Raw genomic sequence first — 55097 nt, forward strand, 5'->3', positions numbered from 1 at the left:
TCTCCCGCACGACCGTTGCCCGTATGGAGACGCTTGCCAAAGGCGATATGAGCGTTTCCGTATTGCTGCGATTGCTGGAAGCCGCAGGCTACGACCTCAAGCCCGTCAAACAGGGCCACGTCCGGACTGTCGAGGATATCCTGGCCGAGCAGCGGCGGGGCGACGGGCCATGAAACTCGACGTGCACGTGTGTGGAAGGACAGTCGCCAAGCTCTATCGGGAGCGCGACGAGTATGTCCTGAACTATCTGCCGGATACCGCTTCAACGGACTTCGTCAGCCTGACGATGCCGGTGCGCGCGGAACCCTGGCGCTGGCCGCGGGACCTCCATCCCTTCTTTCGCCAGAACCTGCCCGAAGGCTATTTGCTGAGTATCATCCGAGAAGAGTTCGGACCGCTGCTGGATGGCACGGATCTGTCTCTGCTCGCTGTTGTCGGCGGGATGGGGATTGGACGTGTCACCGTCACGCCTGAAGGCGGGGCGCCTGGCGCGGACATGGAGCCGCTGCAGATTGAGTCTTTGCTCAAAGCCGAGAACACCACAGCGCACTTCGCAGGCCTGGTGCGTCGATATGCCCGCGCATCCATTTCCGGCATGGTGCCCAAGTTCATTGCGCCGGAAGAGAATGCGGACGAGTCTGCGCATGTGCTGGGTAAGCCCACATTGCGCACCAGCCGCCACATCATCAAAGGCTCGGATGACAGCACGCCTTATCTCGGGTTCAATGAGTTCTACACCATGCGAGTGCTGGAACGCCTGAACGTTGTGCCAGTGGCCAGGACGCGGATGTCGGAAGACGGGCGTGTCCTGGTCGTGGATCGGTTTGACGTGGATGCGCGGGGTGTCGTCATGCATGGGGTCGAAGATGCCTGCGGCTTGTTGGGGCTGCCGCCCCACGAGAAATATGCAACGACGACCGAGCGTGTGCTGAATGCCACACGGGTCTATGTGCCTGCTGCGGCTATGCGGGCGCAACTGGAGCAGTTCGGCTGGCACTTGCTGACCAACTATGTCGTGCGCAATGCCGATTGCCATGCCAAGAGCATCGCGCTGTATTACACCGGCCTGAAGGATGTAGCCTATACGCCGGTCTATGACGTCGTTACTACGCAGGCCTATCCTCGCTATGCCGCCAATCCGCCGGGGTTGCCGGTTGATGGGCGACAAACCTGGGCGGTGGGGAAAACCTTGGAACGGTTCTTCAAGGCTAGGTTAGGCATTGCGCCGAAGCAGTATGCGGAGATGGTGGAGCGCTTATGCGAATCGGCGGTTGAGGTCGGGCAGGAGGTGATCGAGGCTGCCAGGAATGAGCCTCGCTGGCATACCGTTGCCAAGCAGATGGTACATGCCTGGAACGATGGGATGGCGTCGTTGCGGAGTTCGAAGAGCTTGGTTGCCTTTAGAAGGCTGGATGAGGCGATTGCTCAGGCGGGATTTTCGGAGTCCAAAAGGGTGGAAAGTGGGCGAGAGGTGATTGGGCGGTCTGAGTTGTTGGGTAGGCCGCGTAAGCGGTAGGGGCGGCCTGAGATCTATGGACCTAGGGCCTGTTCACACATTTTCAGTCCATCAACGACAAAAAACGAAAGTGAAGCCGAGGAATAGCACATGCATCAAATACCCTCATCCTCTTCAAATTCTGAAAAATCTGAATCAAAGCACAGCGGTAGGTGGTGGCTCAACAGACTCGGGGGAGGAGGTATTGCGCTTGTTTTGTGGCTGGCCTTTACTCAAGCGATTCCTGCAGTGCAACCGGCAATGCAGCTATATCAAGAACTGTTGGGCTGGTTCCAACGCGACAGCAAGAGCTCCAATCCCACGTCTGTAGCTAATACTGAATCGCCAAGCATCAGTGTCGAGCCGCCTGCCAATAGTGATATTTCCAAAAAAGATGCCTCGGTGCGGCATGTCAGGTCATTGTCCATTAGCAATGGAACTACTCGCGAATATATTGTAGAGATGCTAGGCCCCCCGGTTGCAAGACAAGACTGCGGGACAGCGCAAGCCGCTTCTGAAATCTACAGCTTTCCTGATCGTTATTTACAACTTGTCTACGATGCGAAAAATATTTTGCGGTTCTATTCCATAACTTTGCGTAGCCACGAAGCTGATGTTGAAATTCCCGTCTTAAATCGTCGGCTTGGAGGTTTTGCGTTCTTGGGACTGGAGAAAGATCTGAGCGATGGCTTCGTTCTCGCTCACTATCTAGGGTCTAAATATTTTGAATATTCAGAAGGCTATTATCTGGCAAATCCGGGGAATTATCGGACACTCTATCTTGGCGTTCATGCTGCTGGTGCAGATTTAACACCAGGATGTGTCGATGTCGTGTTCCCTGATTCGGATGAAGACAGGATGCGGGTAAGGCGAAATTATCCCAACACCTTCGGTTTGGGAGGAGGGCTAGTTGGCCCATCATTGGATAATTTGGTCGAGGATTGTGGCCTTGGCGTTGAGTACTTTAGTACGCGCAACTTACCCGACAATCAGACGGTCGTGACATTTGCCAAAGATGCATTTGGATAAGACGAGTTTGATGTGTGCCTTAGCCTGTTTGCAGGCGAGCGCCATATCCGTGGTAAGTGGGGGTGCGTCATCTGCGCGACGCTCACACAGGCATTTGTACCGGCCCATATTGGACTTCCCCCGAAACGGTGGACAACTCAGTGCCTCACGGCGGCGGCGCTTTCAAACGCCTCAGAACCACCCGGCCTAAATGACTGTGGTGCCGTTGTCGATTGTAGAAGACCTCGATGTAGTCGAACATATCGGTCAATCACCGGGCGTACTTGGACGCCCCCGTTTGTCAAGCTTCCAGTTCGTCGTAGCAAGGTAGGAAGATTGCACCCGTACATTCGGACTTTGCTTGCAAGATTAAGCTTGCTGTCCCTGATGGGTTTTGCCGGTCGGCGCCCCAATCGCTTACACGCACTCACGGTGCCTCGTCCGGCGAGGGTATGCCAATGTCATCGATAGCTGTCCGTCGGGGGTGATCCTTGAGCTTCTCTCTAACTTCATCCAAGGCGCGCATCTGCTGACGCAGTCGCTCGATCTTGTCTTGAAGTCGGTGGGTCCTGGCCTCGATCTCTGCGGGCTGCGTTCGGTCCGCCGTGTCGAGCGCCACCAACGCCGAGATCGGCTCCGCTCTTATCGATCACCCCGACGTCGCCAAGGTGACGTTCACGGGTTCAGACGCCACCGGCACAAAGATTTATGCCCAGGCGGCAAAGGGCATGAAACGTGTGTCTCTGGAGCTGGGAGGCAAGTCGCCGAATATCGTTTTCGATGACTGCGATATGGCGGCTGCGGCATCGGGCGTGGTTTCGGGTATTTTTGCCGCGACCGGGCAGACCTGCATCGCTGGTTCTCGCCTGCAGGTCCAGTATTCGATCAAGGAAGAGTTCAGCCAGCGGCTGGTCGAGCTAAGCGCGTCAGCTACATGATGCCGTTTGGCGGCATGATGCATTCTGGCATTGGGCGGGAAAGCGGCATGGAATCCATCCAGCAGTTCCTGGAAACCAAGAGCACCTGGATCTTCTATGCTGCGGGCGGCGCTGCGGCCAATCCATTTATCTTGCGCTGACTGTACTTTTTCGGCGGCTTACCTCGATCGAGCCGAAAGGCGCCGTAATGAGTTTTATCAAAAGCCTGGCTTTGGAACTGGCACCGCGTACGCTCGCCAAGGCCGCCTTGGGCCCAGATGCCATGCTCGCATCGTGAGTTCGCCATATTTTCTTTCGAATGGCACCGTTGGTTCGCCGCGATGGTAGGCAGGGGCGGCTGGCCTGCTAGCTCAGCGCACCGATGACGCCCTTCTGTTGCAGTTCGCTGATTTGCTCTATATTGAAATCAAGCTCCCCAAGCAGTTGCCTGCCATTTTCGCCCAATTCGGGCGGGTTCAGTCGGACTCCCAGCCGGCGGCCGCCTAGAGTGAAGGGCAGCAACGGTGTTTTGGCTTCACTGCAATGCCGGTTATCGGGCAATTTGATATCCGCCAGACCGCCGGTTTCGAGGAGGTGCTGGTCCGTATACAAGTCCTCTGGTCTGCCGATGGGCGCATAAGGCAGGCTGCCTGCCTCGAAGCGGTGTTCGATCTCGGATATGGTGTACCTGGACAGACGCTTGCGCAGCTCTGGCATCAGCCAGCCGCGCGCAGCGACGCGGTCGTTGTTCCGTGTCAAGCGGACGTCGTTTGCCAAGTCGTCAAAGCTGAAGCTACGGCAGAAAGCTTCCCACTGCGTGTCCGATACGACGGCCAGAAATATTTGCGCATCGTTAGCGACGGTGAAAACATCGTAGATTGCCCAGGCGGATACGCGGCTGGGCATGGGCGCGGCGGGGGCACCGGTTGCGGCATGTTGCAGCATATGATTGCCGACAAGAAATACATTGTTTTCAAAAAGTGCGGACTGTACTTCCTGACCAAGGCCGGTACGCGCGCGTTCCCAGAGCGCGACGATGGCGCCCAATGCACCAAATACGCCACCCATGATGTCGTTGACGGCCGCTCCGGCACGTAATGGCCTCCCTTCGGGGCCCGTCATATACGCCAACCCCCCCATCATTTGTACTACCTCGTCCAGGGCGGTTCTATGCTCGTAAGGGCCGGGCAGAAATCCTTTATGTGATACGTAAATCAATCCAGGATTGAGTTTTTTCAGAGTTTCATAGCCGAAACCCATTTTTGCCATGGCGCCAGGTTTGAAGTTCTCGGTGACAATGTCGGCCGTTCCGATTAATTTAAGAACGAGTTCACGGCCTTCAGCGCTTTTAATGTTCACCGGCAAGCTTTTTTTGTTGCGATTGAACATGGGGAAAAAGCCCGCCCCTGAACCCTTCAGATGCCGCGTGTTATCGCCGCCTACTGGCTCGATCTTGATGACTTCGGCCCCAAGGTCCGCCAGAACCATGCCGCAGGCGGGGCCCATGACCATATGGGAAAATTCCACCACGCGTATCCCTTGGTAAGGCAAGGCTTGCACAGCGCGGCCAGCGATCGGATCGTTGTTCGTAGAGTGATTCATGTAGATACCTGCTGGATGTTGGTGTCGAGAGTTGATAAATCAGCGCTGGGTAAATCAGCGCCGGCCATCAGACGGCCGCCGCTGCTATTTTCTGGCGTAGCTTCGCCAGCGATCCCCCTTTCATTACCGTTCCGGGGAGCTCATGCCCGACTATTTCTTGCGCCATCAAGGCCGATTCCATCAGTGCTTCCAGGTCGACGCCAGTTTCGATCCCCATTTCGTGGCACATGAATACCAGATCTTCGGTGCATACATTGCCGGCGGCGCCACGGTGGGCAGCGAACGGGCATCCACCCAGCCCTCCTACTGTCGCATCGTAGATCCCTACGCCCATTTCCAGTCCGGCATAGGCATTGGCAATACCCATGCCGCGCGTATCGTGCAGATGCAGCGAAATAGGCAAGTCTGGATATTTGTCGCGCACGGCTCCGACTACGCGTTTGATGGAGACGGGCGTGGCCCAGGCCATGGTGTCGGCCAGGGAAATCACCTCCAGCTTGAGCCCATATTGCTCGCCGATATCCAGCATTTCCCGCAGCATTTCCAAAATGCGCGCAAGCGGGACATCGCCTTCAAAATTGCAGCCGAAAGCCGCAGCAAGCCCCGCGCGGATTACGGGTATCTGGTGTTCTTGATAGACGGCGACCATCCTGTGCTGTGCCTCGATATTCTCCTTGAAGCCGCGATTCTGATTGCGTTGCAAGAAATTTTCGGAGGCGCACAATAAAAGCGTACCCTTGATGTCCAGCTTGCCGGTGGCGATAGCGCGCTGCAGACCTTTTTCGTTCAACCACAAGCCTGTATACGCTACCCCTGGCGCTCGGGTGAAGCCGCGCACTACCTCATCGGCATCCGCCATGCCGGGAACATTCTTCGCCGGCACGAATGAAACAGTTTGGATCTGCTTCAGGCCGGTCTTCGACAGGCTGTCGATAAGTGCGATTTTTTGCCCGGTGGATATGGGGCCCTTCTCTATCTGGAAACCTTCGCGCGGCCCCTCTTCATTGATGCGTACTTTCTTAGGAAGATCCGACATTCAGACCTCCTGACGGTTGTAGCATGACTTTCATAAAATAATCCTTTTTGAGGCTGGTGAGCTGACCTGACCTGATTGTTAGCGCCTAATCCTGCATTGCGACGGCCGATTCTTTCAGGACGGCTCCCCAGCGCATGTACTCACCATTGAAATAATTTTGGAAGGCTGCAGGGCCAGACATTGTCGAGGGCATCATGGCTACGTCTGTGAGCTTTTTTTGAAAATCATCTGCCGCGACGATCTCTTTGATCGCCGCATCTATGCGAGTAATGACTTGACTGGAAGTATTCGCTGGAGCAAATACCCCTACCCAATTGACAACGTTGAAATTCGATAGCTCTTCCATTGCTGTAGGCAAATCGGGCAGGAACTTGGATCGTGTTTCGCTGGTAACCGCCAATGCATGCAATCGATTGTCTTTAATAAGGCTATACAACGGCGGAAGATCCATGACGATACCGTCAGTATGGCCGCCCAGCGTATCCGTGATGGCCGGGCCTGCTCCCTTGTAAGCAACATGGACAATATTTCCTTCGGACGCTTGTTTCAGCAACTCGATAGTCAAATGAGGTAGTCCGCCCACGCCGGACGATGCGAGCGTCACCTGATTCTTGCTTGCGTAGACCAATAGCTCTTTCAATGTTTTGATTTTAAGATTCGGGCCCAAGGCAATCGCTTCGGGAGCCAGTCCCACCATATTTATGGCAGCAAAATCGCTGACGGATTGGTAAGGTGGTTTCGACATGGTCTGCGGGCTCAAGACCATAGGACTCAAGCTGGAAAGCAGCAAGGTATGGCCGTCCGGCTTGGATTTGGCTACGTGATTGGCTCCAATGGTGCCATTTGCGCCAGCGCGGTTTTCCACGACTACAGTGGTACCTAGCTTTTCCCCCAAAGATGGCGCCAGAACACGTGCGATCATGTCCGCGGCGCCACCTGGAGGGTATCCGACAACGAGCGCTATAGGGCGATCTGGAAAACCATGGGCCCGTGCAGATGACACTGTGAAGGTGAAAATGGCGAGCAGGGCGCAGACCATTCCGCTTGCCATCGCGTGCCTTGGGTTGAAGGAAGATTTTTGCATGATGATGTCCAAGAAGAGTCGAGATATTCGTTATTTGGAAAATCAGTTTGCCGCATGGGGGCGGCATATGCTGAAAATGGCGTATCGCTGATGATCACGCATTGAAGTTGAGTTTCAAACCGGCTTCCCACCATGGCATGGCCACCAGTTTTCCCGAAGAGGCAAGCGTGATGAATGCGGTTTTCATATCCGGCCCACCGAAGCAAATATTAGTGACATGGGTATCAGGCATTTCAACCTTGCGTATAACGCGTCCGTCGGGGGAAATGACAGTCACAAGGCCAGTTATGAGCGTTCCAATGCAGACGTTCCCTTCTTCATCAATCGCCATGCTGTCTAGGCGCTGGTAGCCCGGAAGGCCACAAATCAAGCGGCCGCCGTGAGGCGATGGAGCGGGCTGTTTGTTTATCCGTCCTGGCTCGGCAATATCAAATGCCCAGAGCCGGGACGTTTCTGTCTCGGTGACGTATAGCACATCCCCTGCAGGGGATAGGCCGATTCCGTTTGCTGCGGCCACTTGGTAGGCCACTTCCACAATGCCTGATCCGTCTGGATGCGCATAGTAAATAGCGCCATGGTCTCGATATCGAGCATGTTTTTTGCCGAAGTCGCTGAAATACATACCCCCATATTGGTCAAAAACCAGGTCATTCGGAGCCGAAAGTCGGTGTTCTCCACAATGGGTATATAGAGTCTCTGCGGTTCCTGTTTCGATGCTTATGCGCTGTATGGAGCCTCCGGCATAGTCTTGAGCCGGTCCCATCGCGGCAAAGTGATCTGGCAAATATGAATTGCCGCCGTTATTGCATACATACAGCGCATCATCGGGACCAATGGCCAGGCCATTTGGGCCGCCTTTACACGTTGAGACTGTGGTGAGGGTGCCGTCCGCAGCCACGCGAGTCACGCGGCCTGCGCGAATTTCGGATACCAGAACGGAGCCGTCCTTCATCGCAACCGGCCCTTCCGGAAACTGGAGTCCTGTCGCCATTACTTTTATCTGCTTTTCCATGCTATTGCCTCTATGGATTTGTGGATTTCCGTACAATATTCTTCGTCGTTTGATCTGAGCGGAAGGACGTAAGCTTCCAAGGTTTTGGGGGCTTACACTTTTATGCCGGCCGCCTTGATGATTTCGCTCCACTTATTGATCTCGTTGACAATGAAGCCCTGAAATTCAGCTGGTGTGCTGCCGACGGCATCGGCGCCGCTGCTCTTCATGATGTCCTTTACCTGCTTGACCTCAAGAGATGACCGTATTTCTCGATTAAGGCGGTCGACAATGGCTGGGTCTGTGCCAGCTGGCGCAAGGAATCCCGTCCAGGCGCTCACATCAAACGGCATTTCTATCAATTCCTGGACTGTAGGCAGCTCGGGCAACAAGGATGAGCGTTCTGCCGTGGTCACTGCGATTGCACGCAGCTTGCCCGCGCGCATCAATGGCGCCGCTCCCACAATGTTGGCGAACATGAGGTCGATGTGTCCTCCCATCAGGTCTATCAGTGCTGGCCCGGTCCCTTTGTAAGGAATGTGCAGCATCGCAATCCCGTGCATATGGCACAACATTTCTGTGGACAGGTGATCGCTGGTGCCGTTGCCTGAAGATCCGAAAGTAAGTTGTTTTATCTTGGCCAGGGCAATAAGGTCGTCCAGCGCCTTGATGGGAGAGTCGGGTTTGACAACCAACACAAACGGCGATTTGGCGGCAAGGCATACTGGGGCGAAATCATTTACGGTATCAAACGGAAGCTTGTCCATCAGCGATGGGTTGCTCACATGCGGAGGACTGGTGACAAGCAAGGTATAGCCATCGGGGAGGGATTTGGCGACATAGTCGGCCCCTATCACGGTGGATGCGCCAGGCTTATTTTCGACGATCACGGATTGCCCCAAGGCTTGGGCAAGTGGTGCTGACAGAGCGCGTGTCAGGGTATCGGCTCCTCCTCCGGGAGGGAACGCTACGACAATGACTACAGGTTTGATAGGATAGTTAGCGGCTGAGGCGCTGCGAACGCCAAGCACCATTGCGCCGCCCGCAGCCACTGTATGCATGAAAATTCTACGATTCAAGGGATGTCTCCTTTGTGTTTTTATAGAAGCGGATGTCGGATGTATATGTCGACGGGAGCAAGCGGCTAGGGCTGCCCCTCTGCCGGATTTGTGATTTAAGCCTATCGTTGCTATAAACGTCTATTCGATCATATTCATCAATTGATTACCGCGAGTTATACATTCGACATGGACCTTCGTGATCTGCGCTATTTCGCAACCATCGCTGAACTCAAGCATTTGGGGCGCGCTGCCGAGGCCCTGCATCGCAGCCAGCCAGCTCTGACGAAGTGCATTCAGCGCTTGGAAGAAGCGCTTGGGTCGACGCTTTTCGAAAGAAAGGGGCGGGGTATCGATCTCACGGCGGTAGGCAAGCAGTTTCTGCTTACGGCGAGGAAAATCCTTGACACCAATGATCGCTCCATGGAGGACATGAGCGCTTTTATCGAAGGGTCGGCGGGCAAGGTGAGAGTCGGCTGCGGGCCGATCACCGCGGATTATGTATTGCCTATTCTGTGCAAGCTGGTGCTGGAACACACACCTAACGTGTCGCTAGAGGTGCTGATCGGAACGACTTACTTTCTGAAAGAGCAGCTACGCCAGGATCAGCTCGACCTGATCGTCGGCGGCGTGTCGGATGACGATGAGTTTGTCAACCAGGCATTCATTGATGACGTAGTGACGGTGGCTGCGCGCAAGGACCATCCGATATTCGAATCGTCTGGTGTGGGCTTGCGTGATTTATTGAATTATCAATGGATTCTGCCTACACCCCAGATCGCAAGCCGTAAGTGGCTGGATAACGTTTTCGCATCGCGCAAGCTTCCCAAGCCGGCCGTGCGCATCGAAACCAATGCGCTGCCGTCGGTGCACAACCTGATAGGGGGTACCGATTTGTTATGTTTTTTATCCAGATTGACGGTGGATCATCCCAAGTCGCGCGGGTTGTTGAAAGAAGTCGCGCTCAAGGAAACAACGCTGATGCGCAAACTGGGGATTATCTACCTGCCCGGAACATTGACGCCCGCGGCCACCAGGCTCATCGAACTTTTAAGTATGCATTATTCCAACGCAGCAGAATAGCAGGAACAGACCGTGGTTCCGCGCGGGCATTGATCTTCCCATGTCTTCCCTTTATCCCGGCGCTTGCAGGCCATTGCGCGAGGCGCCCGCCATCTTGAGCTCCACCCGCTCGAGCATGATATGGGCCGAGTACCACAAATGCTTTTGCATTGCCGCGTAAGCAGCATCCTGGTCGCCTGCCAGGATGGCCTCGGCAATCGCCTGGTGCTGTGTTATCGAATTCTTGATGAGCTGGCCCGTGCCTATGACTTGCCGAAGCAGTGTCATGAATACGGCCAGCTGATAGGGGCGACCACCAGCCCGAGGCCGTCGGTGTCGGGGATGCTGTAGGTTTTGTCGGCGGCCTTGGCTTGCCGCACAGTCAGATCAGAGAGTGCCATTTCGAGCTCCTAAGTTGCGGCTTAGGCTCAATGCTCGTCACGGCTCCCGTCCAACCCCATCAACAATCCGGAACCGGCACCCCCCCACATTCTTTGGCCTCAATTTTGGCCTCAAAAACGCTGGCTGTAGACCTTCATCCAGAATGACTGGATGGACTAGATTGTGGACTAACTTTTTCGCAACGCCAACGCCGGCTGTCCACCTGCATCCAGTGGTTTCCGCTGGCATCCATGTATCCCGCCAAGCCGCATCAGTCGTCCTCGCTGAGGCAGATGTCTTGCATGCTGCCCGATGATTCGTCGTTGGCCCAAGCATAGACGATGATCTTTGCCTTCGAGTCGTACCGGAAAAACAGCCGGAACCGCCTTCCAATTATTGCCCGCCGTCAGTGGCGGTGGGCCTACCTTGGCTGCGTTTGCTCAACCTAACTGGTTAAGATTAGATTTTGTCGTTAAATTCCACCATGAGGCGAATTCCAGAGCAAAATCTATCAATGTCAGTGGAGAATGATTAGATTTTGACGTATATTTCACACATGAGTGAACATTCGCGACATCAGATAATCAAGCGCCTGCAGGCGGAGCTTCCTCGGGGAGCGCCGTTCGATCTCGCCATGCTGAAAACCTTCGGCGTGTCGTCCAAACTGGCCGCCCGCTACGCCGAGAGCGGCTGGCTGGTGCGCCTGGGGCACGGCGTCTATGCCTATCCCAACGACAACTTTGACGCCAGCGGTGCGCTGCAACTCCTGCAAAAACGGGTTGCTGGGCTGCACGTTGGCGGCAAAAGTGCTCTTGCGCTGCAAGGGGTTCGGCACAACCTGGCTCCCAAGGAAACCTTGGTGCTCTGGGGCGATGCCCGCTTTGCGTTGCCTGCCTGGTTCACCACGCGCTTTCCATCGCGCTACGTCAACGCCAGGCTGTTCGAATGGCCAGACGATGTACTCGCCAGCAAGACCCTGCACACACCACCCGGACAGCCCGCTGGGCTGCGGGTGGCAGTGTCCGAGCGCGCCGTTCTGGAACTGCTCTACGACACCGGCACGCGGGAAAGCCTCGAAGAATCCCGCAACCTATTCGATGGCCTGCGCTCACCGCGCAAGGACATGCTCGGACGGCTGTTGGCCTGCTGCACCAGCGTCAAGACCGTGCGCCTGTTCCTGACCTGGGCGCGGGAAACCGGCGTCATCGACGTGGATGAACTGCTGGAGCAATACCCGGTACGCTCCGGCAGCGCCAAGCGCTGGATGAGTCGGCTGGACGATGGAACCCTTTTAAGCCTGAACCCTCATGGATAAACACTACGCCGATACCGTCCGCCTGTTGCTGAACATCGCGCCCGACGTGTTCGACAACGACATCTTCGCCATGAAGGGTGGCACGGCCATCAATCTGTTCCTGCGGGACATGCCCCGCCTGTCGGTGGATATAGATGTGGTGTACCGCCCCTGGCAGACACCACGCGGCCAGGCATTACAGGCAATCAACCAGGAACTGGCCGCCATCGCGCAGCGCGTCGAACGCCTTGGCGTACAGACACGGTTGATCCGCAGCAAAGACCTTGGCGACACCAAGCTGATAGCCGAGAACGAGGCCAGCCAGGTCAAGGTCGAGGTCAATGTCGTGTTCCGTGGCACAGTGCTGCCCATCGAGCGCAGGCCGTTGAGTGCCGGCACTGGCGATCTGTTCGGGGTCGAATTTGCGGTGCCGGTTCTCGCCCCGGACGAACTCTATGCAGGCAAGCTGGTTGCCGCTCTGGATCGCCAGCATCCGCGGGACCTGTTCGACGTCTAGCAGTTGTTCCAGACCGGAGGTCCGACCGATGCCATGGTCGAGTGCTTCGTAGTCTATCTGGCAGGGCATAACCGGCCCACCCATGAAGTGCTGTTCGGCAACGATAAGGACATCGCGGCCGAATATGGGCGTGCTTTCGTTGGCATGACTGAAGTGGACTGCCCACTTGAGGTTCTGCTCGAAACCCGCACCCAACTACGCCAGGAACTGCCCCAGCGGTTGAGCGCCGCCCACCGGCAGTTCCTGAGCGGACTGGCCCGCGCCCAACCCGACTGGTCGCTGCTGCAATGCCCGCATGCCGACCAGCTGCCTGCGTTGCGCTGGAAGCTCGCCAACCTGGCAACCGTAAGCGCGCGGGGAACACAGGTTGACACGCATGCCGCGAGCGTGTCTTGTCATTGATCAGGTCGAGGGTTGCCAATGATGCGGCAGCAATTCATCGATCTGGCTGGCCGGCTGCGTGGGCAAGCGCGTGAGTATGTCCTTCAGATAAGCATACGGGTCGTGGCCGTTGAGCTTAGCCGACTGGATCAATGTCATGATGGTTGCGGCCCGTTTGCCCGCGCGCAAGGAGCCGGCGAACAGCCAGTTATTGCGACCAATGGCGATCGGCCGGATCTGGTTCTCGATCCAATTATTGTCGATCGGCAGTTGCCCATCCTCCAGGTAACGCGTCAGCGCCACCCAGCGTTTCAAGCTGTAATCGATCGCCTTTACTGTAGCCGACCCGTCAGGCACCCGCTGGCGTTGGGCCAGCAACCAGGCGTGCAGTGCATCAGCGATGGGCTTGGCGTAATCCTGGCGGAACTGCAAACGCTGTTCACCGTTAAAGGCCTTGATATGGCGCTCAATGTCGTAGAGCATACCGACGTACTTTAGTGCCGCCAGGGCAAGCTGGCTTTTAGCCGCGGCATGCAGGTCGAAGAACTTGCGCCGGGCGTGAGCCATGCAACCGACTTCGGTCACGCTTTTCGTAAAGCTGTCTTTATAGCCTGCGTAATCGTCGCATACCAGATTGCCCTGCCATTTACCCAGGAAGGTACGGGCATGCTCGCCGGCACGGCCTTCGGTGAAGTCGTAGACAACCGCCTTTAAATCCTCGAAGGCGCCCGGCGCATAGGCCCACAGGTAAGCGCGATGCGTCTTCTTACTGCCGGGCTTAAGCATTTGCACGGGTGTTTCATCCGCATGCACCACGCGGTGCGCAAGCCAATGCGCGCAGCCAGATGGCGCAGTGTTCGGCATGCGTTACTGGCCAGCGCACCGATGCCGTGATTCCGTTACGCTGCAGGTCAATGTGTATATCGGCAGGCCCCTCTTGCGGTGAGACCGTCGGCGGCGAAGCCAGCCGCAACGGTACAAATTCGGCCGCCACATCGCAGCGGACCTCAGTTACCGGCTCCGGCTCGTGATGTCCGAAACGCTCGAATTCCTGAATCCATTTGCGTAGCAGATTGGGATGCAGATCATGCGTTCGAGCAACAGCCGCCACGGAAACGCCGCGCTGTTGGCAACTGGCAATAAGCTCTGCTTTAAATTGGGCACTATGCTGGCGCCGATGGCGGCGCCCCTCCGCCGGTGCTGATTCGTAAGGATGCATTACTCCACCTATTAGGATGAACTACTCCACCAGGACCTTGGTGGAGTCGCTATCCTCTATGAACCGCCGTTTGATCTCAAGATGGTTTTACCGGACGCTTACAGTCAAAGTCGTGGGGCACCGAATACAACTCTATGCGGGACACTTGACCTAATGCCTTGAGCCTTTGCTGCCTGGGGTGCTACCACTTTTACGTTAAACAGACTTCAGCGGTAGAAACAACCGGTGATGAACGCCCGAGTCCAGCAGCGAGAAGCCAAACTGCTCATAGAAGCTACGTGCCTGCTCGTCTATGGCATCGACGATCATGGCATAAATGGCGATCTGGTCGCTGACTGCCAACGTGCGCTGAATGGCATTGACCAACAGCATTCTGCCCACGCCATGGCCACGGGCTTGCTGATCGACAGCAAGCCTACCCAGCAATGCCGCCGGGATCGGATGTCGAGGCAACTTGCGGGCGATTCTGTCAGGCAACTGGTCGAGTTCAATCGACAGCGTGGACAATGTGTAATAGCCCACGATGATGTGCGGATTCGCTGGTGTCGTCGCAACAAATACGCGGCTGATGCGGCGCTTCACATCCTGGCTGGCCTGCTTGTGGAGATAATTATCCAGCGCAGGCACACCGCAGTGAAAGCCGGATCTCTCGTGGCTGCCGTCCAGCGCAGAGATGAACAGGGACGAATAGTCGGTCATCTGCTGGTCACGCGCTGCTCATGCTCCTTGAGGGCGGCGGCCAGCCTCTTGTTGAGTCGGACAGGCTTGACCAGGGCATTGAAGAACGCCTCGGAATCCTGGCTGTTCAGGCGCATGACTTCGTGCGCGGCTATGGTATTTTCAGCATGCGCCAGGGCACTGGTCAGGATAAAACTGCTGACCGTTTTTCCCTCGAAACGCGCGGCACGCTCCAGTACCTGCTTAGCACGGTGCTCCAACCGCAAATTAATGCGCTCCTGTTTGGTATCGGTCGCTGCACTCATGGCAAATACCTCCACATCTGTAATTAGATAGACCATAATTGTACGTCAAAACGGTGCCTTATTTTAAGCTAAAGTCTCAAGGCTGAGAACTGCTCTGGGTGATGGTGGCTACGCGCAGATACGGGCGATGGCTTGATACACCCTGGACAGCGATGCGTTACCCGTGACGGCAATTCCTGGCTTGTTGGTTGCCATCTCATTTCATCAAATTGCCATCACCCCATAAAATACTTGGAGGTCTTCTTTCTCTGACTGAATGGTGCCGCATGGATGACGATCGGCTTGCCGAGTTTATGCAGTTCTCAAGAAAGTATCGACATAAGTTTAGGCGGATTGCGAAAGCAACTCGAAACGAGTGTGAACACGACGACGTACAAAACGAAGCCTGGATATTAGTCGAACGTTGGGAGCAGGCTGGAACATCGATAGACTTCGACAACCAAAAAGACATAGATAAACTCTTCTCGTTTCTTTACAACAAGCTGGTAAAGCATGTAGAGAAGAAGATACGCAACGCTGTGCGGCTAGACCACTATTCGTACGGTGACAACTCCGAAAGTGAAGTCCACCCGTTGATGAATAAATTAGGGACTTCAGAAACCTCTCAGCCGCTGCAAATATTACTGGTATTGGAGTCTGCCGCCGATCAACCACGGGAACCCGAGTCACATGAATCAAGAGCCGGTGCATACCTATATCTTCTGCAGCATCACCGCAACAAGATGCAATATGTCGCGGATCAACTGCTGATCTCACTTTCTTATTGCTACTACCGTTTCAACGAAGCACTGGAAATGGCGCGCAGCCAGGGTGATCTGCCCGACACCATAGGCAAATTGAGCCCTGCCTTTTCTCCAGGTCCTTGGCGATCCTTTCGTCTACCCCGAAGAGGACAGCCCCCTTGCTTGACCCCGTCTGGGGTCCAAATGGAACTCCCACTACCACTGCTCGTTGATTCGCGATAGCAGAGCACGACCTACTTAATACCGCGACATGCTTTATTTGCGCTCATGGCCCGCTGAGCTAAGGCTGCGAAAGAAATGAAAAGAAGCGAGTCCGTTTCAGTCTTAAGCAACCACTCAGCCAAACCGCAAGAACGAAACCACCAAACGCAAAAAGGCCCAAACCGAAGTTTGGGCCTTTTTAGAATTTGGAGCGGGAGACGAGACAGGCACTAGGGCGCTAAATCCTTGTTTCCCAATCACATTCTTCGCCGCCGTGAGCAGCGAAGGCCTGAATTATAGCCTTGTTCTTCGCCCTCGGCAACAAAACTCATCCAACAACTTCCATCAGCGTCCAAGGACTGCCATTTCATCCCCTGACAACCGACGCAGAATACACGGCTACCAGAGGCCCGCCCCTGCAACGCCGCTCGACACTCAGGTCTCCTTGCGTCAGGAATGGCATCAGCATCGAACGTTGAGACCGCGCTTGGTTTGATGCCGTGCGCACCACAGCCCAAGGCTGTTCGTGATGAAGGCCAAGCGGCGAGCAAGGAAAGATGGGGCGCATGTTCACATCACCTGGTCAGCTGGCGACCGTGTGGGAGCGGCGCGCAACAGCCTCAAACTGGCCACAGCCCAGGATCGCTGGATGCTATGTCGATATATCAGGATGCCAGAACAAGCATCACACGCGCGGTTTTCTCTGCGTCCCTCTGGACGTTGAGCAACGACTGCGCCCCAGCGCGACTTGTGAAACCGTAGGGATATCAGACCATAGCGAATCGGTCTTGATACGCCTGACGCACCCCATGACGCTGGCACCGTGAGCGCCATTGTCGAGCGTGCTTCTTCCTTGTTACTCGACGGGCCGGCAACTGGTCGATTCTTGCACATTGAGCAAGAGAGGGCCACCTGTGGCGGATGCCATGATCTCGTCCGCCCACGTTCCGGGGCATTCGTCCCTGGCATCCGCCACAGGCATAACGACACAACAGCCCTTGGCAGGGCGAGAAAGGAGCCGGTGATGTAGCGCTTCCGAAAGGAGACGAAAACATGCACAAGGAGCCACCATTATCAAAGGTGTTCTATCGTCCCATCGAAGCTGCCATACGGTGGGCTGGGTTGTTGCGGTACAAGGCGTCGATCCTCGCCTCGATCGCATCACCGCGGTGCCTGCCGCAGACATTGGACTGCCCGCGATGGAACGAGTGTCGGCTGTACTCGGAACGCATCTACGACGGCATCCTCAACTCGGAACTGCCCTTTGGCAAGAACGGGATCACGCTCAATGACCCAGAGTTGGTGAGTTCACCCGATCTGACCATCCGCCACGTCGATCTGAAACGCTGGATGCGCACTCACTATCCTGAGCATCGACCCGGATTCCTGTTCAGCCGCAGCGAGCGCATGGCGCATCCCTCCATCACCCTGGAAACAGGACAGGCAATCCTGCTGGAACGGCAGGCTCTGCAGGCCGCGCTGGACCATAGCCGGCGTGAGATGCGCAAACTTCAAGCGCAACACGAAGCCTTGCTCAAGCAGTCCGCGGTGCTGTTGGCATCCAAGCAGTGCGCGATCAGTGATCGAGCGGAGACCACGTACCTGAACATCATCGGTGGCATGCTGACGCTGATGCTGGGTCAATCCCCATCGGGTGTGCCGTACTCCAGCTTCAAGACGCAGGAGGCAATCGTCACCGCATTGCTCGCCCACTATGGCGGCACCATGGGCATCACGGAGCGAACCTTGAACGGCAAGTTCGCCAACGCCAGGAAGAATGTGCGTAGCGCAGCCGCGTGAATTCTTCCATCTTGTATGTGCAGTCTCGGAGATTGCATTTGCAATGTCTTTTTGCAGCCATGTCTATTGAATAGAGGTCACGCCAACAAACGCCACTGAGCGTTCAGGAGTGACCGCCATGTCGCAAGTACCTGTACTGCCACCGCACGAGCGCCGCATCCTGCGGCTCGATGAAGTTGAAGCGAAGTCCGGCTTCAAACGCGCCCACATCTACAACCTGATGAAGAAGCGCCAGTTTCCACAGGCGTTGCGCCTTGGCGTGCGCGCGGTGGGCTGGGATTCGGTCGAGATCGATCAGTGGATCGCCGAACGCCTTAACAACCGCACCTGACTCGCTCCCCCTCGGACTTCCCATCGCCAAACGGAGAGCGCCATGCAGGTCGTATCCATCATTTCAACGAAAGGTGGCGTCGGCAAGACGACCACGGCCGCCAACCTCGGCGGGCTCGCCGCGGACGCGGGGCTGCGCGTGCTGCTGCTCGATCTCGACGTGCAGCCCACCTTGTCCTCCTACTACGATCTGGCTCACCGCGCGCCCGGCGGCATCTATGAGCTGCTGGCGTTCAACGAGCGCGGTCTCGACCAGCTCGTGTCCCGCACCATCATCGCGGGCCTGGACCTGGTGCTCTCGAACGACCACCGGGGTGAACTGAACACCTTGCTGCTGCACGCGCCAGACGGGCGCCTGCGGTTGCGCCACCTGCTGCCGGCGCTGGCGCCGCTCTATGACCTGGTGCTAATCGACACCCAAGGCGCGCGCTCGGTGCTGTTGGAGATGGCGGTGCTCGCCTCCGGCCTGGCGCTGTCACCCGTGACCCCGGAAATCCTTGCGGCCCGCGAACTGCGGCGCGGCACCATGCAGTTGCTGGAGGACATCGCGCCGTATCGGCACCTTGGCATCGAACCGCCACCGCTGCACCTACTCATCAATCGTGTCCACCCCGTGTCCGCCAACGCACGCATGATCCAGCAGGCGCTGCACGACCTATTTCAGGATCACACGGGCATCCGCGTGCTGGGCACCGACGTGCCGGCCATCGAAGCCTATCCGCGCGCTGCAACCCGCGGCATGCCGGTGCATCGCGTCGAGTATCGACAGCCACCAGGCAGAGTTGCGCCCGCTGCGCTCGACACCATGCGCACGCTCGCCGGCGAACTGTTCCCGCAGTGGCAAGACAGATTCGCCCGCGTGTCCGGCCGTCCTCCACGTTCTATTGAAACCGGGAGGTCCCGTGGCGAGCGCACATGAACTGTCCCGTGGCCACAAGCGACTGCGCGCCCTGATCGAGTTTGCGGTGAGCGAAGGCTGGCACGTCAAACGTACTCGGGGTGGACACCTCAAATTCACCAAGACCGGCTGCGCCGCCATCTACACCAGCTCGACAGCGAGCGATTACCGGGCAGACCTCAATGCCCGTGCGCAGATCCGCCGAGCCGAGCGCGAGGCCCGCATGGCCCGGCCCGCCAACGCCGAGGGATGCGGCCATGGCTGAGATGACCTCCCAGGACATGGCCGGCAAGCTGCTTGCCGCCGGGTTCGAGCGCAGTGGGCCATCGGCCACGGCTTTGAGTGACCCCATCGCCGACACGCCGATGGTCGTGACGCTGGACCAGTTGCGGCCCTACGACCACGATCCCCGCAAAAAGCGCAACTCGGCCTACGATGAAATCAAGGCCTCCATCCGCGAGCGCGGCCTGGATGCGGCGCCAGCCATCACACGCCGTCCTGGCGAGGCGCACTACATCATCCGCAACGGCGGCAACACCAGGCTGGCGATCCTGCGCGAACTCTGGACAGAAACGAAGGACGAGCGCTTCTTCCGCATATCGTGCCTGTTCCGGCCGTGGCCTGCGCGCGGGGAGATCGTCGCGCTGACCGGGCACCTCGCCGAGAACGAACTGCGTGGCGGCTTGACGTTCATCGAGCGCGCCCTCGGCGTCGAGAAGGCGCGCGAGTTCTATGAAGCGGAAAGCAGCACGACCTTGAGCCAGTCCGAGCTGGCCCGTCGCTTGGGCGCCGACGGCTTCCCCGTGCAGCAGTCACACATCAGCCGCATGGCCGATGCGGTGCGCTACCTGCTGCCTGCGATCCCGACCGTGCTGTATGGTGGCCTCGGTCGCCACCAGGTCGAGCGGCTGTCGGTCATGCGCAAGGCCAGTGAGCGCACGTGGGAGCACTATGCCAAGGGCCGCTCCCTGCCGCTCGACTTCGACAGTTTCTTCCAAGAAGTGCTGTCGCAGTTCGATACCCAGGCCGACGAGTTCTCGCCGCAGCGTGTGCAGGACGAGTTGATCGGTCAGATGTCCGAGCTGCTGGGCATCGACTACGACGTGCTTGCCCTGGACCTGACCGAATCCGAGAGCCGCCACCGCGCCCTGGTCAGCGACCCAACCCCGCCATCGGCGCCGCCGGCATTGCCTGAGCCTGGGGCCATCGCACGGCCGCCGATTGAACCGGCACCGTCCCCCGCCACAGCAGCACATTCTGCAGGCCACTCTGCCGCCGCGCCGACAAGGCCCCAGGACGATGCGGCCCCGCGTGAGGCATCCGCAGCCACCCCTGCGGCAGCGGCTGGCGATCTACTTGACGAGCACATCGTCTCTCCGGCACCCACGACGCAGCGGCTCCAGTCCATCCAGCGCATGGTCGCCGACCAGTTGGGCGATGCGCTTCCGCCCGACTTCTCGGCCAACGTGCTGCAGTCGATTCCCGTGCAGGCCGGTGGCCTCTATCCCATCTCGGACATCTGGCATATCGACCCAGGTCTCGACGCACCCGGCCGCCTGCGCGTCCACATCGCGCAGTTCGCGCGCGAGATCGCGGGCGAGGTCGACCTGGACGCGTGTGTCGAGGATCGTTCAGATGGCATCGGGTTCGCGTGTCGTGCCCCGACCCAGGTTTCGTCGCCGCTCGCACGTGCCGTGCTCGCGCTGCTGGTTTCCCTGGCCGGTCAGCAGTCGGCCGACGTGGGCTTGGACGGCGGGCACTTCGTCACCGACCTGCCAGCGCTGTTGCACGGCCAAGGCCAACGTCATGCCGACGGGGCCCGGCGATTGAGCGACACCGCGCTGGTCAAGCTGTTTCGTCTGCTGCGGCTGGCCCGGCGCCTGCTGGATCTGGAAGCCGGCGCTCTCGGTCCTGGGACCTGAGCGAGGGAGGCCCGCATGTCCGCACCTAACCCACTCAACCAGGCCGTCATCGCGCAGGCGCTCTACGATCTGCGCAACGGGCAACTGCGCCGCTGCAAGGCGATGGGATTCGGTGAGGAAGAATTGGATGCGCTCAAGCATCCGGCGCTGATCAGCGTACTGGCCAATGCCAGCGTCTCGTGGTGCTCTGTCTCGGTGAACCGGGAAGTGCTCCGGCGATTGCTCAAACAGGCGCAGGACGTGGAGAAGGAGATCGCCACCGTCGATCGCATGTTGCGCCTGGGGGCCAGTACGGAAATGGCGAGCCGTTTTTATGGGCTGACGCACCAGGAAGTCGCGCTACGGCGTGAAGTTCTCGGCCTGCCCAAACGCAAGGGGCGCCATCCGGTTCTGGACGAGGAGCAGGACACCGAGCTGTGGCGACGCTGGAAGGCCGTGACCAGCAGCAGGAATGTCGAGCTGGAGGATGAGACCTCGGTTCTTGATGCGGCAATGGACCTCGCCGAAGGCATGGAACTGCCGCTGTCGGTGGTCTGGGCTGCGATCAAGAACTGGATCGATCAGGGATTGGGTTGAGTCATGGCCGTGGACGACGCTGCACCACGAGCACCACGCCAAGGCCCGGTCGCCCTCGCTGATCTGTTCGACAGCGCGCTGAAAGACCTTGCACCGAAACCTCGCCCGCCCGCGTCCGCGCCAGCTCCCGCATCCGCAACATCTCCTGTCTCCGCAACCGGCGACGGTTTTCTGTTCAGCGGCAATCGGCACGAGAGCGTGCCGCGACGGCTGTTCCTGGACCGACGCCTGACGCCGCTGGAACGCAATGCCTGGCAAGTCTTTCGGATGATGCTCAACGAGGATGGGGTCACGGCGTTTCCGACGTATGAGCAACTTCGCCCGTGGCTCGCGTCAATGCCCTGCGCCGGACAGGCCTCTCACGAGACCGTGGCACGGGCGCTGACGCTGTTGCGCCTGACTCGCTGGTTGAGTCTCGTGCGCCGCAGGCGTGACCCCAAGACCGGGCGCATCCTCGGCAACCTCTACGTCCTGCACGATGAGCCCCTGACGCCTTTCGAGGCGATGCAGCTCGACCCGGACTACTTGGAGCTCGTCAGCCAAGCCCTGGGCCATTCGGCCAAGGCCGTCCAGGTCGTGGGCTTGCACACCCTCAAGGAAATCGCCGAAGACCCGTTGTTGTCTGGCCGCACGTTGCCCTCGCGGCTGCAGGTCCTTGCCGAACGCCTCGCGAGCCAGGGCATTGGGTCGCAGGAGAGTTATCCACAGAAGGATAGGGTTCACGATTCCGAAGAAGGGGCGCCGAGCCTTCTTCGGAATTCTGATGACCCCTCTTCGGATTCCGAAGCAGGGCCGAAACCCGCGTCAGACGGCGCTCTTCGGAATCCGAAGCAGGACCGTACTGTACGTAGTAGTCGTATGAATGAAGTACGTACTACCGCGCGTGAGCGTGGGCAGGCGCGTGCGATGCCAGGAGTTCGCCTGCCTGATCGCTTTCTCGGCTTGAAGGAAGAGCAGCAGGCCGCCGCCATCGTGGCATTGCAGCAGGTCGATGCTCCGCTACGCCAGGCCGTGCTGGACGAATGGGCGGATCGCTGTCGCGGCAGCACCATCCGCAACCCGGCAGGCTACCTGTTCGGCATCATCCAGCGCGCCATCCGTGGCGAGTTCAACGCCTGGGCCAAGCAAGCCGGGTCAGCACCGCCACCTGCCCCTGCACGAGATGCACCGCCTGAACCACCGCGCAATGTGGTTCCACCCGAGGTGGCCCGGCAGCACATTGACCGGCTGCGCGACCTTCTGCGCAGTAGCTGAGCGCGACGAGCGACAAGGGCGTGAAGCAGACGTCGATGGCCGTCAGTAGAGCTATCCCCAGGGGATAGATGTACTACAAGCTGTAACGCCGACAGGCACGGCATGGCACTTCGGTCCAGGGGGGCCGTAATGGCGTCGGTTGCATGAGCGCACGCACCATTTGCGCGAGCAGCGCTCCATGGCTTTCGATGGAGCTATCCCCTGGGGATAGCTCGTGTCACAGGCCACCGCTGCCACGACAACCGGGTCCCGGTTCATTTCGGTTTGTTGACTGACTGCCTTCCGTTGCGTGCCGATCCTGACCGCTCCTTTTCCCAAGCGAGCGGACGCCATGGCAACCAACGAACCTCTGCAACTCAATCTCGGCTCTTTGCGCAGCGCGATGTCGCTGACGCTTCACACCCACCACGCCTCGCGCATCTGGCATGGCCGCGCCGCCGCCGAGGGGCGACCCGGCATCGTCGGCCTGAACGGCTACATCGCCGTGATGAACAAGATGAAGCGCGGCTCGGAGCAGGACGACCCGTACAGCGACTGGTGGATGTTGCGCATCGAGGAAAAGCTCGACCAGACCAGGACCACGTTGCAATCGCTGCGCGAGCAGGTTGACCAGGCACTGGCCGGCGTGCCTGCGGCGTTGAGCCTGGGTGAGAACCTCAACGTGCAGCCGGTGAAGCTCCCCTTGTTCGTGAACGCGCAGCTCGGCTTTGCCGCCGTCTATCTGCTGGCCGACTACGACGACATCGCCCGCAAGCTGATCCTCGCCCACCACACCGCGCTGATCGATCGCTCGACGTTGGAGCGCTGGCTCAACGAAGGTGCCCACGCGCTGCGCAGCCTGTTCAGCCTGGCCCAGCAATACCGCTACTCGGGCTGCACCCGCGACGACTTCGCGGCCAAGAACGCCGCAGCTCGGGCAGCATTGGAGAAGTTCGGCGAACTGCCGCAGGACGTGCTCGAAGGCATGCGCCGCTCGAAGTTTGCGCCGCCCGTCGTGCGCCGTGGTCTGCAACAGCGTGGTGATAGCGCTGCCGCAGCCGCATCTCCCACCGACGAAGGCGCTGCCGCCGATTCGGCCGAGGCCAAGTCCACAGCCGCCGGCGAGGACGAACCGGCATGAGCGACCCGAACCGCGAACCGCGCTACTTCCGTCGTCTGGAACAGCCAGCCTTCATGCGGCTGGAACACGCGGCCTCTCTAAAAGGCCTTTTAAAGCCTTTTAAAGGTAAAGGGGACTTCGAGGCCTGGGCCAGCCAGTGCTTCGCCATGCGCGACGAGTTGATTGCCCTGGCGCAGCGACAGGTGCTGCCACAGGCGTGCGGGCATCCCTTCCACCTGCTTCCCGTCGAGCTGGCCCAGCAGACCACTGGCGCAGGCACGACCTTTCTTCGCTGGCGCAAGCACGATCGATCGGCCATGGGCGTGGCGTTGTGGCAGGAGCTGATGGCGAGCCCCAGCACGCCGGTCAACCTGCTGCACGACCTGCACGAGATCGAACTGCAGCGCGTCATGCTGAACATGCAGATCAGCCTGCTGCACACCCTGGGCAGGCAAGCACAGGAATGCGCCAGCAAGGCCGCGCAGGCGGACAACACCTACCTGCGCCGGCTCGCGTCCGTTCCTGCCGCAGTGCGCGATCGGTGATTGCGCCTGCCATCCGAGCACGCGCCCGAGCCCAACGAGGCACGGGTATTTCAACCACCACGGAGATTCCAACATGAGCACACAATTCATCGGCGAGGGCAACATCGGATCGCCTCCCGAGTACCGCGAATTCCCCAATGGCAACGACGATCCTCGCCGGTTGCTCCGGCTGAACGTGTACTTCGACAACCCCGTCCCCACCAAGGGCGGCGAGTTCGAGGACCGCGGCGGCTTCTGGGCGCCGGTGGAACTCTGGCACCACGACGCCGACCGCTGGCAGCAGCTCTACCAGAAGGGCATGCGGGTGCTGGTCGTCGGCCGCATGGAGCGCGACCCCTGGACGGACAACGAAGATCAGCCGCGTGAGACTTGGCAGGTCAACGCGCGCAGTGTCGGCATCCTGCCGTACCGCATCGAGTCTGTGGCCCTCAGCCCGAAGCCACAGGAGGCAGAGCCGAAGCCCCAGGCCACCCAGGAATCGACGGCGCCGAAAGAGACCAAGCGCAGGAAGTGATCGGGCATGGAGGGCGGCTGCCGCAGTGCTTCGCCGCCCTCCATGCGCTGCGAATTATCCCCAGGGGATAGCTCCACCAACGTCCACCGAGTTCCACGCGCGCTCCCGGAAATCGCGGCTCTCGGCCCGCACACTTCCGGCCACGCACCTTCCCCGCACTCGCCATTTCATCGGCGTGAAAGCGGTCGCTGCCGCATGCGGCTTGTTTGCTGCTGCCAGGGGCTGCGCTCGGCATCCTCGATCCCAGCAACTCCATGAACAACAGGAATCGGGATGGACGGATATGCGGCTGTTCTTGTGCGAGAAGCCCTCCCAGGGCAAAGACATTGGCCGGATTCTCGGCGCCACGCAGCGCGGTGAAGGCTGCCTCAACGGTTCCGGCGTCACGGTCACCTGGTGCATCGGCCATCTCGTGGAGGCGGCGCCGCCCGAGGCCTACGACGAGCAGCTCAAACGATGGTCCGTTGAGCAGTTGCCCATCATTCCCCAGCACTGGCGGGTCGAGGTCAAACCGAAGACCGCCACGCAATTCAAGGTCGTCAAGGCGCTCTTGGCGAAGGCGACTCACCTGGTTATCGCCACCGATGCCGACCGCGAGGGCGAATTGATCGCCCGCGAGATCGTGGAGCTTTGCGGCTACCGCGGCCCCATCGAACGCCTGTGGCTGTCGGCGCTCAACGATGCGTCCATTCGGGCGGCACTGGGCAAGCTGCGGCCTTCGGCCGAGACGCTTTCGATGTACCACTCGGCGCTGGCGCGCTCCCGTGCGGATTGGCTCGTGGGCATGAACCTGAGCCGGCTGTTCACGGTGCTGGGGCGACAGGCGGGTTACGACGGCGTGCTGTCGGTCGGCCGCGTACAGACCCCGACGCTCAAGCTCGTTGTGGACCGCGACCGCGAGATCGCGCGCTTCGTGTCCGTACCATACTGGGCCATCGCCGTGTCCCTGTTCGCAGGCGGTTCGACTTTCGCCGCGCAATGGGTTCCACCCGATGCGTGCACCGACGACGCAGGCCGCTGCCTGCGGCAGCCGGTCGCACAGCAGACCATGCAGCAGATCCGCGCTGCGGGCAGTGCCCACGTCGTGTCGGTGGAGACTGAGCGTGTCCGCGAAGGCCCGCCGCTGCCGTTCGACCTGGGCACCTTGCAGGAAGTGTGTTCCAAGCAGCTTGGGCTGGACGTGCAGGAAACCTTGGAGATTGCCCAAGCCCTGTACGAGACGCACAAGGCCACGACGTACCCCCGCTCGGACTCCGGCTACCTGCCCGAGAGCATGTTTGCCGAAGTGCCCACCGTTCTCGACAGCCTGCTCAAGACCGATCCCTCGCTGCGCTCGATCATGGGCCAGCTCGACCGCTCGCAGCGCTCGCGCGCCTGGAACGATGGCAAGGTCACGGCGCACCACGGCATCATCCCGACGCTCGAACCGGCGAAGCTCTCCGCCATGAGCGAGAAGGAACTGGCCGTGTACAGGCTCATCCGGTCGCATTACCTGGCGCAGTTCCTCCCTCACCACGAGTTCGACCGCACTGTGGCCAAGTTTTCGTGCGGGGGGCAGAACCTGGCGGCCACGGGCAAGCAGGTTGTCATCCCGGGTTGGCGCCAGGTGCTCGCCGAGCCGCAGGCCGAAGACGGTGATGGCGAGGGCGATACTGCGGTCCGCGCCCAGGTGCTGCCCGCGCTGCCGAAACTGTATGAGGGCCTGGCATGCCAGGTGGCCGACGTCGATCTCAAGGCACTCAAGACGCTGCCGCCCAAACCGTACACGCAAGGCGAGTTGGTCAAGTCCATGAAAGGCGTCGCCAAGCTGGTGTCCGATCCCCGCCTGAAGCAGAAGCTCAAGGATACGGTTGGCATCGGCACCGAAGCGACGCGGGCCAACATCATCGGCGGCCTGATCGCTCGCGGCTACCTCGTGAAGAAGGGGCGCGCCATCCGCGCCTCGGATGCGGCTTTCACTTTGATCGATGCCGTGCCTGCGGCGATTGCCGACCCTGGCACCACCGCCGTCTGGGAACAGGCGCTCGACATGATCGAGGCCGGACAGCTCACCCTGGACGTGTTCATCGGCAAGCAGGCCGCGTGGATTTCGCAGTTGATTGCGCAGTACGGCAGCGCCTCCCTGTCCATCAAGGTTCCCCAAGGGCCGGCATGCCCGCAGTGCGGCGCACCCACGCGCCAGCGCAGCGGCAAGAGCGGCCCGTTCTGGTCGTGCAGCCGCTACCCGGACTGCAAAGGCACGCTGCCAGTCGAATCCGGCAGCTCCAAGCGCGGCGCCTCGCGCCCGCGCCGTAGCGGCCGCAAAGGCTCCTGACCGCCCCCGTTCCCCGTGAGCCGTGCCCGCCTTCGGCGGCGTGGCCCCTGTCCCGCACTCCGCCGCATGCCCTGCGGGACGCCCAGCGCGCAACGCCTTCTTGATCCGTGTGCGCGTCCCGCCCAGCCGTCCCCGGCCGCGGGACCTGAAGGTAGCTTCTCTGCGAGCCGCACCACGCGCGTTCTGTTGATCTGCGTTTCTTCCGCCCTCTGCGAAGGGTCTCCCGGTGGCTTGCCAGGCTGCACGAGCCACCGGGAGACCCTTCGTGGTCAGCGGTAATCGGTGCCGGTGCCCGCCGGTGCAAAAACGGGCTCCCTTTGTGCGCGGATGTGCGCCAGACGATGCCGGCCCCAGCCACGACATGGGCCGGGTGTGATTGCTTGATGAGCAGACGGTTCTAGCGACGACCGGGCCTGCCAATCAGCCCACGGGTGGTTCCTCTTTTCTCCCGAGCCGAAGGCCGTTGGGCCTTCGGCGCCATTCTCCTGCCCATCAACGTCCCGGCCCGGCCATTGGCCTGGGCCACACGAACAGGAGAGACGACATGCACCCTCAACCTTGCGCACCGCTGCTGTACGGCAGACGGAGGTCGAGAACGGCATGCCCGCCTATCGCGCGGCCATCGCCAATGGTACGCTCGGCTGCAGCCGAGGCCGTAGCCCAAAGGCTGGACTACCTCTTTTGCAGAGGTAAACCTCGGGATGAACTGGGCGAAAACATGCCTTATGTGCCCGCCTTACGGCGAGCTGTTTCCGATGCTTCGCGCAGGATTTCCCGCCCCCCATTCGCTGCGATTGCGGCCACGATGACGCCCAGCACCAGATCCGGGATGTTCGACCCGAACCCCATCACCAGCACCCCGGACAGCACAATCGCACCATTGACGATGGAGTCGTTGCTGGTAAAGATCGCTGACGCCTTGAAGTTCACATCTTCCCCGCGATGGCGGCGCAGTAGTCTGAGGCACACTAGGTTCAAAGCCGCGTTCAGCGCGGCCATGGCCATCATGGCTGGGCCGACAGGCTCTTCCCCTCCAGCGAAGCGGCGTAGGACTTCCAACAGCAGCAGCGCGGCCAGGCCGATTAGCAAGAAACCCGACAAGCGGGCCGCGCCCACCTTGACCGTTGCCGCACGACCGACGGCATACAGGCTAACCGCATAGACCGACGCATCGGCGAGGTTGTCCAACCCGGCGCCCATCAGCGCCGTAGAGCCAGCCCAGATGCCAAGGGCAATGCCGGCGGCGGACTGCGTCAGGTTGATCAGCAACACAGTCAGAAGAATCTTTCGGTCCTTCGCATCGCTCGCATCTAGGCGGCCCAACTCGTCGTTTTCGTGATTTCTGTGGTTTTCAGCCATGCATTGTTCCTTCCAAATCGATGGATGCTGAAGCCTGTAGCGGCTGGAGAGTCAAGGCGCAGATGCAACGAACTTGCCACAGGGTCTTCCCGGACGCCCTTGACTCTACCGTAGCTAGAAGGTTTTCCAATCCAGTCAGAGCTTTAGGACAGAACAGATGAGCACCAATGCGCCCCCTTCATTGCGACTGTCATCCGGTATGGCTGCTATCCACTGATCCGTGGCGCCACTGCGGTTGTGCTCTTCGGCGAGCTCGCGACCGGCCGGCCGTCTTTTCCGACGGAGCTACTCACAGTGATCGTCGCGCTCGCTTGTGCCGCCTTGCTAGAGGGCGGGCGGCCTTTCCACTCCCCGTTGAGCCAGTAGCGGCGTTCCAAGCTGTGGTTGGCCGTCGGCGCATGGCTCGGCTTCTTGGTCGTGCATCTGGCCTTCCAGCACTCCAATCTGGGATACCGGGTCGGGCCGTTGGGATTGTTGATCGGGGTGGCTGAAGCCCATCGCTGGCATCACAAGCGTGAGCACGAAGACGCCCAAGTCAACTACGGCGATTTCTGGATGCCCGGGGGCCACTTGTTCAGCGCTTTCCGGTCGCAAAAGCACACGCTGGGCGCCAAAGAGTGACACTCAAGAAAGATGGACTTTCCAATGGACTACGGCCCGCAGCTTGTCTATCCCTTCCGGAGCCGGCCAGCAGCGGCAAACGCTTGCGCTGCTGGCTATACGATCTTGCCCACGTCGCATTCTTGCGCGAGTCGGGCCTTGCGGCTTCTTGCGAAGCGATCGCGAGTTGCGTGGCGTGCCCATGAGTCGGGCCGCGTCGTGGCGCACTGCTACCTTGGCCTGCACCTGCACCTGCGCAGCCACGCCGCGATGCTCGGTCTGGCCTGGAGAACCCGTAAGGTGGCGGAGATTGCGGCGCGCAGGTCGTCCGGCTCGCGCTGGCTCCTGTGGGCCACGCCCTCGGTCGCACGCCGTCTCAAAACGTCAGAATCGCGCGCTTTCGCATGATGGAGCGCGGCACGTGGCTCTCAGAACTGGACCCGATCACTTCCAGCACCGATGACACGCTCGAGCTTCAGGCGGGCTCGGCCAAGCTGTTGAGAATGCCGCACTCGCGCGAGGTTCGGGCGCTATCGCAGGAGCGTCGCAGATCCATTAACTCGCGCTCCAAGGCGCGCAATTCCTTCATCTTGGTCCGCACTTGCGCGATATGAGCGTCGACCAGCGCGTTCACCTCGCCGCAGCCCAACTCTGGCCGATCCCGTAAGTTCAGCAGTTGACGGATCTCATCCAGCGTCATGTCCTTCGCCCGGCAGCGGCGGATGAACAGCAAGCGCTGCAAATGGACTTCGTCATAGAGCCTGAAGTTGCCCTCGCTACGTGCAGGCTCGGGCAGCAAGCCTTCTGACTCGTAAAAGCGCACGGTCTGCACCAAGCAATCTGCCTTCTTGCCCAGTTCACCGATCCGCATCATGGTTGCTTCCTATAAAAAACTTGACTCTATATCTACTAGAGGTTTTCTAATGATGGCATCCGGGGAAAACCTTGTCAATGAAGAGCGATCTATGAACAAAGAACCTTCCAGCCCATGCGCCTGCTCCGGCGGCAATGGCCAACAGACGGCGTGCGCCAGTGAGCAGGCCAGCACTGAAACCACCGTTTTCCACGTGAGCAACATGGATTGCCGCAATGAGGAAGCACTGGTGCGGCGAACGCTGGAGGGCATGCCCGGTGTCGAGCGGCTCCTGTTCGATCTTCCGCAGCGTTTGTTGACCATTTCGCACCGCGAAGTCTCGGCCGATGCCTTGGAGCAAGCGCTGAATTCGGTGGGCATGAAGGCTCAGGCTGTCCGAGACGCCGCCGTGTCGACCACCTACCGCATCGAGAACATGGACTGCCCGAGCGAGGAGAAACTCATCCGCTCGCACCTCGGGGCAGTCGAGGGAATTCAGGACCTCGACTTCGACCTCGCTGAGCGCACCCTGTCGGTGAAACACCTCGCTCAGGCACGCGCGCAGATGGAGCAGGTCCTGGCCTCGATCGGCATGCGCGCCAAGGAGCAGACCTTCGGCCACACGGGGCCGATCGAAGCCGCGGCTGTGATCCCATCCTCGGCCCTGCAGCAGCAACCAACCGCTGCCGTTTCCGCGCCGCCGATCGGCGAGCGGGTGACGTACCGGATCGAGAACATGGATTGCCCGACGGAAGAAGCGCTGATCCGCGACCGGCTGGGCAAGCTGCCGGGTGTGACCGCGCTCGACTTCAATCTGATGCAGCGTGTGCTGGGAGTCCAGCACACGCTGGCGACCTCAGCGCCGATCGAGAAGGCGCTTGCTTCCATTGGAATGCAGGCTGCGCGGCAGGACATGCAGACAGCCACCACGGTACTTCGCATCGCGAAGATGGACTGTCCGACCGAGGAAAGTCTGATCCGCGGCAAGCTGCAAGGCATGCCGGGCGTGCAGGGAATGGATTTCAACCTGATGCAGCGCACGCTCACGGTTCGGCACACACCCGACGCGATCAAGCCGGCAGTCGAAGCCATCGAATCGCTGGGCATGGAAGCCGAGGTCCAGAGGACTGATGAGCCGCGCGATGCCCCGGTGGCCGCGCACAAGACCAATTGGTGGCCGATGGCGGTTTCGGGCGTTGCGGCGGTGGCCGCCGAAGGCGTGTACTGGGTCAACGACGGCAATCATTGGGCCGTGATCGTGCTGGCACTGGTTTCGATCTTCACCGGCGGCCTCAGCACCTACAAGAAGGGCTGGATCGCGCTGAAGAACCTCAACCTGAACATGAACGCCCTGATGGCCATCGCGGTCACCGGCGGCATGGCGATCGGCCACTGGCCGGAGGCCGCCATGGTCATGTTCCTGTTCGCGTTGGCGGAAGTGATCGAGGCGAAGTCGCTGGACCGCGCCCGCAACGCCATTCGGGGGCTGATGGACTTGGCGCCCGAGACCGCGACCGTGCGGCAGGCCGATGGCTCATGGACAGAGCTGCCGGCCAAGGAGGTCGCAAAGGGCGCGGTGGTCCGCGTGCGTCCTGGCGAGCGCATCGCACTGGACGGCCTGATCACCTCGGGTCGATCGGCCATCAACCAGGCGCCCATCACCGGCGAGAGCCTGCCCGTCGAGAAGGCCGAAGGTGACCAGGTCTTCGCCGGAACCATCAATGAGACCGGCTCTTTCGAATACAAGGTGACCGCAGGCGCCAGCGACTCGACGCTCGCGCGCATCATCCATGCCGTGGAGTCCGCGCAGGGCAGCCGTGCGCCCACGCAGCGCTTCGTCGACCAGTTCGCCCGCGTCTACACGCCGGCGGTGTTCGCGGTGTCCGTGCTGGTTGCCGTCGTGCCGCCGCTCGCCTTCGGCGGCGCATGGTTTGACTGGGTCTACAAGGCCCTGGTACTGCTGGTGATCGCCTGCCCCTGCGCTCTGGTCATCTCCACGCCGGTCACCATCGTCAGCGGCTTGGCCGCTGCCGCCCGACGCGGCATCCTGATCAAGGGTGGCGTCTACCTGGAGGGCGGGCGCAAGCTCAAGGCGTTGGCCCTGGACAAGACCGGCACACTCACACATGGCAAGCCCGAGCAGACCGACTTCGTGCCGCTGATCGGCGAGGCGCAGGAAGTTGCCGCCTGGGCCGCAAGCCTCGCGGCACGCTCGGACCATCCTGTGTCTCAGGCCATCGCCCGCAAGGCGAACCGTGACGGCATCGCGCTGCACGAGGTCGACGACTTCGCGGCGCTGCCTGGCCGCGGCGTGCGCGGCCGCGTCGCCGGGCGCATGTTGCACATGGGCAACCACAGGCTCGCCCAGGAGCTGGGCCTGAGCGAAGCGACGCTCCAGGCTCGGCTGGAGACCCTGGAGCGCCAAGGCAAGACAGCGATCCTGCTGATGGACGATGCGACCGTGCTCGGCATTTTTGCAGTGGCCGACACCGTGAAGGAAACCAGCCGTGAGGCGGTGGCCGACCTGCAGGCGCTGGGTGTGCGCACGCTGATGCTGACGGGGGACAACCAGCACACGGCCGCGGCCATCGCTGCCCAGGTCGGAATCTCTGAAGCCCGTGGTGACCAACTGCCCGAAGACAAGCTCAAGACCATCGAAAGCCTGGTCGGCGGCGAGGGCCAGGTGGGCATGGTGGGCGACGGCATCAACGATTCGCCCGCGCTCGCCCGTGCCGACATCGGCTTCGCCATGGGCGCGGCCGGCACCGACACCGCGATCGAAACAGCCGACGTCGCCCTGATGGACGACGACCTGCGCAAGATCCCCGCCTTCATCCGGCTGTCGCGTAGCACTGCGGCGATCCTCACGCAGAACATCGTTCTGGCCCTTGGCATCAAGGCGGTGTTCCTTGCGTTGACGTTCACAGGGCATGCCACCATGTGGATGGCTGTGTTCGCTGACATGGGGGCAAGTCTTTTGGTTGTCGTCAATGGGCTGCGCCTCCTGAAGTTCAAGGCGGCATGAACAATGGATGAACCATCTCTTCGCAAGACGCAGTGGTACTCACTCGCGATCGTTATATTCGCCGGCGATCAGGCAGCTAAGAGCTACATTGACGCGACAACTCCCTTGGGTTGGTCGCACGAGGTGGCGTCATTCTTCAACCTAGTTCACGCTCTCAATCCCGGCGCGGCGTTCAGCTTCCTTGCTGGCGCGGGCGGCTGGCAGCGGTGGTTTTTTCTGGCGATCGCGTTCGCAATATCGGCATGGCTCGCATGGCTGCTCTCCCGGCCGCTGCGCAAAACGGAAGGCCTTTCGTACAGCCTCATTCTGGGCGGCGCATTGGGCAACGCGTTCGACCGCGCCACGCGCGGGCACGTTATCGACTACATCGACTTTCACCTGCACGGCTGGCACTGGCCCGCCTTCAACATCGCTGACATGGCCATCGTGGGCGGGGCGATCGCGCTGGTGGCCCAGTCGTTCATGAGCGTGGAGAACCCGGCCGCCACAAAGGAGTCCCAGTGACATTGGGACGATCCGGAAATTCGCAATGCACACGGTGCAGGACACCAATCTGAAGAGAACGGCCCCCAGCATGAGCGGCCGCGGCTTGGCCCTCATGCTAGCGCCCACCGCCGCTTTTGCTGCAACGCCCTGTTGCGATGGCGGCGATTGCTGCAACGACGTCGCAATGCCTTGCTGTGAATAAACAGCACGCAAGCCAGTTGACCTGGCAATTATGAAAGTCCATCACGGCGATGCTGGCCTTTTTCGTTCCAATGAGCCGTCACGGAGAGGTGATGATGAAGCTATGCCGGGATCCTGCAAGCTTTAGGACGGTCTTCTTTACCGCATAGCGATATGCTGATGTCACCCGTTCGCCTCGCCTGGCAAGTACAAGTAGTTCGTCGCGGTTTTCTGGCCGTGTCCGCCCGCTTCGCTGGCCCTTTTGCCCCAAACAAGCGCAATCATGCCTGCGTTACCACCAAAGTTCGCCCCCGCCAGTTGCTGTTCCTAAAGGGCATCAAGCTCAACGCCATCGCCGACCGGCCAGCGTATTTCGCATCGCTGCGTGCCCGTCGGGGCCAGCCCATCGTCATCCTCGCAGAGCTGGGACCGGACGAGGCATTCGCCCTGTGGAAGCAGCATGTACTGGGCGACAGGCCTCGCTGACCCAGTTTCGCCTCATCCTCCTGACAGCCCCGCACTTATTGCGGGGCTTTCTTTTTTCCGCGTTCGCCAATCGGGGCTGTTGCAAATGCCGATTTCCGGCTGACGCGGCTCGCCTCGCGCATGAAGCTGCCCGCATGTGTCGCTGATTCGTCAGCACCATGCCAGCAGCCAGAGTTTCCAGGCTGCCGCGGATTCTTTCCGCGCTACCCGCCAGTCCGCCATCGCATCGAGTCTGCGGACGCGCGTCACCCGTGACGCCGATGCTTTTTTCTCAACCGCGTGCGGGAGCTGCCATCCCGTGAGGGACGAGGCCCCGCTTTTTCCAAGGAGCCCGTCCATGTCCCAGCAAGCCTCTTTCGGCCAGTTGGCCTTGATCCATTGCGGCAAGTTCCTGCCGCTCGAAATCCTGCATAGCGCCGCCGGCCACTACATCGGCACGCGCGATACAGAAGGTCCCGTTTCGCGGGAATCCTGCCAGTACTTCCGCAGCTATGCCGCGGCTCAACGTGCCCTCGAAAGAGGCGGCTGGTCCCAGCTCGCCACACCCTGATCCAACTGGAGGAACCACGTCATGAACCAGCTTTTGCCCCAGGAAGTCGTCGATCAGATCATGCGGGAAGAGCAGCATTTCGCCGCCGCGCCCCAAGCCTTCTTCGAGGTCTGGAAGCGCGGCGTCGAGATCGCAGGCCCGCAATGGTTTGGCGACGGCACGCGCGAAGGCCTGAACCAGGCAAAGAGCAAGTGGGATCTGCGTCCCGACATGCTGCGTGCCAACGACGCACTCGGCGTCCTGAGCAGCGGGGAACGCATGTTCCTGTCCGCCATGTTCAGCTTCTACAACGCGCGCGAGGGCGGTGCCATGCTCAAGCGCTGCCACTTCCAAGGACTGTCGGACTTCGATGGTCTCGATCTGCAACGTCGCCAGGTGATCGCCGACCTGCTGCTGAACTACAGCGGTTGGTGAGCCGGTCCCTGGCACACCTTCATCACTGCGTTCACGGGACCCCATGAGGGACATGCGCCTCGTTCGAGGCCATGTCCCTCGCGTTTTCTCCCCGCCCAGCGCCATCCGGCATCAGGCGGTTTCCCCTGCGGATGCCATCGTCCGCAAGGGCTGGCTCCGTTCATTCATCGAAAGGAGCCTTCATGGCCAACAACTACTACGAAGCCACCGGCGTTCTCGTGCTCGACCGTGTGACGCCCGTCATCCAGGCGCTGTTCGGCGCCTTCGCGCTGGACGAGAGCCACCCCGGCAACGGGCAGGCCTACATCGCCCAGATCGCCGAGACCACCAATCCGCAATGGCCGGACGTGCTCGATGGCCTGGAAGACCTGGCCACGCAACTCGGTATTCCGATGCCGGACGACGAAGGGCTGTCGATCCCGCCGCTGCTCGAACTGCTCGCCGTGCACTTCCGTGCCGATGAGGACGAAGAGCTGGGGAACTTGATCGACCGTCATTCGTTCGAGGACACCGCCGATCTCGACGCATTGTTTCTGATCGCCACCCGGTTCGATGACGGGCACCACCTGACCGCCATCCAGTTCGAGGGCTGCTGGTACTGCAGCAAGCCGCGGCTGTTCGAGTTCGGCGGCAACGGCTGCTACCTGAGCCGCGAGGTCCGCTTCATCAGCTCCTCCTCCCAGGCCCTCCAGCTCGGCGACCAATTGCGCAAGACCATTGTGGCCGCCGACATCGAAGAGGCTTCGGCCCTGATCGCGCTGGAGACCATCAATCTGCTGGCGGGCGTCAGCGACGAGCCATTCCGCATGAATTTGCGCCGGCGCGTCGCCGAGCGATTGGCCCAAACGCCAACGATCAGCGTCACCTGACGCTGTTTCCTTTCTTTCCACCCACCGGGGTCAATTCCCGGTGGCGGGGATTTGCTCCATCATTATTCTGTTGGAGAAATCCCATGTCCCAGAATCCCAATCCCTTTCTACGCGGCTACTGGAATCTGAAAATCGTCCGCACGCTGTCCATCAGCTACGAGGACGGAAGCCCGCATGTTTGGCGAAACATCCACCCGAGCCAGCAGCACCTCTGCGACGCGGCGCTGGTTTCTTCTCCTTGCATCATCACCAGCGACTTCGCGGTGGTCAGGACTGGCACCGAACCTGTCGGCGCCGCACTGATCGCCGAATGCGACGCGGCTGAAGGGGGCAGCGGCGAAGGCATGGTGGGTGCCGTGGTGTACGCGATCCACGGCGACGACTTCGACGGCCGCCCCGTCCACATTGGCGACACCTATTCGGCCGAGGCCGCACGGGAAGTCGTGCAGCGGTTGAGCTTCGAGACCGGCTACTACAGCCGGTGCTGGGAAATCAGCAGCGCGCACATCAGCCGCGAAACCGGCCAGTACCTGGCCAACCTGGCTGACCTCGCGACGCCGGAGGCCTTTTTGTTCATCGCGTTCCGGATTCCCTACAGCCCGGCGATCGGCGTCAAGCTGATCTCCACGCCCTGGACGGACCAGCACCTGCAGGACGTCGAGGGGATCGCCGCCGAGCAGCTTCGGCAGGAGCACCGCAGCAAGGGCATGCCGGACGAGCTGGCACAGATCCTTGAACTGGCCGGCCAGGCCGACGTGCGCATCCTCATCCTCGATGCCGACGCACCCGTGTTGCCGGGCCTATCGCTGGCCGGCGAATAGCTGCCACACACATCCCCGGCCTTCCTTGTCCTCACCGCATGCCGGCCCGGTCTCCCGCCAGAGAGCCGGGCCGGCGCACTTTCACAGGAGCGATCCCATGTTCCCCGACCTCATCACACCCGCATCCGACTTCGAGCACCAACTCGGAGCCTGCGTCAACGCCATGAGCCAGGAAGATGCCATCGGCCAGATCCTGGTATTCGAGCGCATGAGCGGCACGCTGCACATGCGCCATATCGCCAGCGCCGACCTGGTGGACACCGACGTGGACGACTACGAAATGGTCGTCTTCGACGGTGGCAACACAAGCGGCGACACGTGGAAACACGTGTTCTTTCCGCGTCAGCGCGAGCACTACTTCGTGTACCAAGCCTGATTCCTCCAGCCCCTTTCGAGGGGCTTTTTCTTGCCCGCAGCACAGGAAAACGGTTGTGGTGCGGTGCCGTTTCCTGCGGGCAGGCAGACCGCCCCAGGGCCATGCTTGCCCCATGTTCGTCGGCGTTGCCGGCACATGCCCAGGCAGTCGAGACCTTCGAGGCTGCAAGCGCGGGAAACCGTGCTGGTCGTTTCTTCCTACGGACCTACCGCGTCCATCCACGCCACCCACAAGGGACCTCTCCCTTGCGGGCGGGGAATCCCTTGTTTTTCCTCAAGGAGTTTCCCCATGGATCGTTCCCTCATCAAATCCATGATGCCTTCGCTGGTCGCAGGCCATGTGCCCCGCAACGTGCGGTCGTTCAAGTACCGCGTGTTCGATGATCAGCCGCTGTCCTCAACGCTGGGCTTCGCCATCGACCCCCAACCCTTCGACGGCAAGGTGGTCGCCGCGACCGACGATGCCATCGTCGTCAAGCTCAAGCCTTCCGAGTTCGCGGTGCTCGATCCCAGCCTGGTGACCACGGTTCCTGCCGAAGGCGCCAAGGTGCATGTCCAACCCTATGCCCGTCGTCGCTTCGACGGACTGCGCGCGGACACGCCGGAGGTCATCACCGAGGAGACTTCGGACGGCACGCCGTACACCATCACGAGGCACATCCTCGGCTCGGCGCCGGCCAAGCTGCCCATTCCCACGCCGCAGTGCATGGAGTTGGGCCAGCTCATCGAGCAGTTGGAGGAGATGCCGGCCCCCGATCGCTTCCGGCGCATCACCCACATGCTGGTGGATGCCGGTGCCCGCGACTTCACCTGGGTCGATCCCACGCCCTCCAAGATCATCGAGACCCCGCCGGCGATCAGCTTCACGGTCTCGACCGCGAAGTTCGAGGGCCGGGTGACGATCCTCTACGACCGCGGCGGAGACACCTACGTGGTGGAACTGCACCGTCAGAACGGTGAATCGGTCGAACTGGTCGATCGGCACGACGAGGTGTATTTCGACATGCTCGGCGAAGTGCTGGAGAGGCTCATCGACGACGGGCGCTGGCGCCAGATCGACGTGAGCATCCTCGACGCGAAAGCGGCCCGCAAGCGCCAGGCCGTCCCGGCATGACGCCCCGCAGCGAAACCGGGCGGTCCTGCGGCTGACCCGAGGCATCCGCCACGGCGTTCCAGCCGTTCCGGCCGCGTGCACTACAGGCCCTTCATCCCATCGGATGGAGGCCTTTCTCATTCTTCCACACAGGAGATTTCATCCATGTCACTGCGATTCAAAGGCGCTGACCTGCGCCCCGTGCTGACCGAAGCCATCGCCAATCAGGGGTCGTCTCAGAAAACGGAAAAAAATCGTACGCTAAGAGCCGAAGTGGGCCCTTTAGCAGCAATGCAAAGCTGCGATCAACGGGCAGGAAACATTGCCATGGTGCGCGTTGCACTCTCTCACTAGCGTCGACAGGGCCTCTTCCATCCGCGTGAGGTCCGCCATGCGTGCGCGCACATCGGCCAGCCGGTGAGCAGCCAGTTCGGCCGCCTCGCTGCAATGGGTGCCGTCCTCCAGTTTCAGGAGCTGGCCGACTTCATCCAGGCTGAATCCCAGGCGCTGGGCTGACTTCACGAACTTCACCCGCGCCACGTCCGCCTGCCCGTAGCGGCGGATGCGACCGTAGGGCCGCTCCGGCTGGGGTAGCAAGCCCTTGAGCTGATAGAAGCGGATCGTCTCCACGTTGACCCGGGCTGCCTTGGCGAAGGCCCCGATGGTCAGATTCTCTTGAGCGTTCTCCATGGCGCTTGACTCCGTAGTTGACTACGGAAGTAACGTTACAGCATCAAGCGAAGTCCCGGAAGGAGAACCTTATGTCGGAACCCAAGAACGGCTGCGGCGCACTGGCGACCGGCGGCGTCGCGGCCGTCCTCGCCTCGGCCTGCTGCCTCGGCCCCCTTGTCCTGGTCGCGCTCGGCTTCTCTGGCGCGTGGATCGGCAACCTGACCGTGCTGGAGCCGTATCGGCCGATCTTCATCGGCGCAGCGCTCATCGCGCTGTTCTTCGCCTGGCGCAGCATCTTCCGACCAGCCCATGCCTGCAAGCCCGGCGACGTTTGCGCCGTGCCCCAAGTGCGGACTGCCTACAAGGTGATCTTCTGGATCGTGGCCGCCCTGGTTCTGGTTGCCCTCGCGTTTCCCTACGTCCTGCCGCTGTTCTACTGAAAGGAGATCACCATGAAGAAACTCACCACCCTCACCACCCTCATCGCCCTGGCCGCCGCTCTAAGCGCGCCCGCCTGGGCTGCCACCAAGACCGTCACCCTGTCGGTGCCCGGCATGACCTGCGCCGCGTGCCCGATCACGGTCAAGACGGCTCTGTCCAAGGTCGCCGGCGTCGAGAAGGCCGAAGTCAGCTTCGAGAAGCGGGAGGCCGTCGTCACCTTCGACGAGGCCAAGACCAATGCCGACGCCTTGACCAAGGCCACCGCAAACGCGGGTTACCCGTCCAGCGTCAAGCAGTGAGGGCGTAATCATGGCCGAGGCGATCACCCTCCACATCGAAGGCATGACCTGCACGTCGTGCGCCGAGCACGTCCAGCAGGCTTTGACGAACGTGCCCGGCGTGCGCGCGGCCTCGGTGTCCTATCCGCAGCGGCAGGCCGAAATCGAGGCGGATGCAGGCGTGAGCGTGGCCCCGCTGGTTGCCGCAGTGGCCACGCTCGGCTATCGCGCACGGCTTACCGACACGCCGAACAAGCCTGCCGGCCTGCTAGACAAGGCGCTGGGCTGGCTCGGTGGCGAAACGAAGCATGTTGGCGGTGAACAAGCGCTGCACGTGGCTGTGATAGGCAGCGGCGGCGCGGCGATGGCGGCTGCCTTGAAGGCCGTGGAGCAAGGCGCCCGCGTCACGCTGATCGAGCGCGGCACCATCGGCGGCACCTGCGTCAATGTCGGCTGCGTGCCGTCCAAGATCATGATCCGCGCCGCGCACATCGTCCACCTGCGCCGCGAAAGCCCGTTCGATGCTGGCCTGCCGGCCGCAGCGCCCGCTGTACTGCGCGAGCGGCTGCTGGCCCAGCAACAAGGCCGCGTCGAGGAGCTGCGCCATGCCAAGTACGAAGGCATCCTGGCAAGCACTCCGGCCATCACCGTGCTGCGCGGCGAGGCCCGGTTCAGGGACACGCGCACGCTGACCGTGGCGACCGCTGACGGCGGCACGCACGAGGTGAACTTCGACCGCTGCCTGATTGCCACCGGCGCGAGCCCGGCGCTTCCGCCAATCCCGGGCCTTGCGGACACACCCCACTGGACCTCCACCGAGGCGCTGGAAAGCAGCTCGCTCCCCGAGCGGCTGGCCGTGATTGGTTCCTCCGTGGTGGCGGTCGAGTTGGCGCAAGCCTTCGCCCGGCTGGGCAGCCAGGTCACGATCCTGGCGCGCAGCACGCTGTTCTTCCGAGAAGACCCGGCCATCGGGGAAGCCGTAACAGACGCCTTCCGCGCCGAGGGCATCGAGGTGCTGGACCACACCCAGGCGAGCCACGTTGCCTATGCGGGCGGGGAATTCGTGCTCACCACCGGGCAGGGGGAAGTGCGCGCCGACAAGCTGCTGGTCGCCACCGGTCGCGCGCCGAACACGCGCAGCCTGAACCTTGAAGCGGCAGGCGTCGAAGTCAATGCGCAGGGAGCCATCGTCATCGACCGCGCCATGCGCACGAGCGCACCGCACATCTTTGCTGCCGGCGACTGCACCGACCAGCCGCAGTTCGTCTATGTGGCGGCGGCGGCCGGCACGCGCGCCGCGATCAACATGACCGGCGGCGACGCGGCGCTGGACCTGACGGCGATGCCGGCGGTGGTGTTCACCGATCCGCAGGTGGCGACCGTGGGCTACAGCGAGGCGGAAGCGCACCACGACGGCATCGAGACCGACAGCCGGCTGCTGACGCTCGACAACGTGCCGAGGGCGCTCGCCAACTTCGACACGCGCGGCTTCATCAAGCTGGTGGCGGAAGCTGGCTCAGGGCGGCTGATCGGCGTACAGGCGGTCGCGCCGGAAGCGGGCGAACTGATCCAGACGGCCGCGCTGGCGATCCGCCACCGGATGACCGTGCAGGAGCTGGCCGACCAGTTGTTCCCCTACCTGACCATGGTCGAGGGACTGAAGCTCGCGGCGCAGACCTTCAACAAGGACGTGAAGCAACTGTCCTGTTGCGCCGGATGAGGAAAAGGGAGGTGTTCGATGAACGCCTACAGCCGCGCCAACCGCCGCATCTACGCGGCCTTGTCCGATCCCCTGTCGGCCACCCACCGGCACCGCCTCGACGATCCGCTCAAGCGCCACGACAACGGCAAGACGACCTGGCTGGCCTGGCTGCGCCAGTCGCCCGTCAAGCCGAACTCGCGCCACATACTCGAACACATCGAGCGCCTCAAAGCCTGGCAGGCGCTCGACCTGCCTTCCGGCATCGAGCGGTCGGTGCACCAGAACCGCCTGCTCAAGATCGCCCGCGAAGGCGGCCAGATGACGCCCGCCGATCTGGCCAAGTTCGAGGCACAGCGCCGCTACGCGACCCTGGTGCGCTCGCCATCGAGGGCATGGCCACCGTCACCGACGAAATCATCGACCTGCACGACCGCATCCTGGGCAAGCTGTTCAACGCTGCCAAGCACAAGCATCAGCAGCAGTTCCAGGCGTCCGGCAAGGCGATCAACGCCAAGGTGCGGCTGGCCACCTCGATCAAGCAGGGCACGGTGACGGCCTCGCTGATGCTCAGGAAACTCGGCAGCTACCCGCGCCAGAACGGCCTGGCCGTGGCGCTGCGCGAGCTGGGCCGCATCGAGCGAACGCTGTTCATCCTGGACTGGCTGCAAAGCGTCGAGCTGCGCCGCCGCGTGCATGCCGGACTGAACAAGGGCGAAGCCCGCAACGCGCTAGCCCGCGCCGTGTTCTTCAACCGGCTGGGCGAAATCCGCGACCGCAGTTTCGAGCAGCAGCGCTACCGGGCCAGCGGCCTCAACCTGGTGACGGCGGCCATAGTGTTGTGGAACACGGTCTATCTGGAACGGGCCTCAAACGCCTTACGCGGTCACGGCCAGACTGTCGATGACGCCCTGTTGCAGTACCTGTCGCCGCTGGGCTGGGAGCACATCAACCTGACCGGCGATTACCTCTGGCGCAGCAGCGCCAAGATCGGCGCGGGCAAGTTCAGGCCGCTACGACCGCTGCAACCGGCTTAGCGTACGATTTTTTCCGTTTTCTGAGACGTCCCCAATCAGTGCCGCATTGTCCTGGTCAAGGATCAGGGCGTGTACTTCCTCGCCGAGCGTGGGGAGCGTCGCCCGGATGGGCGCCAGGCACTGCTCGCCTACGCCGTCGGATGCAACCCGGACACCGACCCGTTCGATGACTGGTGGCACCTCGCCGGCCGCGAGCTGGGCGGCGATGACTTCGCGGAGTATTTCGACCCGAAGGACGGCCTGTTCACGCGCCTCCAGCACTCGGCGGACGATCTCGTGCTTTCCGCCACCGCCACGCACCTGTCCTTAGCAGTGGTGCCTCCCGCCTGACGCGGCAACCGCCTCGCAGCCCCCGCATCGGGGGCCTTCTTTTGTTCGCACCGCCGCCATCGCCGCGCGTGCGCGTTTGTCTCCAGCCGCCGAGGCACGCCCCGCCGGCCACAACGCCGGCATGCCACCGGAGACAACCGCATGAACACGCCATCGACCTCGCCGAGGCTGCACCTCCTACCGGTGTCGCTGCGCACGGCCAATGCATTCGTTCTGTCGCACCATCGCCACCACCGCCCGGTCCAGGGCGCGAAGTTCGCCCTGGCCGTCACGCTGAGCGACAGCGACCTGATCCACGGCGTGGCCATTGTCGGCCGCCCGGTCGCGCGGCACCTGGACGCTGGAAGTCACGCGGCTGTGCACCGACGGCACACCCAGCGCCTGCAGCAAGCTCTACGGCGCGGCCTGGCAGGCGGCAAGGGCGCTGGGCTACATACGCCTGCTCACCTACACCATGCCCGACGAAGGTGGCGCCAGCCTGCGCGCCGCCGGCTGGCGGCTGATCGGCGCGCGCGGTGGCGGCGCCTGGAGCCGTCCCGGCCGTCCGCGCGCCGATACCCCCGAGCACCTGCGCGGCGCCAAGTGCCTGTGACAGGCGCCGGGTGGCGCGGACAAAGGGAAGCGCCCGGGTGCCGATTGATTGCTGCCGCGCGCGCGAGGCCCCGCCATGCTGGCCCCATGCCTGCTGACGTCGTCAGCGACATGCCAGGCAACCATCGGTCTTCGAGGTTGCGGCGCAGTTCCCACTGCGTGACCGAGCCAGCTCGCACCGCATCCTTCCGCGAGCGGCCACCAGCCTCTGGTGGCGGATGCTTTCGCCTTATCAACCCACCGCGGGGTCACGCACCTTCCCCGCATGCGTGGGCCGGTGTGTCTCCGCTTCATCCCAATGGAGATTCACCATGAACACCACGTCCAACGAGAAATCGTATTTCGACCTCCACACCTCGGGCATCGGCTACATCCAGCGTGTCCGTGAAGTGCCCGTCCGGGGCGGCCGCCGTGCGCAGCCTTTCCTGGCATGCACCATCGCCGCGCTGGTCGGCCCCGCCCGGGACCCCAGCTACCGCTACTTCGACGTCAAGGTCTCGGGTGCCGAGGCCAAGAAGCTCGTTCAGCGCTACATCGGCGTTGACGATCCCAAGCAGCGCCCGCTGGTGCGCTTTCGCCTCGGTGACCTGTGGGGCGATGTGTACATCCGCGACAAGGGTGAGCAGAAGGGTCAGGCCGCCGCGTCCCTCAAGGCGCGACTGCTCAAGGCCGAACTGATCGACCGGGCCGAACTGGCTTCGATCGAGCAGCACGAGTTGATCACCCGCGGCATCGGCTATCTCAATCGTGTGAAGGACGTCACCCCAAAAGCTGGCGACTCGTTCCTCTCTTGCACCGTCGCGGCACTGGCCGGGCCTGTCGATGAACCGGAGTATCGGTACTTCGACACCATCGTCGCCACCCCGGAAGCCGAGCACCTGGTTCGCCGGTGCGTTCAGGCCGTCGAGGGTGACCGCAAGGTGCTGATCGCCTTCCGTCTGAACGACATGAAGATCGATCCGTACATCCGCACCAAGGGTGAGCACGCCGGGGAACCGGCCGCCAGCCTGGAATCGACGCTGGTCCACATCGGTCTCATCAAGATCGACGGCACCCAGGTCTATCCGACGAGCCAGGCGCAAGCCGAGGCGCCGCCGGCCGAAGACGCATCCGCGTCCGAAGCCGACGATGCCATCGACACGGCCACCGAGCCCGCCGAGCGCGAGCCCGAGGCGCAAGTCCAGGAGCAGGAGCCGGCATTGGCTGCTTCGTTCTGATCCGGCACGGCCTCTCACGGGGCCTTGTCGCTTTTCCTCCCCACGTACGCCGCGTCCCCAGGACGCGTGCTTGCGCATTTCATCCCCCGAGTTCCGCGTGGTCTCACGGCCACGCGGTTGTCGAATTTCTCAAAGGAGATCAGCCATGTCTCTGGTATCCCGCTTTGCTCCGCAATCCCCGATCCTGCGCTCTGATCGCCCACTCTCGGACGACCGCATTCGTGCCGTCGTTCCGTCGATCTTCGCCGACGCTCCACATGGGAGCCGGTCCGATCGGTATGCCTACATACCGACCTCGACCGTGCTGACCAAGCTGCGCCAGGAGGGCTTCGAGCCCTTCATGGTGTGTCAGACGCGCGTGCGCAACGAAGACCGGCGCGAGTACACGAAGCACCTCATCCGACTTCGCCATGCAAGCCAGATCAACGGCGACGAGGCGAACGAGATCATCCTGCTCAACAGCCATGACGGCACGAGCAGCTATCAGATGCTCGCCGGCATGTTCCGGTTCGTCTGCCACAACGGCCTGGTTTGCGGTGACACCACCGCAGACATCCGCGTTCCCCACAAGGGCGACGTGGCCAGCCAGGTGATCGAAGGTGCCTACGGAGTCCTCGAAGGTTTCGAGCGCGTGCAGAACGCGCGCGATGCGATGCGCACCATCACCCTCGATGAGGGCGAAGCGGAGGTCTTTGCGAACTCTGCGCTCGCACTCAAGTACGACGATCCGGCCAAGTCCACGCCTGTCACCGAGAGCCAACTGCTGGCCCCTCGGCGATGGGACGACCGCAAGAACGACCTGTGGGCCGTCTTCAACCGCGTCCAGGAGAACCTAGTCAAAGGGGGCCTGAACGGACGCACGGCCAACGGCCGCAATCAGCGCACCCGTCCGGTGCAAGGCATCGACCAGAACCTGCGCCTGAACCGGGCGTTGTGGCTGCTGGCCGAAGGCATGCGCCAGCTCAAGGCGTGATGCCACGCGGACCTCGCCCACCTCGGGCGAGGCCATTTCCTCTCATCCACCGGGTGCCGTCGGCGGCCCGTCATTCATCATCAGGAGAACCATCATGGCAACCCCATCGGCTTCCGAGAAATCTGTTGCGCCCATCGTCGTCCCCGGCCAGCTCACGCTGCGTACCATCCGCGGCAAGAACGGCCCGTTCACGGTTGGCCGCCTCGCGACGCACCTCGGTACTTTCGAGGTCAAAGACCCGGAGCTGGAGCAGTACCCCGAAGGCAAGTACGACGGGGAATTCATCATCAGGTACATCTTCCCGAAGTCCTATCCGGTCGGCGGCGGCATGCGGTTCGAGATCCGTGCCAGCCTCGACGGCATGACGCTCAACGGCATCGACAAACTCAGCCGCGACGAAGCCCGCAGCTTCGCCACCCAGGACGTCGATCCGCTCGATGAAGAGCAAGGGGCGCAGCCTGCGGCAACGCCGGCCAAGCCCACCAAAGCGTCCAGGCCCGCCAAGCCCGCACCCGTGCAGGCGTCCGCGGACCCGCTGGTCGATACCACGCCCTTCGGCGTGGATGCGCCACCGCCTGCTACGGCCGCTGCCCCCGGCAGCACCGAAGACGGTGACGCCGCGCTCTTCGGCCTGCTGTGGCCGCTGGGCGAGTCCGTGAAACTGGATTCGACCATCGACCGCCGCACCCTGCGCGCGCAGATCGCCCGCCTGGGCGAGCTGGGCTACGCGCTGGACTTCAAGACGCAGGAGTGGAGCCGCCAGGCCGAACCAAAACCTGCGTGATCGCAGACGCCGCATGCGCGGTGTTCTTCATCCACCCGCCGGGGTTCCTTTCCCATGCGGGGGAGGCCCTGGCCATTTTCTGGAGGTCTCCATCATGTCCACCATCGCTTGCGATACCCCGCGTTCAACGCTGGATGAACCCGCGTGGCGGGACCTTTGCAAAGCGGCCGCCGCACACGCCCAGCGCGGTTGCGGCTTGTCCTACGACCACTACGTGACGCTCTTCAGTTCGGCGATCGACGCACAGGCCAATCGTTTGCCGGATGAGCAACGTGCTCAGGCTCTCGAAATCGCGGCCCAGGAATGGGACTACGCAACACCTGCCGAACGGCAGGAAACCCAGGACTGGAATGCGGAGCATGGCTATTGCTCGCACGGGATCGAGTTCGGCTACTGCCCGGCCGGTTGTGATCGAGACGATGACGACTGGGATTGAGGGCGACGCATAGGTTCCTTCGCCGCAGATGCGGCATTCCATCACCCGCTGGGGGTTCTTCCCCACGGGGAGGCCTTCAGCTCAACTTTTCGAGGAGGCCTCTCATGGGCTGGTATTTCTCAAACCAATCGCGGTCCGAACTGATCGCGGAACTGATCGCACCGCAAGAGACCGAGCGCGCCAGCGTCAAGGTCATCGCTCACACCCTGCGCGGCAACGTGCTGTGGTCCGTCGCCGAAGTGACCGCCAAGGTCGAAGGCGTGCATCGTGATCTCGCACCGGGCCAGTCCCTGCGCTACATCCGCTGCGATCTGCTTGAACGAAGCGGCGGCCAGTGGGGCTACAAGTCCTTGGACGAGTCCATGCACCCGTACTACTACACGTGCCCGCTGTCCTATCTGGACCTCGCACCGGAGCAGTCCGCCGACTGGCGTGCAGGCGTTCGCGCCTACCACGCCCGGCGGCGCACACCCACGGCATCCGCGGCATCCGCCGCGGCGTCGATGGCCTGAGCCAGGAGGAACCGACATGGACCCGATCCTGGCAACGCTTCCGCCCTCGTTGCTGGCACTCGTTGAAGGGAGTTTGTCCAACGACGAAGTGTCCTCCGACGAGGAAATGCTGGCGTACTTCATCGACAACGGCCTCACCGAGGACCAGGCACGGCAGGCACTGACCTACCGCGACCAGTACCTCAACAACATCTACCTGGAAGGCTTCACGCCGATCACTTCGGCGGACGAGCCGCTTCACTTCAACCCGCACACCCGGCAGTTCGAGCCGGACTGAGCGGTTTTCTTCCACCCCCTGGGGCAGTACTTGCCCCAGCGGGCGGTGCTGTTCCCGTTCATCCGAGGACACCACCATGCCCGCAAACACTTCTTCCACGCTGTACCGCATCGACGAATGCCCGGACGTGATGGCCGACGCCTGCGTCGGCGATGACCAGGGCAACCTGATCTTCCTGTCCATCTGGGCGCGGGACACCGCCGTCCAGCAGTTCCTCGCTCGCCTGACCCTCGGGCGCGACGAGCAGGGACTGGACCAGTTCCACGTCATCACCGACCAGGGCGGCAGCGTCCCGGTATTCATCGGCAACGTCGATCGCCTGGAAAAGCGCATCACGCGCGCGTACCGGCGGACGCTGTTCGGCTCGCTGTCCAACGTGTGGCTGTTCGACCGGCGCTGCGTCAAGCCCGACAAGGCCAACGCCAGCGCATTGGCACTGCTGCCACGCGACAGCGCCCACAGGCTTGACCGCCTGTGGATGCTGGTGCGGGACACCTGCCCGTTGCCGCTGCTCGATCACTGGCGCGAGACCGTGCTGGAACTGCTGCAAACCCGCGAGATGCTGGCCCGCCTTCCGTTCGCCCTCGGGCCGCTGGAAGGCCATCGGCTCGCCATCGACGTGCCGGCGCTGACCCTGGCGCTCGGCTCCCTGATCCGCAGCGACGCGCTCACCGCCTATCCGTATCCGGCCAAGATTTGGACGCCGGAAGCGGTAGCGGCTTGACCCACCCTCGGAGGCACGCCTTGGCGTACTTCCGTGTTTCATCCCCGCCAACCAGGAGACTTCCATGGCCCTCATGTTCCCGCGGCTCGCCCGCAATTTCGTCAAGAACGGATATTTCCCGACCGACGAACCCACGCTCGAAAGAGCGCTCAACGCACTGATGCCCAGCGACGGGCCGATGTGCATCCTCGATCCCTGCGCCGGCGAAGGCGTGGCGATCGCCGAAGCCGCCCATGCCCTCGGGCGCGAGCAGGCAAAGGCGTTCGCCGTCGAGTTCGACGCGGAGCGGGCGCGCCATGCCCGCGGCCTGGTCGATCACTGCCTGCACGCGGACCTGATGGACACGATGGTCTCCAAGCAGTCCTTCGGGCTGCTCTGGCTCAACCCGCCGTATGGGGACCTGTCCAAGGACGTCAACGGCAACATCGGCTATCAGGGCCAGGGCCGTGCCCGCCTTGAAAAGCTGTTCTACCAGCGCACGCTCTCGCTGCTGCAATACGGCGGCGTGCTGGTTTTCATCGTCCCCGGCTACGTGCTCGACGCGGAGTTGGTCGGCTGGCTGACGCGCCACTACACGGACCTGCGCATCTACCGAGCGGTGGAGACGCAGTTCAAGCAGGTGGTGATCTTCGGACGCCGGGTGCGCCAGCGCGAGCAGGTGCCCGATGGCGTCAAGGCCGTGCGCAATCTGCTGTTGCAGGTAGGGCAAGGCGAAGTCGAAGCCGAGGAACTGCCGAGCGAGTGGCCGTTCCTGCCGTACATCGTCCCCGCCAGCCCGGCCGAGCCAGAGCATTTCTTCCGCGTGACGATGGAGCCCGAGCAGTTCGCCGATGAGGTTGGCAGGCTGCAAGGCTTGTGGCCATCGCAGGACACGCACCTGGGGGCTGCGCAGCAATCGCTGCGTCCACCGGCGCGGGCCTTGTCCCGCTGGCATCTCGCCCTGGCTCTGGCCGCGGGTGCGATCTCGGGGGTTGTGCGCTCCAAGACCGGGCGCGTGCTCGTCGTCAAAGGTGACACCCACAAGGACAAGACGCTCCAGCGGGAGTTCACCGAACGCGAAGACGGCTCCATCGCCGAGACCCGCATCCTCACCGACAAGTTCGTTCCCGTCATCCGCGCGTGGGACATGACACCTGGCTCCGCGACACGGGGCGAGGTGTTGACCATTCGCTGATCCACCGGACGCGCTGCCGTCCTGCTGTACCAACTCGAAGGAGAAACACCATGATCCCCAATCCGTTCAAGCGGCCTGCGCCGCACAAGCAACCGTTGTTCGCACCGAGTACGTTGAAGTTGAGCGAGAAGGTGCATTGGCTGGCCCGGCGAGGCCTGATCGACCCCTTGGCCTATGTCCAGCGCCATGTGCGCGGGGACTGGGGCGAGATCGATGAGGCCACACGCCAAGCCAACGACGTGGCGATCCAACAGGACAACCTAATGATCTCGCAGTTCAGGATCACGCCGGACCTGGCGCTGATCGTCAAGACCAGCGAGGACCACCAGACCACGGTGGTCCAGCTTCCCGAAGAGCGGGACCTGATCTGAGGCCCCACATCGTCATCCTCATCCACCTGACGGAGCCACTTCACTCCGGCAGGGGTGTCGTGGCTCAATGACTCATCAAGGAGGAGCCCATGGCATCGCATCGCATCGAAACCTACTGCCAGCGGCTGGCGTTCCCCATCGGGGCGCTCATCTTCAGCAGAGGTGTAGACCGCCTGGTCCGCGCGGGTCGCCTGGACCCGATCCCGTACTTCAGGCGCCACACCCGTGGCGACTGGGGCGACGTCAACATCCAGCAATGGCAGACGAACAGCAGCGCGCTTCAATCGGGCGCGTCGCTGGAATCGCACTACGTGATCCATCCGGGGCTCGCCATTCGCATCGTCACCGATTCGCAGCGCTGCGCAACCGTCATCGTGCTTCCGTCCGAAGACTGAGCACGGTTCACCTGCGGGCCGCCCAGGCCAGCACCTTCAACCACCCTCAGCCACGCGTCGATTCTCTTCCCACCACGGGGCATGCCATTGCCCCGCTGGGGGTGGTGCATGCCCCATTTTTCTTTGGAGCATCACCATGTCCCTCGATCTCGAAACCACTGCCGCTGAATCCGCGCCCGTACAGGGCGAACTGCTCGACGCGGAATCTTCCCCTCTGACCCTGAGCCTTCAGGATTTTGTCGGCGAGTTCGGCGACGAACTACTCGACGCCCTCAACAGCGCTAATCCGCCGGTCTATACCGGCCAACCGCAGGCGCACCGGCAACTGGTGGTCGCCAGCCTCAAGCGCAAGCTGTTCCCAGCCCAGGCCGAAGTCGTCCACGCCGCCGCCGAGCTGCTGATCGACCGTGGCGAACGTGCTGCGATCGTCAATGGCGAGATGGGCTGCGGCAAGACGACCGTCGGCATTGCCACGGCCGCCGTGCTCAACGCCGAAGGCTATCGCCGCACTCTGGTGCTGTCGCCGCCCCACCTGGTTTACAAGTGGCGGCGCGAGATCCAGGAGACGGTGGCCGGTGCCAAGGTGTGGGTACTCAACGGGCCGGATACGCTCGTCAAGCTCATCAAGCTGCGCGAGCAGTTGGGCGTGCAGCCCACGGGCCAGGAGTTCTTCGTCCTGGGGCGCGTCAGGATGCGGATGGGCTTTCACTGGAAGCCTGTCTTCACCACGCGGCGCACCCGCCACGGCGACGTGGCGGCCTGCCCGGACTGCGGCACGGTCATCACCGACCTCGACGGCGAGCCGGTCAACCCGATCGCGCTCCAAGCCGAGGAGTGCCGCAGGAAGTGCGGCCACTGCGCCGCGCCCCTGTGGACACTGATCCGCCCGCGCAGTCTGTCCGGCAGCGACCAGTCCTCGGCCGTGCTCAAAGCCTTAAAGCGCATACCGACCATCGGAGAGGTCACCGCGCAGAAGCTGATGCAAAAGTTCGGTGACGGGTTCCTGGCGTCGATGCTCGGCGACAACATCCATGAGTTCATCAACCTCATGGATGGCAACGGCGAGCTGGTGTTTTCCGACCGTCAGGCCACGCGCATGGAACGTGCGATGGCCAACATGGAGTTCGGCTTTGGCGAGGGCGGCTATCAGCCGTCCGAGTTCATCAAACGCGTGCGACGTGAAGTCGCCTGAGTAATTGTTCCAACGGGGGCAACCCCGCCGAGGAACCTGATGTTCCGTCATCAGTAGCCTACCGGCACATGCAGGACTGGTAACGGTCTTGTGTGAAGCTGCCGAGACAATGTAGCTGGGCCTTCGGGCCGCACCGATGCCGTGAGGCAAGGTGTTACCTGCGAGCATCAATGCGGTTACAGCGCTAGGCTGGGTGGTATGACCAACGCAAGTGAACTGCTGTTAAACACCGTTATGAACAACAAGCCAAAGATGCTGACAGGCTTGAACCAAAAGGTATGCGGTCGGTTGCCCTTTATCCGTTTTGGGGGCACACGGACATCATGACCGCCGGTGGAAAGGCAGGGTCTAACCCATCTCGTTACTCAGGTGAAACACGGTAAGCCCGTATCGCTGCCCTTCGGGGCAGGCAGACCGCAAGGAATGCTGTTGGCGGTGCGGGTAAAGGAATGTGGAGAAAGCGAATGCCGTCCTGTAATGGGGCGGATAGGGGTTGAGCCGCAAGGCGACATCACCCCACGCGAAAGCGGGCAGACTTCCACTTGGTCTTTCTCTACGAGAAAACTTGTCCAACCTTCTACAAGAGGGAATGCAGATGACTACGCAAGAAATTGCTTGCGCGGGTGCGCCCTCACACGAATCGGTCACATGGCACAGCATCGACTGGGCTGCGTGTCACCGTGAGGTGCGAAGGCTCCAAGCGCGTATCGTAAAGGCGACACGGCAAGGAAAACACGGCAAGGTGAAAGCCCTGCAGTGGATTCTGACCCACTCGTTCAGCGGCAAAGCATTAGCCGTCAGACGAGTCACCGAGAACCAAGGCAAGAAGACGCCGGGTGTGGATGGCATCACGTGGTCCACCCCGGAAGCCAAGTCTCAAGCCATGTTGTCAATCAAGCGGCGCGGGTATCGTCCCCAACCGCTGAAGCGTGTCTATATTCCTAAAGCCAATGGGAAGATGCGACCGCTGGGTATCCCGACCATGAGAGACAGGGCGATGCAGGCGCTATACCTGCTGGCTCTTGAACCCGTGGCCGAGACCACAGCGGACGGACGCTCGTTTGGGTTCCGACCGGAGAGATCCACGGCGGACGCCATCGAACAGTGCTTCACGGCACTGTCCAAGAAGGTGGCACCGCAATGGGTTCTCGAAGGCGACATCAAAGGCTGCTTCGACAACATCAGCCATGACTGGCTCATGGGTCATGCACCGACGGATCGCGAGATCCTGAAAAAGTGGCTCAAGGCCGGATACATGGAAGATCGGCAACTTTTTCCAACTGAAGCCGGTACCCCGCAAGGGGGCATCATCTCGCCAACCCTGGCGAATCTCGTCCTCGACGGACTGGAAGCCAAACTGGATGCCGCGTTCGGAAGAAAGCGGTACGCCAACGGTGTACAGACCCGTTTGATGGTCAACTATGTGCGGTATGCGGACGACTTCATTGTGACGGGACGCTCGAAAGAGCTACTGGAGCAGGAGGTCATGCCGATCATCAAGGACTTCATGCGGGAACGGGGGCTCACGCTCTCACCCGAGAAGACCAAGATCACGCACATCGACGAGGGCTTCGACTTCCTCGGACAAAACGTGCGCAAGTACAACGGCAAGCTGTTGATCAAGCCGTCGAACGCGAACGTGGCGACCTTCTTGGAGAAAGTGCGCTCGGCTGTCAAAGGCAATAAGGCGCTGGATCAGCCTCGGCTGATTCGGATGCTCAACCCAATGATCCAAGGCTGGGCGAATTATCACCAGCACGTCGTGTCCAAAGCGACGTTCGCGCGTGTCGATCATGAGATTTGGCGTGTGTTGTGGCAGTGGGCCGTTCGTCGGCATCCGCAGAAAAGCAGCGTCTGGATCAAGCAGCGCTACTTCCACTCCGTAGGCACCCGTAACTGGGTATTTGCGGCGGCAACGGGTGAAAGGTTCCCTGATGGGAATCCCATCCTGTCGTCACTGCGGAAGGCAACGGATACGCCCATTCGGCGACACCGGCCAATCAAGTTGGAAGCCAATCCATTCGACCCGACGTGGGAGACGTACTTTGAGGAGCGTGTAAGCCTCAAGATGCAGAACTCACTGAGGGGCAGGAAGAAGCTCATCAACCTCTGGTTGGAACAGGATCGTCGTTGTCCGATCTGCCAAGAGTTGATCACGCAGGAGACGGGGTGGCATGTCCACCACATCATCCGGCGGGTCGATGGCGGAAAAGATGGGAACACCAATCTCATCATGGTGCATCCGAACTGTCATAACCAGATTCATGTCAATGGTCTCAAGGTGGTGAAGCCGGTTCGCGAAAGCGGGCTTTGAAAGGCTTGAGCCGTATGAGGGGAAACTCTCACGTACGGTTCTTAGGGGGGGATGGGCCAGCAATGGCCTGTCCCTACCCGACTACCTGCCGCAAGGCACGTTCGACCTGCTCATCGCCGATGAGGCACATGAGTACAAGAACGGGGGCAGTGCCCAGGGCCAGGCCATGGGCGTGCTGGCGGCGAAGGCTCGCAAGACCTTGCTGCTGACCGGCACGTTGATGGGCGGCTACGGGGACGACCTGTTCCACCTGCTGTTCCGAGCCCTTCCGGGGCGGATGATCGAAGACGGCTACCGCCCGACCACGAGCGGCAGCATGACCTCGGCTGCGATGGCGTTCATGCGCGATCACGGGGTGTTGAAGGACATCTACTCCGAGAGCACCGGCACGGCGCACAAGACGGCCAAGGGCACCAAGGTATCGGTGCGCACGGTCAAGGCCCCGGGGTTTGGCCCCAAGGGCGTGCTGCGCTGCATCCTGCCGTTCACGATCTTTCTCAAGCTCAAGGACATCGGTGGCAACGTCCTGCCGCCGTATGACGAGGAGTTCCGTGAAGTCGCGATGGACACGGCGCAAGCCGCGGCCTACCGCGATCTGGCGGGTCGGCTGACCGCGGAGCTGAAACAGGCTCTGGCGCGACGCGATACGACCTTGCTGGGTGTGGTCCTCAACGTGCTGCTGGCCTGGCCGGATTGCTGCTTCCGGTCGGAGACCGTGGTGCATCCGCGCACGCGCAACACCTTGGCGTTTGTCCCGGCTCAGTTCAACGAGTTCGAGATCAGCCCCAAGGAGCGTGAGCTGATCGACATCTGCAAAGCGGAGAAGGCGCAGGGCCGCAAGGTTCTGGCCTACACGGTCTATACCGGCACGCGGGACACCACGTCGCGCCTGAAGGTGCTGCTGGAGCAAGAAGGCTTCAAGGTGGCGGTGCTGCGCGCAAGCGTGGATGCCAGCCGCCGCGAAGACTGGATCGCTGAGCAACTGGATCGTGGCATCGACGTGCTCATCACCAATCCCGAGCTGGTCAAGACGGGATTGGACTTGCTGGAGTTTCCGACGATCGTGTTCATGCAGTCGGGCTACAACGTGTACTCGCTCCAGCAGGCGGCACGCCGCTCCTGGCGCATCGGGCAGAAGTTGCCGGTGCGCGTGATCTACCTCGGCTACGCCGGTTCTTCGCAGATGACCTGCCTGGAACTGATGGCCAAGAAGATCATGGTCTCGCAGTCCACCTCGGGCGACGTGCCCGAATCGGGGCTGGATGTCCTGAACCAGGATGGTGATTCCGTCGAGGTCGCACTGGCCCGGCAACTGGTCGCCGCCTGAACTTCACGCAATGCCGAC

The 55097-nt window shown here is 61.6% G+C and carries 56 protein-coding genes and 10 pseudogenes (1 of these 66 running past the window's edge); 50 read left to right on the forward strand and 16 right to left on the reverse strand.

Translation table 11 applies throughout. From position 1 onward, the window contains the following. From BUB23_RS13415 to BUB23_RS26705, 3 genes are all read left to right on the forward strand, one after another. Window positions 1-173 carry the 3' portion of a helix-turn-helix transcriptional regulator gene (locus tag BUB23_RS13415; RefSeq protein ID WP_073103744.1) on the forward strand. The gene continues 91 nt to the left of window position 1, outside the view, so 173 of the gene's 264 nt are visible here — the last part of the coding sequence; its start codon lies beyond the left edge, outside the window; the stop codon is at window positions 171-173. Continuing rightward, entirely contained in the window at window positions 170-1516 is a 1347-nt protein-coding gene (locus BUB23_RS13420) for a type II toxin-antitoxin system HipA family toxin (protein ID WP_073103746.1), read from the forward strand. Before BUB23_RS13415 ends, BUB23_RS13420 begins: the two co-directional genes overlap by 4 nt. A gap of 90 nt (window positions 1517-1606) precedes the next feature. Then, window positions 1607-2524: an ETEC_3214 domain-containing protein gene (locus tag BUB23_RS26705; protein ID WP_143160975.1), complete on the forward strand. Its 918-nt coding sequence runs from the start codon at window positions 1607-1609 to the stop codon at window positions 2522-2524. A gap of 438 nt (window positions 2525-2962) precedes the next feature. Here BUB23_RS26705 and BUB23_RS27805 read toward each other — a convergent pair. Continuing rightward, window positions 2963-3125, reverse strand: a pseudogene (locus BUB23_RS27805) (IS5/IS1182 family transposase); the annotation flags it as partial. Between the two features lie 46 nt (window positions 3126-3171). Between BUB23_RS27805 and BUB23_RS26450 the strand changes: the two are divergent. Further along, window positions 3172-3441: an aldehyde dehydrogenase family protein gene (locus BUB23_RS26450; RefSeq protein ID WP_425439546.1), complete on the forward strand. Its 270-nt coding sequence runs from the start codon at window positions 3172-3174 to the stop codon at window positions 3439-3441. A 345-nt stretch (window positions 3442-3786) separates the two neighbouring features. On the opposite strand, the gene BUB23_RS13435 is transcribed toward BUB23_RS26450, so the two are convergent. The 5 genes from BUB23_RS13435 to BUB23_RS13455 form a co-directional block, all read right to left on the reverse strand. Next, window positions 3787-5022, reverse strand: coding sequence for a CaiB/BaiF CoA transferase family protein (locus tag BUB23_RS13435; RefSeq protein WP_073103747.1), 1236 nt, complete (start codon window positions 5020-5022; stop codon window positions 3787-3789). Between the two features lie 67 nt (window positions 5023-5089). After that, on the reverse strand, window positions 5090-6058 hold the full coding sequence (locus BUB23_RS13440) for a hydroxymethylglutaryl-CoA lyase (RefSeq protein ID WP_073103748.1): 969 nt from the start codon (window positions 6056-6058) through the stop codon (window positions 5090-5092). Between the two features lie 85 nt (window positions 6059-6143). After that, window positions 6144-7142, reverse strand: a complete 999-nt coding sequence (locus BUB23_RS13445) for a Bug family tripartite tricarboxylate transporter substrate binding protein (RefSeq protein WP_143160976.1) — start codon at window positions 7140-7142, stop codon at window positions 6144-6146. A 94-nt stretch (window positions 7143-7236) separates the two neighbouring features. Beyond that, a complete protein-coding gene (locus BUB23_RS13450) occupies window positions 7237-8154 on the reverse strand; it encodes an SMP-30/gluconolactonase/LRE family protein (RefSeq protein WP_073103751.1) in 918 nt (305 codons plus the stop codon). Between the two features lie 92 nt (window positions 8155-8246). Continuing rightward, entirely contained in the window at window positions 8247-9212 is a 966-nt protein-coding gene (locus BUB23_RS13455) for a Bug family tripartite tricarboxylate transporter substrate binding protein (protein ID WP_143160977.1), read from the reverse strand. 168 nt (window positions 9213-9380) lie between these two features. Here BUB23_RS13455 and BUB23_RS13460 point away from each other — a divergent pair, with 168 nt between their 5' ends. Continuing rightward, window positions 9381-10274, forward strand: a complete 894-nt coding sequence (locus BUB23_RS13460; protein ID WP_073103754.1) for a LysR family transcriptional regulator — start codon at window positions 9381-9383, stop codon at window positions 10272-10274. A gap of 51 nt (window positions 10275-10325) precedes the next feature. On the opposite strand, the gene BUB23_RS13465 is transcribed toward BUB23_RS13460, so the two are convergent. From BUB23_RS13465 to BUB23_RS13470, 3 genes and pseudogenes are all read right to left on the reverse strand, one after another. Next, window positions 10326-10541, reverse strand: coding sequence for an FCD domain-containing protein (locus BUB23_RS13465; RefSeq protein WP_073103755.1), 216 nt, complete (start codon window positions 10539-10541; stop codon window positions 10326-10328). A gap of 20 nt (window positions 10542-10561) precedes the next feature. After that, window positions 10562-10654, reverse strand: a pseudogene (locus tag BUB23_RS26715) (tyrosine-type recombinase/integrase); the annotation flags it as partial. Window positions 10655-10929: 275 nt separating this feature from the next. After that, a pseudogene (locus BUB23_RS13470) lies at window positions 10930-11055 on the reverse strand (type II toxin-antitoxin system YhaV family toxin); the annotation flags it as partial. Window positions 11056-11190: 135 nt separating this feature from the next. Here BUB23_RS13470 and BUB23_RS13475 point away from each other — a divergent pair. Continuing rightward, window positions 11191-11949 (forward strand): type IV toxin-antitoxin system AbiEi family antitoxin domain-containing protein, encoded by a 759-nt coding sequence (locus BUB23_RS13475; RefSeq protein WP_073103757.1) that lies wholly within the window; start codon window positions 11191-11193, stop codon window positions 11947-11949. Next, window positions 11942-12847: pseudogene (locus BUB23_RS13480) on the forward strand (nucleotidyl transferase AbiEii/AbiGii toxin family protein). Before BUB23_RS13475 ends, BUB23_RS13480 begins: the two are co-directional and overlap by 8 nt. Here BUB23_RS13480 and tnpC read toward each other — a convergent pair. The 4 genes and pseudogenes from tnpC to BUB23_RS13500 all read right to left on the reverse strand — a co-directional run. Continuing rightward, window positions 12848-13654 (reverse strand): annotated as a pseudogene (gene tnpC / locus BUB23_RS13485) (IS66 family transposase); the annotation flags it as partial. It abuts the pseudogene before it with no gap. Next, entirely contained in the window at window positions 13626-14045 is a 420-nt protein-coding gene (locus tag BUB23_RS13490; RefSeq protein WP_084136019.1) for a transposase, read from the reverse strand. The pseudogene tnpC and the gene BUB23_RS13490, both read right to left, overlap by 29 nt. A 195-nt stretch (window positions 14046-14240) precedes the next feature. Continuing rightward, window positions 14241-14744 carry a GNAT family N-acetyltransferase gene (locus BUB23_RS13495; protein ID WP_073103758.1) on the reverse strand — a complete coding sequence of 168 codons (504 nt, stop codon included), beginning with the start codon at window positions 14742-14744 and terminating at the stop codon, window positions 14241-14243. Beyond that, complete coding sequence (locus BUB23_RS13500) at window positions 14741-15028, reverse strand: type II toxin-antitoxin system TacA family antitoxin (RefSeq protein WP_073103837.1); 288 nt, start codon at window positions 15026-15028, stop codon at window positions 14741-14743. Before BUB23_RS13500 ends, BUB23_RS13495 begins: the two co-directional genes overlap by 4 nt. 266 nt (window positions 15029-15294) lie before the next feature. On the opposite strand from BUB23_RS13500, the gene BUB23_RS13505 reads away from it, so the two are divergent. From BUB23_RS13505 to BUB23_RS13560, 12 genes are all read left to right on the forward strand, one after another. Beyond that, the gene (locus tag BUB23_RS13505; RefSeq protein ID WP_073103759.1) at window positions 15295-15993 is read left to right on the forward strand and encodes a hypothetical protein; all 699 of its coding nucleotides are present in this window, start codon (window positions 15295-15297) and stop codon (window positions 15991-15993) included. 1032 nt (window positions 15994-17025) lie between these two features. Beyond that, entirely contained in the window at window positions 17026-17772 is a 747-nt protein-coding gene (locus tag BUB23_RS13510; protein ID WP_012112309.1) for a hypothetical protein, read from the forward strand. Between the two features lie 118 nt (window positions 17773-17890). Continuing rightward, window positions 17891-18103 (forward strand): AlpA family transcriptional regulator, encoded by a 213-nt coding sequence (locus BUB23_RS13515; protein WP_012112310.1) that lies wholly within the window; start codon window positions 17891-17893, stop codon window positions 18101-18103. Between the two features lie 42 nt (window positions 18104-18145). Next, window positions 18146-19021: a ParA family protein gene (locus BUB23_RS13520; protein ID WP_012112311.1), complete on the forward strand. Its 876-nt coding sequence runs from the start codon at window positions 18146-18148 to the stop codon at window positions 19019-19021. Then, window positions 19005-19265, forward strand: a complete 261-nt coding sequence (locus BUB23_RS13525; protein WP_012112312.1) for a hypothetical protein — start codon at window positions 19005-19007, stop codon at window positions 19263-19265. Before BUB23_RS13520 ends, BUB23_RS13525 begins: the two co-directional genes overlap by 17 nt. Beyond that, a complete protein-coding gene (locus BUB23_RS13530; protein WP_012112313.1) occupies window positions 19258-20922 on the forward strand; it encodes a ParB family protein in 1665 nt (554 codons plus the stop codon). The genes BUB23_RS13525 and BUB23_RS13530 overlap by 8 nt, the downstream gene beginning before the upstream one ends. Before the next feature lie 15 nt (window positions 20923-20937). Continuing rightward, on the forward strand, window positions 20938-21498 hold the full coding sequence (locus BUB23_RS13535) for a DUF2857 domain-containing protein (RefSeq protein ID WP_012112314.1): 561 nt from the start codon (window positions 20938-20940) through the stop codon (window positions 21496-21498). 3 nt (window positions 21499-21501) lie between these two features. Next, window positions 21502-22752: an STY4528 family pathogenicity island replication protein gene (locus tag BUB23_RS13540; RefSeq protein WP_012112315.1), complete on the forward strand. Its 1251-nt coding sequence runs from the start codon at window positions 21502-21504 to the stop codon at window positions 22750-22752. 331 nt (window positions 22753-23083) lie between these two features. Beyond that, window positions 23084-23872: a PFL_4669 family integrating conjugative element protein gene (locus tag BUB23_RS13545; RefSeq protein ID WP_012112316.1), complete on the forward strand. Its 789-nt coding sequence runs from the start codon at window positions 23084-23086 to the stop codon at window positions 23870-23872. Continuing rightward, entirely contained in the window at window positions 23869-24396 is a 528-nt protein-coding gene (locus tag BUB23_RS13550) for a DUF3158 family protein (RefSeq protein WP_003098978.1), read from the forward strand. The genes BUB23_RS13545 and BUB23_RS13550 overlap by 4 nt, the downstream gene beginning before the upstream one ends. A gap of 73 nt (window positions 24397-24469) precedes the next feature. Beyond that, window positions 24470-24910 carry a single-stranded DNA-binding protein gene (locus tag BUB23_RS13555; RefSeq protein ID WP_003098976.1) on the forward strand — a complete coding sequence of 147 codons (441 nt, stop codon included), beginning with the start codon at window positions 24470-24472 and terminating at the stop codon, window positions 24908-24910. Window positions 24911-25193: 283 nt separating this feature from the next. Next, a complete protein-coding gene (locus tag BUB23_RS13560) occupies window positions 25194-27224 on the forward strand; it encodes a DNA topoisomerase III (protein ID WP_003116834.1) in 2031 nt (676 codons plus the stop codon). Window positions 27225-27947: 723 nt separating this feature from the next. On the opposite strand, the gene BUB23_RS13565 is transcribed toward BUB23_RS13560, so the two are convergent. Further along, on the reverse strand, window positions 27948-28583 hold the full coding sequence (locus tag BUB23_RS13565; RefSeq protein ID WP_003098972.1) for a cation efflux transmembrane domain-containing protein: 636 nt from the start codon (window positions 28581-28583) through the stop codon (window positions 27948-27950). Window positions 28584-28994: 411 nt separating this feature from the next. Here BUB23_RS13565 and BUB23_RS27360 point away from each other — a divergent pair, with 411 nt between their 5' ends. Next, complete coding sequence (locus BUB23_RS27360; protein ID WP_014747696.1) at window positions 28995-29204, forward strand: sterol desaturase family protein; 210 nt, start codon at window positions 28995-28997, stop codon at window positions 29202-29204. 24 nt (window positions 29205-29228) lie between these two features. Continuing rightward, window positions 29229-29591, forward strand: coding sequence for a DUF3703 domain-containing protein (locus BUB23_RS27365; protein WP_196495817.1), 363 nt, complete (start codon window positions 29229-29231; stop codon window positions 29589-29591). A 67-nt stretch (window positions 29592-29658) separates the two neighbouring features. Here BUB23_RS27365 and cadR read toward each other — a convergent pair whose 3' ends face one another. Further along, complete coding sequence (cadR, locus tag BUB23_RS13580) at window positions 29659-30057, reverse strand: Cd(II)/Pb(II)-responsive transcriptional regulator (RefSeq protein WP_003098965.1); 399 nt, start codon at window positions 30055-30057, stop codon at window positions 29659-29661. Window positions 30058-30148: 91 nt separating this feature from the next. Here cadR and BUB23_RS13585 point away from each other — a divergent pair, with 91 nt between their 5' ends. The 9 genes from BUB23_RS13585 (at window position 30149) to BUB23_RS13625 (ending at window position 38356) form a co-directional block, all read left to right on the forward strand. Further along, window positions 30149-33061, forward strand: a complete 2913-nt coding sequence (locus BUB23_RS13585; protein WP_003098961.1) for a heavy metal translocating P-type ATPase — start codon at window positions 30149-30151, stop codon at window positions 33059-33061. A gap of 3 nt (window positions 33062-33064) precedes the next feature. Continuing rightward, on the forward strand, window positions 33065-33565 hold the full coding sequence (lspA, locus tag BUB23_RS13590) for a signal peptidase II (RefSeq protein WP_003098955.1): 501 nt from the start codon (window positions 33065-33067) through the stop codon (window positions 33563-33565). A 336-nt stretch (window positions 33566-33901) separates the two neighbouring features. Further along, window positions 33902-34213 (forward strand): hypothetical protein, encoded by a 312-nt coding sequence (locus BUB23_RS27810; RefSeq protein WP_003108988.1) that lies wholly within the window; start codon window positions 33902-33904, stop codon window positions 34211-34213. A gap of 337 nt (window positions 34214-34550) precedes the next feature. Beyond that, the gene (locus BUB23_RS13600; protein WP_003116833.1) at window positions 34551-34763 is read left to right on the forward strand and encodes a hypothetical protein; all 213 of its coding nucleotides are present in this window, start codon (window positions 34551-34553) and stop codon (window positions 34761-34763) included. Window positions 34764-34784: 21 nt separating this feature from the next. Beyond that, a complete protein-coding gene (locus BUB23_RS13605; protein ID WP_003116832.1) occupies window positions 34785-35177 on the forward strand; it encodes a hypothetical protein in 393 nt (130 codons plus the stop codon). 182 nt (window positions 35178-35359) lie between these two features. Then, the gene (locus BUB23_RS13610; RefSeq protein WP_003116830.1) at window positions 35360-36046 is read left to right on the forward strand and encodes a hypothetical protein; all 687 of its coding nucleotides are present in this window, start codon (window positions 35360-35362) and stop codon (window positions 36044-36046) included. A gap of 83 nt (window positions 36047-36129) precedes the next feature. Next, complete coding sequence (locus BUB23_RS13615) at window positions 36130-36867, forward strand: DUF5983 family protein (protein WP_003116829.1); 738 nt, start codon at window positions 36130-36132, stop codon at window positions 36865-36867. 97 nt (window positions 36868-36964) lie between these two features. Then, complete coding sequence (locus BUB23_RS13620) at window positions 36965-37243, forward strand: hypothetical protein (RefSeq protein WP_003116828.1); 279 nt, start codon at window positions 36965-36967, stop codon at window positions 37241-37243. Window positions 37244-37531: 288 nt separating this feature from the next. Then, window positions 37532-38356, forward strand: a complete 825-nt coding sequence (locus BUB23_RS13625) for a hypothetical protein (RefSeq protein WP_003098941.1) — start codon at window positions 37532-37534, stop codon at window positions 38354-38356. Window positions 38357-38617: 261 nt separating this feature from the next. Here the strand turns inward: BUB23_RS13625 and merR are convergent, their stop codons facing one another. After that, window positions 38618-39025: a mercury resistance transcriptional regulator MerR gene (gene merR, locus BUB23_RS13635; RefSeq protein WP_003098939.1), complete on the reverse strand. Its 408-nt coding sequence runs from the start codon at window positions 39023-39025 to the stop codon at window positions 38618-38620. A 71-nt stretch (window positions 39026-39096) separates the two neighbouring features. Between merR and merT the strand changes: the two genes are divergently transcribed. From merT to BUB23_RS13730, 20 genes and pseudogenes are all read left to right on the forward strand, one after another. After that, the gene (gene merT / locus BUB23_RS13640; protein WP_003116827.1) at window positions 39097-39447 is read left to right on the forward strand and encodes a mercuric ion transporter MerT; all 351 of its coding nucleotides are present in this window, start codon (window positions 39097-39099) and stop codon (window positions 39445-39447) included. A 12-nt stretch (window positions 39448-39459) separates the two neighbouring features. Further along, window positions 39460-39747, forward strand: coding sequence for a mercury resistance system periplasmic binding protein MerP (merP, locus tag BUB23_RS13645; protein ID WP_003116826.1), 288 nt, complete (start codon window positions 39460-39462; stop codon window positions 39745-39747). Between the two features lie 10 nt (window positions 39748-39757). After that, window positions 39758-41446: a mercury(II) reductase gene (gene merA / locus BUB23_RS13650; protein WP_003098932.1), complete on the forward strand. Its 1689-nt coding sequence runs from the start codon at window positions 39758-39760 to the stop codon at window positions 41444-41446. Window positions 41447-41464: 18 nt separating this feature from the next. Then, window positions 41465-41980, forward strand: coding sequence for a hypothetical protein (locus BUB23_RS27815; RefSeq protein ID WP_425439545.1), 516 nt, complete (start codon window positions 41465-41467; stop codon window positions 41978-41980). Further along, window positions 41944-42462: pseudogene (locus tag BUB23_RS27820) on the forward strand (Tn3 family transposase); the annotation flags it as partial. The gene BUB23_RS27815 and the pseudogene BUB23_RS27820, both read left to right, overlap by 37 nt. A gap of 33 nt (window positions 42463-42495) precedes the next feature. Continuing rightward, window positions 42496-42792: pseudogene (locus tag BUB23_RS13660) on the forward strand (DUF3085 domain-containing protein); the annotation flags it as partial. Window positions 42793-42933: 141 nt separating this feature from the next. Continuing rightward, window positions 42934-43384 (forward strand): annotated as a pseudogene (locus BUB23_RS27370) (XF1762 family protein). 310 nt (window positions 43385-43694) lie between these two features. After that, window positions 43695-44600 carry a DUF3577 domain-containing protein gene (locus BUB23_RS13670; protein ID WP_003116825.1) on the forward strand — a complete coding sequence of 302 codons (906 nt, stop codon included), beginning with the start codon at window positions 43695-43697 and terminating at the stop codon, window positions 44598-44600. 145 nt (window positions 44601-44745) lie between these two features. Then, complete coding sequence (locus BUB23_RS13675; protein WP_013391792.1) at window positions 44746-45573, forward strand: DUF932 domain-containing protein; 828 nt, start codon at window positions 44746-44748, stop codon at window positions 45571-45573. 94 nt (window positions 45574-45667) lie between these two features. Further along, on the forward strand, window positions 45668-46357 hold the full coding sequence (locus BUB23_RS13680; RefSeq protein ID WP_003116823.1) for a DUF3275 family protein: 690 nt from the start codon (window positions 45668-45670) through the stop codon (window positions 46355-46357). A gap of 94 nt (window positions 46358-46451) precedes the next feature. Next, on the forward strand, window positions 46452-46793 hold the full coding sequence (locus tag BUB23_RS13685; protein ID WP_003116822.1) for a hypothetical protein: 342 nt from the start codon (window positions 46452-46454) through the stop codon (window positions 46791-46793). A 104-nt stretch (window positions 46794-46897) separates the two neighbouring features. Continuing rightward, on the forward strand, window positions 46898-47305 hold the full coding sequence (locus tag BUB23_RS13690; protein ID WP_003116821.1) for a hypothetical protein: 408 nt from the start codon (window positions 46898-46900) through the stop codon (window positions 47303-47305). Between the two features lie 16 nt (window positions 47306-47321). Further along, window positions 47322-47582: a hypothetical protein gene (locus BUB23_RS13695; RefSeq protein ID WP_003090124.1), complete on the forward strand. Its 261-nt coding sequence runs from the start codon at window positions 47322-47324 to the stop codon at window positions 47580-47582. A gap of 76 nt (window positions 47583-47658) precedes the next feature. After that, window positions 47659-48306 carry a hypothetical protein gene (locus BUB23_RS13700; RefSeq protein ID WP_003116820.1) on the forward strand — a complete coding sequence of 216 codons (648 nt, stop codon included), beginning with the start codon at window positions 47659-47661 and terminating at the stop codon, window positions 48304-48306. A gap of 40 nt (window positions 48307-48346) precedes the next feature. Beyond that, complete coding sequence (locus tag BUB23_RS13705) at window positions 48347-49480, forward strand: DUF6094 domain-containing protein (protein ID WP_223224654.1); 1134 nt, start codon at window positions 48347-48349, stop codon at window positions 49478-49480. A 50-nt stretch (window positions 49481-49530) separates the two neighbouring features. Then, window positions 49531-49851, forward strand: coding sequence for a hypothetical protein (locus BUB23_RS13710; protein WP_003116818.1), 321 nt, complete (start codon window positions 49531-49533; stop codon window positions 49849-49851). A gap of 89 nt (window positions 49852-49940) precedes the next feature. Further along, window positions 49941-50246, forward strand: coding sequence for a hypothetical protein (locus tag BUB23_RS13715; RefSeq protein WP_003116817.1), 306 nt, complete (start codon window positions 49941-49943; stop codon window positions 50244-50246). Between the two features lie 136 nt (window positions 50247-50382). Next, window positions 50383-51417, forward strand: a pseudogene (locus tag BUB23_RS13720) (DEAD/DEAH box helicase family protein); the annotation flags it as partial. A 616-nt stretch (window positions 51418-52033) separates the two neighbouring features. Further along, the gene (ltrA, locus tag BUB23_RS13725; RefSeq protein ID WP_057386398.1) at window positions 52034-53752 is read left to right on the forward strand and encodes a group II intron reverse transcriptase/maturase; all 1719 of its coding nucleotides are present in this window, start codon (window positions 52034-52036) and stop codon (window positions 53750-53752) included. Window positions 53753-53834: 82 nt separating this feature from the next. Beyond that, window positions 53835-55079, forward strand: a pseudogene (locus tag BUB23_RS13730) (helicase-related protein); the annotation flags it as partial. Between the last annotated feature and the right edge of the window lie 18 nt (window positions 55080-55097).

The organism is Pollutimonas bauzanensis, assembly GCF_900129885.1.
GTDB lineage: Bacteria > Pseudomonadota > Gammaproteobacteria > Burkholderiales > Burkholderiaceae_B > Pollutimonas > Pollutimonas bauzanensis.

Bases quoted from the DNA above. Each gene is read 5' to 3' on its own strand.
- BUB23_RS13535 (WP_012112314.1), top strand. From the start codon at position 20,938: ATGTCCGCACCTAACCCACTCAACCAGGCCGTCATCGCGCAGGCGCTC.
- BUB23_RS13585 (WP_003098961.1), top strand. From the start codon at position 30,149: ATGAACAAAGAACCTTCCAGCCCATGCGCCTGCTCCGGCGGCAATGGC.
- BUB23_RS13615 (WP_003116829.1), top strand. From the start codon at position 36,130: ATGTCCCAGAATCCCAATCCCTTTCTACGCGGCTACTGGAATCTGAAA.
- ltrA (WP_057386398.1), top strand. From the start codon at position 52,034: ATGACTACGCAAGAAATTGCTTGCGCGGGTGCGCCCTCACACGAATCG.
- BUB23_RS13515 (WP_012112310.1), top strand. From the start codon at position 17,891: ATGTCGCAAGTACCTGTACTGCCACCGCACGAGCGCCGCATCCTGCGG.
- merR (WP_003098939.1), bottom strand. From the start codon at position 39,025: ATGGAGAACGCTCAAGAGAATCTGACCATCGGGGCCTTCGCCAAGGCA.
- BUB23_RS13565 (WP_003098972.1), bottom strand. From the start codon at position 28,583: ATGGCTGAAAACCACAGAAATCACGAAAACGACGAGTTGGGCCGCCTA.
- BUB23_RS13685 (WP_003116822.1), top strand. From the start codon at position 46,452: ATGTCCACCATCGCTTGCGATACCCCGCGTTCAACGCTGGATGAACCC.
- BUB23_RS13560 (WP_003116834.1), top strand. From the start codon at position 25,194: ATGCGGCTGTTCTTGTGCGAGAAGCCCTCCCAGGGCAAAGACATTGGC.
- BUB23_RS27810 (WP_003108988.1), top strand. From the start codon at position 33,902: ATGCTGATGTCACCCGTTCGCCTCGCCTGGCAAGTACAAGTAGTTCGT.
- BUB23_RS13495 (WP_073103758.1), bottom strand. From the start codon at position 14,744: ATGACCGACTATTCGTCCCTGTTCATCTCTGCGCTGGACGGCAGCCAC.
- BUB23_RS13505 (WP_073103759.1), top strand. From the start codon at position 15,295: ATGGATGACGATCGGCTTGCCGAGTTTATGCAGTTCTCAAGAAAGTAT.
- BUB23_RS27815 (WP_425439545.1), top strand. From the start codon at position 41,465: ATGAACGCCTACAGCCGCGCCAACCGCCGCATCTACGCGGCCTTGTCC.
- merT (WP_003116827.1), top strand. From the start codon at position 39,097: ATGTCGGAACCCAAGAACGGCTGCGGCGCACTGGCGACCGGCGGCGTC.
- BUB23_RS13465 (WP_073103755.1), bottom strand. From the start codon at position 10,541: ATGACACTGCTTCGGCAAGTCATAGGCACGGGCCAGCTCATCAAGAAT.
- BUB23_RS13610 (WP_003116830.1), top strand. From the start codon at position 35,360: ATGGCCAACAACTACTACGAAGCCACCGGCGTTCTCGTGCTCGACCGT.
- BUB23_RS13510 (WP_012112309.1), top strand. From the start codon at position 17,026: ATGCACAAGGAGCCACCATTATCAAAGGTGTTCTATCGTCCCATCGAA.
- BUB23_RS13700 (WP_003116820.1), top strand. From the start codon at position 47,659: ATGCCCGCAAACACTTCTTCCACGCTGTACCGCATCGACGAATGCCCG.
- merA (WP_003098932.1), top strand. From the start codon at position 39,758: ATGGCCGAGGCGATCACCCTCCACATCGAAGGCATGACCTGCACGTCG.
- BUB23_RS13440 (WP_073103748.1), bottom strand. From the start codon at position 6,058: ATGTCGGATCTTCCTAAGAAAGTACGCATCAATGAAGAGGGGCCGCGC.
- BUB23_RS13680 (WP_003116823.1), top strand. From the start codon at position 45,668: ATGGCAACCCCATCGGCTTCCGAGAAATCTGTTGCGCCCATCGTCGTC.
- BUB23_RS13710 (WP_003116818.1), top strand. From the start codon at position 49,531: ATGATCCCCAATCCGTTCAAGCGGCCTGCGCCGCACAAGCAACCGTTG.
- BUB23_RS13530 (WP_012112313.1), top strand. From the start codon at position 19,258: ATGGCTGAGATGACCTCCCAGGACATGGCCGGCAAGCTGCTTGCCGCC.
- BUB23_RS13490 (WP_084136019.1), bottom strand. From the start codon at position 14,045: ATGCATCCTTACGAATCAGCACCGGCGGAGGGGCGCCGCCATCGGCGC.
- cadR (WP_003098965.1), bottom strand. From the start codon at position 30,057: ATGATGCGGATCGGTGAACTGGGCAAGAAGGCAGATTGCTTGGTGCAG.
- BUB23_RS13450 (WP_073103751.1), bottom strand. From the start codon at position 8,154: ATGGAAAAGCAGATAAAAGTAATGGCGACAGGACTCCAGTTTCCGGAA.
- BUB23_RS13540 (WP_012112315.1), top strand. From the start codon at position 21,502: ATGGCCGTGGACGACGCTGCACCACGAGCACCACGCCAAGGCCCGGTC.
- BUB23_RS13625 (WP_003098941.1), top strand. From the start codon at position 37,532: ATGGATCGTTCCCTCATCAAATCCATGATGCCTTCGCTGGTCGCAGGC.
- BUB23_RS13695 (WP_003090124.1), top strand. From the start codon at position 47,322: ATGGACCCGATCCTGGCAACGCTTCCGCCCTCGTTGCTGGCACTCGTT.
- BUB23_RS13475 (WP_073103757.1), top strand. From the start codon at position 11,191: ATGAGTGAACATTCGCGACATCAGATAATCAAGCGCCTGCAGGCGGAG.
- BUB23_RS13435 (WP_073103747.1), bottom strand. From the start codon at position 5,022: ATGAATCACTCTACGAACAACGATCCGATCGCTGGCCGCGCTGTGCAA.
- BUB23_RS13500 (WP_073103837.1), bottom strand. From the start codon at position 15,028: ATGAGTGCAGCGACCGATACCAAACAGGAGCGCATTAATTTGCGGTTG.
- BUB23_RS13445 (WP_143160976.1), bottom strand. From the start codon at position 7,142: ATGCAAAAATCTTCCTTCAACCCAAGGCACGCGATGGCAAGCGGAATG.
- BUB23_RS13420 (WP_073103746.1), top strand. From the start codon at position 170: ATGAAACTCGACGTGCACGTGTGTGGAAGGACAGTCGCCAAGCTCTAT.
- BUB23_RS13690 (WP_003116821.1), top strand. From the start codon at position 46,898: ATGGGCTGGTATTTCTCAAACCAATCGCGGTCCGAACTGATCGCGGAA.
- BUB23_RS27365 (WP_196495817.1), top strand. From the start codon at position 29,229: ATGGACTACGGCCCGCAGCTTGTCTATCCCTTCCGGAGCCGGCCAGCA.
- BUB23_RS13545 (WP_012112316.1), top strand. From the start codon at position 23,084: ATGGCAACCAACGAACCTCTGCAACTCAATCTCGGCTCTTTGCGCAGC.
- BUB23_RS13555 (WP_003098976.1), top strand. From the start codon at position 24,470: ATGAGCACACAATTCATCGGCGAGGGCAACATCGGATCGCCTCCCGAG.
- BUB23_RS13675 (WP_013391792.1), top strand. From the start codon at position 44,746: ATGTCTCTGGTATCCCGCTTTGCTCCGCAATCCCCGATCCTGCGCTCT.
- BUB23_RS26705 (WP_143160975.1), top strand. From the start codon at position 1,607: ATGCATCAAATACCCTCATCCTCTTCAAATTCTGAAAAATCTGAATCA.
- BUB23_RS13520 (WP_012112311.1), top strand. From the start codon at position 18,146: ATGCAGGTCGTATCCATCATTTCAACGAAAGGTGGCGTCGGCAAGACG.
- merP (WP_003116826.1), top strand. From the start codon at position 39,460: ATGAAGAAACTCACCACCCTCACCACCCTCATCGCCCTGGCCGCCGCT.
- BUB23_RS13670 (WP_003116825.1), top strand. From the start codon at position 43,695: ATGAACACCACGTCCAACGAGAAATCGTATTTCGACCTCCACACCTCG.
- lspA (WP_003098955.1), top strand. From the start codon at position 33,065: ATGGATGAACCATCTCTTCGCAAGACGCAGTGGTACTCACTCGCGATC.
- BUB23_RS13620 (WP_003116828.1), top strand. From the start codon at position 36,965: ATGTTCCCCGACCTCATCACACCCGCATCCGACTTCGAGCACCAACTC.
- BUB23_RS13605 (WP_003116832.1), top strand. From the start codon at position 34,785: ATGAACCAGCTTTTGCCCCAGGAAGTCGTCGATCAGATCATGCGGGAA.
- BUB23_RS13600 (WP_003116833.1), top strand. From the start codon at position 34,551: ATGTCCCAGCAAGCCTCTTTCGGCCAGTTGGCCTTGATCCATTGCGGC.
- BUB23_RS13460 (WP_073103754.1), top strand. From the start codon at position 9,381: ATGGACCTTCGTGATCTGCGCTATTTCGCAACCATCGCTGAACTCAAG.
- BUB23_RS13550 (WP_003098978.1), top strand. From the start codon at position 23,869: ATGAGCGACCCGAACCGCGAACCGCGCTACTTCCGTCGTCTGGAACAG.
- BUB23_RS13715 (WP_003116817.1), top strand. From the start codon at position 49,941: ATGGCATCGCATCGCATCGAAACCTACTGCCAGCGGCTGGCGTTCCCC.